General features: G+C 70.6%; 45 protein-coding genes and 2 pseudogenes (1 of these 47 running past the window's edge). 21 read left to right on the top strand and 26 right to left on the bottom strand.

The annotated features are described in order from the left end of the window. On the bottom strand, positions 1-685 hold the 5' portion of the coding sequence (locus AOQ37_RS37420; RefSeq protein WP_062651556.1) for a type I polyketide synthase. 3221 nt of this gene lie to the left of the window's left edge; the window shows 685 of its 3906 coding nt (coding positions 1-685); it begins with the start codon at positions 683-685; the stop codon falls past the left edge of the window. Beyond that, the gene (locus AOQ37_RS37415; protein WP_062651554.1) at positions 678-9275 is read right to left on the bottom strand and encodes a non-ribosomal peptide synthetase; all 8598 of its coding nucleotides are present in this window, start codon (positions 9273-9275) and stop codon (positions 678-680) included. The genes AOQ37_RS37420 and AOQ37_RS37415 overlap by 8 nt, the downstream gene beginning before the upstream one ends. 482 nt (positions 9276-9757) lie before the next feature. On the opposite strand from AOQ37_RS37415, the gene AOQ37_RS37410 reads away from it, so the two are divergent. After that, a complete protein-coding gene (locus AOQ37_RS37410; RefSeq protein ID WP_445407668.1) occupies positions 9758-10993 on the top strand; it encodes a phthiocerol/phthiodiolone dimycocerosyl transferase family protein in 1236 nt (411 codons plus the stop codon). A gap of 53 nt (positions 10994-11046) precedes the next feature. Further along, positions 11047-11565, top strand: a complete 519-nt coding sequence (locus AOQ37_RS37405; protein ID WP_062651550.1) for an RNA polymerase sigma factor — start codon at positions 11047-11049, stop codon at positions 11563-11565. A gap of 405 nt (positions 11566-11970) precedes the next feature. Here AOQ37_RS37405 and AOQ37_RS37400 read toward each other — a convergent pair whose 3' ends face one another. Beyond that, positions 11971-12621: a helix-turn-helix domain-containing protein gene (locus AOQ37_RS37400; protein ID WP_062651548.1), complete on the bottom strand. Its 651-nt coding sequence runs from the start codon at positions 12619-12621 to the stop codon at positions 11971-11973. 423 nt (positions 12622-13044) lie between these two features. On the opposite strand from AOQ37_RS37400, the gene AOQ37_RS37395 reads away from it, so the two are divergent. Then, positions 13045-14292, top strand: coding sequence for a helix-turn-helix domain-containing protein (locus tag AOQ37_RS37395; protein WP_062651539.1), 1248 nt, complete (start codon positions 13045-13047; stop codon positions 14290-14292). Positions 14293-14653: 361 nt separating this feature from the next. Here AOQ37_RS37395 and AOQ37_RS37385 read toward each other — a convergent pair whose 3' ends face one another. The 3 genes from AOQ37_RS37385 to AOQ37_RS37375 form a co-directional block, all read right to left on the bottom strand. Next, complete coding sequence (locus AOQ37_RS37385; protein WP_062651535.1) at positions 14654-15673, bottom strand: LacI family DNA-binding transcriptional regulator; 1020 nt, start codon at positions 15671-15673, stop codon at positions 14654-14656. A 152-nt stretch (positions 15674-15825) separates the two neighbouring features. After that, the gene (locus AOQ37_RS37380; RefSeq protein ID WP_062651533.1) at positions 15826-16950 is read right to left on the bottom strand and encodes a DUF1996 domain-containing protein; all 1125 of its coding nucleotides are present in this window, start codon (positions 16948-16950) and stop codon (positions 15826-15828) included. Positions 16951-17089: 139 nt separating this feature from the next. After that, the gene (locus AOQ37_RS37375; protein WP_062651531.1) at positions 17090-19282 is read right to left on the bottom strand and encodes a discoidin domain-containing protein; all 2193 of its coding nucleotides are present in this window, start codon (positions 19280-19282) and stop codon (positions 17090-17092) included. 437 nt (positions 19283-19719) lie between these two features. Here AOQ37_RS37375 and AOQ37_RS37370 point away from each other — a divergent pair, with 437 nt between their 5' ends. The 8 genes from AOQ37_RS37370 (at position 19720) to AOQ37_RS37335 (ending at position 28313) form a co-directional block, all read left to right on the top strand. Beyond that, on the top strand, positions 19720-20478 hold the full coding sequence (locus AOQ37_RS37370; RefSeq protein ID WP_062651530.1) for a GntR family transcriptional regulator: 759 nt from the start codon (positions 19720-19722) through the stop codon (positions 20476-20478). A gap of 346 nt (positions 20479-20824) precedes the next feature. Beyond that, positions 20825-21949 (top strand): TIGR03364 family FAD-dependent oxidoreductase, encoded by a 1125-nt coding sequence (locus AOQ37_RS37365; protein WP_062651529.1) that lies wholly within the window; start codon positions 20825-20827, stop codon positions 21947-21949. Beyond that, positions 21943-22671 (top strand): HAD family hydrolase, encoded by a 729-nt coding sequence (locus AOQ37_RS37360; protein ID WP_062651528.1) that lies wholly within the window; start codon positions 21943-21945, stop codon positions 22669-22671. Before AOQ37_RS37365 ends, AOQ37_RS37360 begins: the two co-directional genes overlap by 7 nt. Beyond that, the gene (locus AOQ37_RS37355; protein WP_078890577.1) at positions 22668-23783 is read left to right on the top strand and encodes an ABC transporter ATP-binding protein; all 1116 of its coding nucleotides are present in this window, start codon (positions 22668-22670) and stop codon (positions 23781-23783) included. Before AOQ37_RS37360 ends, AOQ37_RS37355 begins: the two co-directional genes overlap by 4 nt. Next, the gene (locus AOQ37_RS37350) at positions 23776-24648 is read left to right on the top strand and encodes a 2-aminoethylphosphonate ABC transporter permease subunit (RefSeq protein ID WP_062651527.1); all 873 of its coding nucleotides are present in this window, start codon (positions 23776-23778) and stop codon (positions 24646-24648) included. Before AOQ37_RS37355 ends, AOQ37_RS37350 begins: the two co-directional genes overlap by 8 nt. Continuing rightward, complete coding sequence (locus tag AOQ37_RS37345) at positions 24635-25432, top strand: ABC transporter permease (protein ID WP_062651526.1); 798 nt, start codon at positions 24635-24637, stop codon at positions 25430-25432. Before AOQ37_RS37350 ends, AOQ37_RS37345 begins: the two co-directional genes overlap by 14 nt. 72 nt (positions 25433-25504) lie before the next feature. Then, a complete protein-coding gene (locus tag AOQ37_RS37340; RefSeq protein ID WP_062651525.1) occupies positions 25505-26596 on the top strand; it encodes a 2-aminoethylphosphonate ABC transporter substrate-binding protein in 1092 nt (363 codons plus the stop codon). Between the two features lie 235 nt (positions 26597-26831). Next, entirely contained in the window at positions 26832-28313 is a 1482-nt protein-coding gene (locus tag AOQ37_RS37335) for an alkaline phosphatase family protein (RefSeq protein WP_107085401.1), read from the top strand. A 263-nt stretch (positions 28314-28576) separates the two neighbouring features. On the opposite strand, the gene tpg is transcribed toward AOQ37_RS37335, so the two are convergent. From tpg to AOQ37_RS37310, 4 genes and pseudogenes are all read right to left on the bottom strand, one after another. Further along, positions 28577-29164: a telomere-protecting terminal protein Tpg gene (gene tpg / locus AOQ37_RS37330; protein ID WP_234437142.1), complete on the bottom strand. Its 588-nt coding sequence runs from the start codon at positions 29162-29164 to the stop codon at positions 28577-28579. Positions 29165-30059: 895 nt separating this feature from the next. Then, a pseudogene (locus AOQ37_RS39410) lies at positions 30060-30833 on the bottom strand (IS5 family transposase); the annotation flags it as partial. A 516-nt stretch (positions 30834-31349) separates the two neighbouring features. Continuing rightward, complete coding sequence (locus tag AOQ37_RS41665; RefSeq protein ID WP_062651521.1) at positions 31350-32360, bottom strand: hypothetical protein; 1011 nt, start codon at positions 32358-32360, stop codon at positions 31350-31352. A 43-nt stretch (positions 32361-32403) separates the two neighbouring features. Then, positions 32404-32841 carry a hypothetical protein gene (locus AOQ37_RS37310; protein WP_062651519.1) on the bottom strand — a complete coding sequence of 146 codons (438 nt, stop codon included), beginning with the start codon at positions 32839-32841 and terminating at the stop codon, positions 32404-32406. 328 nt (positions 32842-33169) lie between these two features. Here AOQ37_RS37310 and AOQ37_RS40665 point away from each other — a divergent pair, with 328 nt between their 5' ends. The 4 genes from AOQ37_RS40665 to AOQ37_RS37290 all read left to right on the top strand — a co-directional run bounded on the left by AOQ37_RS40665 (position 33170) and on the right by AOQ37_RS37290 (position 35921). Further along, a complete protein-coding gene (locus tag AOQ37_RS40665; protein ID WP_159401437.1) occupies positions 33170-33730 on the top strand; it encodes a hypothetical protein in 561 nt (186 codons plus the stop codon). A 23-nt stretch (positions 33731-33753) separates the two neighbouring features. After that, on the top strand, positions 33754-34053 hold the full coding sequence (locus AOQ37_RS37300; protein WP_159401436.1) for a YncE family protein: 300 nt from the start codon (positions 33754-33756) through the stop codon (positions 34051-34053). A 520-nt stretch (positions 34054-34573) separates the two neighbouring features. Then, complete coding sequence (locus AOQ37_RS37295) at positions 34574-34882, top strand: DUF6300 family protein (RefSeq protein ID WP_062651513.1); 309 nt, start codon at positions 34574-34576, stop codon at positions 34880-34882. A gap of 277 nt (positions 34883-35159) precedes the next feature. Next, positions 35160-35921 carry a hypothetical protein gene (locus AOQ37_RS37290; protein WP_062651510.1) on the top strand — a complete coding sequence of 254 codons (762 nt, stop codon included), beginning with the start codon at positions 35160-35162 and terminating at the stop codon, positions 35919-35921. Between the two features lie 17 nt (positions 35922-35938). On the opposite strand, the gene AOQ37_RS42315 is transcribed toward AOQ37_RS37290, so the two are convergent. The 7 genes from AOQ37_RS42315 to AOQ37_RS41650 all read right to left on the bottom strand — a co-directional run bounded on the left by AOQ37_RS42315 (position 35939) and on the right by AOQ37_RS41650 (position 43848). Continuing rightward, positions 35939-36418, bottom strand: coding sequence for a DUF6417 family protein (locus AOQ37_RS42315; protein ID WP_078890575.1), 480 nt, complete (start codon positions 36416-36418; stop codon positions 35939-35941). A 440-nt stretch (positions 36419-36858) separates the two neighbouring features. Beyond that, positions 36859-37950: a helix-turn-helix transcriptional regulator gene (locus AOQ37_RS37280; protein WP_078890574.1), complete on the bottom strand. Its 1092-nt coding sequence runs from the start codon at positions 37948-37950 to the stop codon at positions 36859-36861. Between the two features lie 138 nt (positions 37951-38088). Next, entirely contained in the window at positions 38089-38619 is a 531-nt protein-coding gene (locus tag AOQ37_RS37275) for a hypothetical protein (protein ID WP_159401435.1), read from the bottom strand. 369 nt (positions 38620-38988) lie between these two features. Next, positions 38989-39258: a hypothetical protein gene (locus AOQ37_RS41925; protein WP_159401434.1), complete on the bottom strand. Its 270-nt coding sequence runs from the start codon at positions 39256-39258 to the stop codon at positions 38989-38991. A 1259-nt stretch (positions 39259-40517) separates the two neighbouring features. After that, positions 40518-41864, bottom strand: coding sequence for a tetratricopeptide repeat protein (locus AOQ37_RS37270; protein ID WP_062651562.1), 1347 nt, complete (start codon positions 41862-41864; stop codon positions 40518-40520). A gap of 209 nt (positions 41865-42073) precedes the next feature. Continuing rightward, a complete protein-coding gene (locus AOQ37_RS37265) occupies positions 42074-43000 on the bottom strand; it encodes a GNAT family N-acetyltransferase (RefSeq protein ID WP_063781237.1) in 927 nt (308 codons plus the stop codon). Between the two features lie 107 nt (positions 43001-43107). Next, on the bottom strand, positions 43108-43848 hold the full coding sequence (locus AOQ37_RS41650; protein ID WP_234437141.1) for a DUF6417 family protein: 741 nt from the start codon (positions 43846-43848) through the stop codon (positions 43108-43110). 91 nt (positions 43849-43939) lie between these two features. On the opposite strand from AOQ37_RS41650, the pseudogene AOQ37_RS37255 reads away from it, so the two are divergent. Continuing rightward, positions 43940-44608: pseudogene (locus AOQ37_RS37255) on the top strand (HNH endonuclease family protein). A 55-nt stretch (positions 44609-44663) separates the two neighbouring features. Here AOQ37_RS37255 and AOQ37_RS37250 read toward each other — a convergent pair. Together AOQ37_RS37250 and AOQ37_RS37245 are read right to left on the bottom strand one after the other, a co-directional pair. Further along, a complete protein-coding gene (locus AOQ37_RS37250) occupies positions 44664-45554 on the bottom strand; it encodes a recombinase family protein (RefSeq protein ID WP_445407669.1) in 891 nt (296 codons plus the stop codon). Between the two features lie 174 nt (positions 45555-45728). Continuing rightward, complete coding sequence (locus AOQ37_RS37245) at positions 45729-46919, bottom strand: FAD-dependent monooxygenase (protein ID WP_062651500.1); 1191 nt, start codon at positions 46917-46919, stop codon at positions 45729-45731. Between the two features lie 102 nt (positions 46920-47021). On the opposite strand from AOQ37_RS37245, the gene AOQ37_RS37240 reads away from it, so the two are divergent. Next, positions 47022-47738, top strand: coding sequence for a TetR/AcrR family transcriptional regulator (locus AOQ37_RS37240; protein ID WP_062651498.1), 717 nt, complete (start codon positions 47022-47024; stop codon positions 47736-47738). A gap of 203 nt (positions 47739-47941) precedes the next feature. Here the strand turns inward: AOQ37_RS37240 and AOQ37_RS37235 are convergent, their stop codons facing one another. After that, the gene (locus AOQ37_RS37235) at positions 47942-48445 is read right to left on the bottom strand and encodes a Tn3 family transposase (RefSeq protein ID WP_234437140.1); all 504 of its coding nucleotides are present in this window, start codon (positions 48443-48445) and stop codon (positions 47942-47944) included. A 58-nt stretch (positions 48446-48503) separates the two neighbouring features. Here AOQ37_RS37235 and AOQ37_RS37230 point away from each other — a divergent pair, with 58 nt between their 5' ends. The 3 genes from AOQ37_RS37230 (at position 48504) to AOQ37_RS37220 (ending at position 51184) form a co-directional block, all read left to right on the top strand. Beyond that, complete coding sequence (locus AOQ37_RS37230; RefSeq protein WP_062651496.1) at positions 48504-48893, top strand: hypothetical protein; 390 nt, start codon at positions 48504-48506, stop codon at positions 48891-48893. 511 nt (positions 48894-49404) lie between these two features. Then, positions 49405-49590: a DUF8636 domain-containing protein gene (locus AOQ37_RS37225; protein WP_062651494.1), complete on the top strand. Its 186-nt coding sequence runs from the start codon at positions 49405-49407 to the stop codon at positions 49588-49590. A 430-nt stretch (positions 49591-50020) separates the two neighbouring features. Beyond that, positions 50021-51184: a UDP-N-acetylglucosamine--N-acetylmuramyl-(pentapeptide) pyrophosphoryl-undecaprenol N-acetylglucosamine transferase gene (locus AOQ37_RS37220; RefSeq protein WP_062651492.1), complete on the top strand. Its 1164-nt coding sequence runs from the start codon at positions 50021-50023 to the stop codon at positions 51182-51184. A gap of 6 nt (positions 51185-51190) precedes the next feature. On the opposite strand, the gene AOQ37_RS37215 is transcribed toward AOQ37_RS37220, so the two are convergent. Genes AOQ37_RS37215 through AOQ37_RS37200 form a run of 4 tightly spaced genes read right to left on the bottom strand, consistent with a single transcriptional unit; the run spans position 51191 to position 54768 of the window. Then, on the bottom strand, positions 51191-51613 hold the full coding sequence (locus tag AOQ37_RS37215) for an arsenate reductase/protein-tyrosine-phosphatase family protein (protein WP_063781236.1): 423 nt from the start codon (positions 51611-51613) through the stop codon (positions 51191-51193). Next, entirely contained in the window at positions 51610-52746 is a 1137-nt protein-coding gene (locus AOQ37_RS37210; RefSeq protein WP_062651488.1) for a DegT/DnrJ/EryC1/StrS family aminotransferase, read from the bottom strand. The genes AOQ37_RS37215 and AOQ37_RS37210 overlap by 4 nt, the downstream gene beginning before the upstream one ends. Continuing rightward, positions 52743-53756 (bottom strand): ATP-grasp domain-containing protein, encoded by a 1014-nt coding sequence (locus tag AOQ37_RS37205; protein ID WP_062651486.1) that lies wholly within the window; start codon positions 53754-53756, stop codon positions 52743-52745. Before AOQ37_RS37205 ends, AOQ37_RS37210 begins: the two co-directional genes overlap by 4 nt. Beyond that, positions 53746-54768, bottom strand: coding sequence for a dTDP-glucose 4,6-dehydratase (locus AOQ37_RS37200; protein ID WP_062651484.1), 1023 nt, complete (start codon positions 54766-54768; stop codon positions 53746-53748). Before AOQ37_RS37200 ends, AOQ37_RS37205 begins: the two co-directional genes overlap by 11 nt. A gap of 356 nt (positions 54769-55124) precedes the next feature. On the opposite strand from AOQ37_RS37200, the gene AOQ37_RS37195 reads away from it, so the two are divergent. After that, positions 55125-56531 carry an NsdA family TPR-like regulatory protein gene (locus AOQ37_RS37195; RefSeq protein ID WP_062651481.1) on the top strand — a complete coding sequence of 469 codons (1407 nt, stop codon included), beginning with the start codon at positions 55125-55127 and terminating at the stop codon, positions 56529-56531. 42 nt (positions 56532-56573) lie between these two features. On the opposite strand, the gene AOQ37_RS42250 is transcribed toward AOQ37_RS37195, so the two are convergent. After that, complete coding sequence (locus AOQ37_RS42250; protein WP_374701577.1) at positions 56574-56996, bottom strand: transposase; 423 nt, start codon at positions 56994-56996, stop codon at positions 56574-56576. Between the two features lie 17 nt (positions 56997-57013). After that, positions 57014-57382, bottom strand: coding sequence for a transposase (locus AOQ37_RS42245; protein ID WP_374701578.1), 369 nt, complete (start codon positions 57380-57382; stop codon positions 57014-57016). Between the last annotated feature and the right edge of the window lie 289 nt (positions 57383-57671).

Raw genomic sequence — 57671 nt, 5'->3', positions numbered from 1 at the left:
GCCGGTAGCCGAGCGCCGCCGAGGGGTTGAGGGAGACGGCGGCGGCCAGGGCGGTGTCGCAGCGGTGGTCGAGCAGGTCCTGGCAGGCGGTGTGCACGGCGACGAGAGCGGTGGAGCAGGCCGTCTGGAGGGAGACGCTGGGGCCGGTCAGACCCAGTTCGTAGGAGATGCGGGGGGCGAGGGTGCCCAGGGAGTTGGCGGTGGCCGCGTGCACCAGCTCGACGGAGCCGGGCTGTCCGGCGTGGCGGGGGTGGACGTGGGCGGGGTAGTACCGGCTGTCGCCGGCACCCGCGTACACGCCGAAGGTGCCGTGATCGGTGCCGGGTGCGAGGCGGCCCGCGTTCTCCAGGGCGTGGTAGGCGGTCTCCAGCAGCAGGCGCTGCTGGGGGTCGACCACGGCGGCCTCGGCGGGCAGGTAGCCGAAGAACGCGGAGTCGAAGCGGTCGATGCCCTCGACGACGGAGGCCATGCGGATCAGCGACGGGTCGTCCAGGTCGCGCGGGTCGCCGCCGGCGGCCAGGAACTCCTCGTCGGTCACGGGTCGTACGGCTTCGCGGCCCGCGGCCAGGTTGTCCCAGAACGCGTCGAGGTCGTCGGCGCCGGGAAACCGGCCGGCCATGCCGATGACGGCGACGGCCGGCAGGTCCTCCTCCGGTGTGTCCAGCGGCCCGTCGGTCTCATGCATGGCCTTGGCCCTTTCCGTTCCGTGCGGAGCGGCGGGTCCGGGCCGCGCGCTGCCGTCGTGCCTGTTCCTTCGCCCGGTCCAGCCCGCTCGGCGGGTCGGCTGCGGCGTCGGTCGGGTCCCCGGGGTCCGTCGTACGGCCGACGAGGTGGCGGGCCAGGTCGCGCACGGTGGGGTGCGCGAACAGGTCGACCACGGTCAGCTCGCAGCCGAACTCCTGGTTGACGGCGCTCTGCGCGCCGACCAGGAGCAGGGAGTTGCCGCCCAGGTCGAAGAAGTTCTCGTCCCGGCCGACGCGGTCGCGGTGCAGCACCTCGCACCACAGCTCGATGAGCCGTTGTTCCAGGGCGTGGACGCGTCCCCCGGTGTCGTCGGCGGCCTCCGGGCGTTCGGCGCTGCCGGCGGCGCGCAGCACCCAGGGGGCGATGCCCGCGGCGTCGGCGGCCGCCCGGTGCAGGGCGCCGAGGTCGGCGCCCTCCTCCAGCGCTACGCGGGCGGCCAGCCGCCGTACCTGCCGGGCCGGTTCGGCGACATGGCTGCGGACCCAGGGGGCGGTGCGGTCGGCGCCGATCAGGAGATGGGGTTCGTCCAGGGTGCGGGCGAGATCGAGGGAGCGCAGTGCGGCGGCCGCGTCCAGTACCCGGTAGCCGCGTGCCTCGGTGAGGGCGGTGAGACCGTAGCCGCTGCTCATGCCCCGCTCGTGCCACATGCTCCAGGCCAGGCTCTGCGCGGGCAGGCCCCGGGCGCGGCGGTGCAGGGCGAGCGCGTCGAGGTAGGCGTTGGCCGCGGCGTAGGCGGTGTTCATGGCGCCGCCGAACCAGCCGTTGACGGAGGAGAACAGCACGAACGAGGTCACCGGACGGTCGGCGCTGACCCGGTGCAGGGTCCAGGCGCCGTGCGCCTTGGCGTCCAGCGCCGAGCGCCAGGCGTCAGGGTCCAGGTCGCCGACGGGCCGCTCCACGAGTGCGCCGGCCAGATGCCAGACCGAGGTCAGGGGGACGCCCCAGGCCCCGGTGGCCTCGTCCACCGCCGCCCGCACCCGGTCCTCGTCGGTGACGTCGGCGCACGCGTAGCGCACGTCGCCCAGTTCTCGCAGCCGCCCGAGGGTTGTGCCGTCCTCGGGCAGCGGGCTGCGGCCGATCAGGAGCAGGCGGGTGCCGGGGGTCTCCAGCAGGTGGGCGGCCAGCGCGCCGCCGACTCCGCCGAGCCCTCCGCTGACGAGGTGGAAGCCGTCGGTGGCGGGCGGTTCCCTGCGGTCGGGCGCCTCGGGCAGCGGGGCCAGCCGGCGCGCGTACCGCCGTCCGCCGCGGTGGGCCACCTCGGTGTCCACGGGCGGCTGCGCCGCCTCCGCCGTCACGAGCGGTACGGGGTCGGTGTCCCGTTCGACGTCCAGGTGGACGCAGCGCAGCCCCGGTGCTTCCTCCCGCAGCGACTTCAGGACCGCGCCGGCCATGGCCTGGGCCGGGGCGGGCGCTTCGCCCGTACCGACCGCCTGGGCGTCCACCGTCACGTGGAGCAGGTCGGCCGGGCGGGTGCCGAGGGCCCGGGCGAGCGCCAGCAGGGTGCGGGCGGCGGACTCGTCCGGGGCCGCGTCGCCGCCGTGCGGGGCCGTGAGGTGGACGACGGCGTCGACCGGCCGCTCGTCGGCGGCCGCGTCCCGCAGCAGCGCCGTGTGGTCGGTGTCCTCGACGGGCCGGATCCGGTAGCGGGCGGCGTCGAGGCGTTCGTAGGACGGTCCGTCGGTGGCGACGGTGCAGCGGGCACCGTCGGCGCGCAGCACCCGGGCCAGCCGGTCGGCGAGGGCGTGGGTCCCGGGGCCGTCGCAGGCCAGGACCAGGGTGTGCCGGCCGGGCGGCAGGACGCGCGGGGCGCGTGGGGCGGCCGGCTGCCACACGGGCTTCAGGAACCAGTCGGGCAGGGTGGCGGCGGTGCCCAGCAGGAGGTGTGCCTCGCGGACGGCGTCGTCGAAGTCTCCCGCCTCGAAGCTCTTGCGCAGCTTGGTCCGCTGGATCTTGCCGATCTCGGTCTTGGGGATGTCGCCGGGGCCGACCGGGACCAGGAAGGCGGGGCTGACCCCGATCTCACGGGTGACCTTGCCCGCGATCTCCCGCAGCGCGGCCGCGCGGTCGGGCACGGGGGCGAGGTGGAAGAACAGGGCGAGTTCGTCGGTGGCGGCGGTCGCGTCGGAGCGGACCGCGCAGGCCGCGGTGAAGCTGCGGACGACGGCGGGCAGTTCCTCGACGCAGGTCTCGATCTCGTGGCTGTAGTGGTTGACGCCGTTGACGATGATGACGTCCTTGGCGCGGCCGGTGATGAACAGCTCGCCGTCGCGCAGGAACGCCAGGTCGCCGGTGTCGAACCAGCCGTCGTCGGTGAACGCCTCGGCGTTGGCCGCCGGGTTGTCGTGGTAGCCGCCGGTCACGGAGGTGCCCCGGACCTGGAGCCGGCCGGCCTCGCCCTCGGTGAGCACGGTGTTGTCCTCGCCGACGACGCGCATGGCAAAGCCGGGGTAGGGCAGGCCGCAGCTGACGAACGTCTCGTCGGTGCCGGGCGGTTCGGCGGGCAGCACCGCGTCCGTGACCACCGAGCAGGTCTCGGACATGCCCCAGCCGGGGTGCATCACGTCCTGCGGCAGTCCGAAGGGCCGCAGCGCGTGCAGGAAGCCGCGGGCGGCGGCGGCCACGACGACCTCACCGGCGTTCATCACCAGCCGCATCGGGGTCAGGTCCCAGTCGCGGTCCGCGAAGCGCGGGGCCTGTCCGGCGAGCAGCCCGAAGGCGAAGTTGGGGGCCCAGGTCACGCTGACCCGGTGCCGGTGGGCGAGGTCCATCCAGCGCGTCGGGTCCTGGAGGATCCAGGAGGTGGGTGCGTGGATCTGCCGGCAGCCCAGATACAGGTCCCGCAGGTGGAACATGACGACGCCGGTGACGTGGTCGAGCGGGATCCAGTTCAAGGTCACGTCGTCGGCGCCGAGTCCGTTCATGGCCTCGGTGGCGGCGGAACGGGCCAGGACGTTGCGGTGGGTCAGCCGGACGGCCTTGGGCAGGCCGGTGCTGCCCGAGGTCATCAGCATCAGGATGAGGTCGTCCGGCCGGGCCGCGTACCAGTCGCGGTCCTCGGGCGCGTCCCGCAGGGCGTCGGCCGTGGTCAGCTCGAGACCGGACCCGCCGTCGTGGCCGATCCGGTCGCGCAGGCCCGCCTCCAGCGCGGGCGAGCAGACGATCCAGGGCCGGCCGAGCATCCGCCAGATGCCCTCCAGTTTGGTGAGGGCGGCCGAGGGGGTGGCGTAGGAGGCGGGCACGGTGAGCGGTACGGCGACGAAGCCGCCGAGGATGCAGCCCCACAGCACCGCGAGGAAGTCCTCACCGGCATCGCACTGGAGGATCACCTGGTCGCCGGGGCGCAGTCCGGCACGCCGCAGTCCGGCGAGGACCCGGGAGGCCTCGGGGACGAGGGAGGCGTAGTCACGGCGGGTCTCGCTGCCGTCGGGGTGGACGTGCACGATGTCGCCCCGAGCGTGGTCGGCGGCGCGTACCAGGGCCTGGGCCCAGGTGGCCACGGTCGGTTCGGCCTGCGCGGGGCCCTCGCTGAGGGCGGGCCGCGTCCCGGCCGCCCCTCGGGTGCCGCCGTCGGACGCCGGTGCGGCGCGGCGCGGGGCTGCGGCGTGCCTGCGGGCCAGTTCCCGCGGGGTGTCCTCGACCCCCGCCTCGGCGGCGCCGACGCCGGTGACGCGGGCGAGGCGCTGTTGCCAGGCGTCGGCGGCGGCGCGGTCGACGGCGGGCAGGGCGGTGAGGGCGGCCTGGTCGAGGGCGCCGTCGGCGTCGCGGGGCAGGGTGCTGACGGCGGTGACGCCGACGGTCGGGGTGCCGGTGCGCTCCAGCAGGCGTTCGACGGCCTCGGTGGCCTCCGCGCGGCCCGGTACCACGAACAGCCGGGGCGGTCCGCCGTCGGCCGCGGGCAGCGCGACGGCGTCGCGGATGCCGGGCACCGACCGGGCGGCCTCGGCGAGACCCGCGGTGTCGGGTCCGGGTTCCCCGGCCGGTGCGCGCGGCGCGGGCGCCGGGAGCCCGCCGAGCCGTGTGTCCGGGTCGGCGCTCACGGCGGCGAGCAGCCGGCCCAGGGCGCGGGCGAACTCCTCGGCGGTGGACGGGTCGTACAGGTCGGTGGCGTACTCGATGTGCAGGTCCAGGCCGTCGGGCGTGCCGTCGGCGGTGTGCCGTTCGAGGACGTCCACGAAGAGGTCGAACTTGGCGGTGCCGGTGGCGGTGGGCCGCAGCAACGTCGGGTGTCCGTCGAGGCGGAGTACGGCGGGCTCGTTGTTCTGGAGGGCGAGCATGACCTGGAACAGCGGGTGCCGGCCGGGCCGACGGGGCGGGTTCAGTTCGTCGACCAGCCGGTCGAAGGGCAGTTCCTGGTGGCCGAGCGCGGCCAGGTCGCCGGGCCGGACGCGGGCCAGCAGTTCACGGAAGGCCGGGTCGCCCGAGGTGTCGGCGCGCAGCACCAGGGTGTTGGTGACCAGGCCGATCAGATCGTCCAGGCCGGGTTCGGAGCGCCCGGCGACGGGGACGCCCAGCACGATGTCCGCACCGGCTCCGCAGCGGGTGAGCAGGGCGCTGACGGCGGCGTGCAGCAGCATGAACAGGCTGGCGCCCTCGCGTTCGGCGAGGCCGGTGAGGTCGCGGTGCAGGGCGGCGGGTACGTGCTCGGTGACATGGGCGCCGTCGCGCGGTTCCGTCGGCCGGGGCCGGTCGCCCGGCAGGGTGCACTCCTGCGGAGCCGAGGCCAGCGCCTGCCGCCAGTAAGCGGTGAGCCGCTCGGCGTGTCCCGTACCGTCCGGCCCGGGGGCGAGCAGAGCACGCTGCCAGAGCGCGTAGTCCGCGTACTGCGGCGGGGGCGCGTCCCACGCCGGGGCGGTGCCCGCGCGGCGTGCCGCGTAGGCCCTGCTCAGGTCGTCGGCGAGGGGCCGAAGGGACCAGCCGTCGGCGGCGCTGTGGTGCAGCAGGAGCAGCAGGGTCCGGTCCTCACCGGTGCCGAACAGCCAGGCCCGCAGGGGAGGTTCGCCGGTGAGGTCGAAACGGTGACGGGAGGCGGCGGCCAGGTGCGCGCCGATCTCCTCGGCGGGGCAGTCCACGGCGGGCAGCGGCGGGCGCGGCCCGCCGGCCGGCAGGATCCGCTGGTACGGCGTGCCGTCGTGGTCGGCGAGCACCGTGCGCAGGATCTCGTGCCGGTCGGCGAGGTCGCCCAGCGCGGCACGCAGCGCCCCGGTGTCGGCGGTGGCGCCGAGCGGCACGACGAGCGGGATGTTGTACGTCGCCGTGGAGCCGTCGAGCCGGTTCAGGAACCGCATGCGTTCCTGGGCGTAGGACAGCGGGACCCGCTCGGGGCGGGGCCGCTCGCCGAGAGCGGGCCGGCCGGGAGCCGTGCCGGGTCGGCCGTCGAGGAGCCGGGCGAGGGCGGCGGGCGACGGACCTTCGAACAGGGCGGTGATCGGCACGTCGGTGCCGGACGCGAGGCGCAGCCGGGCCAGCAGCCGGGTGGCGAGCAGCGAGTCGCCGCCCAGGTCGAAGAAGCCGGCGTCGATGCCGACGGAGTCCCGGGGCAGCTTCAGCACGTCCTCGAACAGGGCGCACACCAGCGCCTGTTCGGGGCTCGCGGGACGGGTGCCGGCCGCCGCGCCGGTGAGGTCGGGGGCGGGCAGCGCGTCGGTGTCCAGTTTGCCGTTGGCGGTCAGCGGCAGGGTGTCCATGAGCACACAGGCGGCGGGGACCATGTGCTCCGGCAGGTGGGCGGCCGCGTGGGCGCGCACCTCGGCCGCGGCGGGCGGTCGTTCACCGGTGCTCACGAGATAGGCGACGAGCTGCTCCGCGCCGTGGTCGGCACGGCGCACGACGACGGCGGCGCGGGCGATGCCGGGGTGCTCGGCGAGGACGGCCTCGATCTCGCCGGGCTCGACCCGGAAGCCGCGCAGCTGCACCTGCCGGTCGGCGCGGCCTAGGTGGTCGAGGGCGCCGTCGGCGCGCAGCCGCGCCAGGTCGCCCGAGCGGTACATGCGACTGCCGGGCGGGCCGTGCGGGTCGTCCAGGAAGCGCTCGGCGGTCAGTTCGGGGCGGCGCAGATAGCCGGGGGTCACTCCGGCGCCGGCGACGTACAGCTCGCCGACGGCGCCCGGCGGCACGGGCCGGCCCTGCGGGTCGAGGAGGTACACGCGCAGGTCGGCGAGCGGGGTGCCGACGATGCTGCCCCGGCGGGGGTCCGTCAGGTCGTCCGGGGTGAGGCGGTGGTGGGTGACGTGCACGGTGGTCTCGGTGATGCCGTACATGTTCACCAGGGCCGGCCGGTCGAGGCCGTGCCGGGCGGTCCACGGGCGCAGCCGTTCGGGCCGCAGCGCCTCCCCGCCGAACACGACGTAGCGCAGCGCTCCGGCGGTGGGCGCCTCGTCGGCGTCCACCAGCTGTTCGAAGGCGGACGGTGTCTGGTTGAGGACGGTGACACGTTCGTCGTGCAGCAGCCGCAGGAAGTCCCGTGGGGAACGGCTGACGGTGTACGGCACGACGACGAGCCTGCCGCCGTGCAGCAGGGCGCCCCAGATCTCCCAGACGGAGAAGTCGAACGCGTAGGAGTGGAAGAGGGTCCACACGTCGTCGGCGCCGAAGTCGAAGTGCTCGGCCGACGCCGCGAACAGCCGGACCACGTTGGCGTGCGGGACGGGCACGCCCTTGGGGCGGCCGGTGGAGCCGGAGGTGTGGATGACGTACGCGATCTGGTCCGGGCCGGTCGGTCCGCCGCGGTCGGCGTCGGTCAGGTCGGCGGCCGGGCGCGCGGCGAGGTCGGCGGTGACGGCGGGCTCGTCCAGGACGACGGCGGTGACGTCGCCGCCGAGGTCCGCGGCGAGGTCGCCCTCGGTGACCAGGAGGACGGGCGCCGCGTCCGCCAGGACCAGGCGCAGGCGTTCGGCCGGGTGGGCGGGGTCCAGCGGGAGGTAGGCGGCTCCGGTCTTGAGGACCGCCAGCAGTGCGGGCAGCAGCCGCGGGCCCCGGTGCAGCGCGAGGGCCACCGTCCGGCCCGGTCCCGCGCCGCGTTCGACGAGCAGCCGGGCCAACCGGTTGGCCTCTTCGTTGAGTTGCCCGTAGGTGAGGTGTGCGCCCTGGTGGGTGACGGCGATCCGTCCGGGCCGGGCACTCACCTGCCGCTCGAACAGCTCGGTGAGCGTGCCGGTGACCGGGAACTCGCGCACCGGCCGGCCGCTCGGGTGCTCGCCGGGCAGCAGCAGGTCCAGATCGGCGAGCGCGGTGGTGGGAGCCGCCCGCGCCAGCCGCCGCAGCAGCGCGAGGAACCGGTTCCCGTGCAGGGCGAGTTCGTCCTCCTCGTACAGGTGGGGGTTGGCGTCGAAGGCCAGCCAGAGAGCGCCGGGCCGGGTGCCGGGCCGGACGTTGATCTGGAGGTCGTCGACGGCGCCGCCCGACAGGTGGTGCCAGGTCGCCGTGCTGCCGGCGAAGTGCAGTTCCTCGGTGAAGGGGACGATGTTCAGCACGGGTCCGTGCAGGCGGCGACCGGTGCCGAGGAGGCCGAGGTCGCGGCGGATGAACTCGCCCCGGTACTGCTGGTGCCGTCGTAGTGCGGCCAGCTCGTCGGCGACCGTGCGCGCGAACTCCGCCAGGGCGGCGCCCGGTCGGGCGGTGACACGCAGGGGCAGCACGTCGGAGGCGGTGCCCGGGGTGCGCAGGGCGGCGCTGCCGAGCCGGCTCATGGTGGCCATGCCGAGGACGAGGTCGTCCGTACCGGTCATGCGGTGCAGGTAGACGGCCAGGGCGGTGGCGAGCAGGTCGGCGCGGGTGATGCCCAGGCCGGCGGCCGCGGCGGACAGCGCCTCTGCGTCCTGGGGGCCGAGTTCGGCGGTGTGGCGCAGGAACGGTGCGCGCGGCGGGGCCGTACGGCGGGTGAGCCGGGCCGGTTCCGGCAGGCCCGCCAGACGGCGGGTCCAGTGGTCGCGGTCACGGTCACGGCGTTCGGAGGCGAGGTAGGCGGCCTCCTCGGTCCGCAGCCGGCCGACGGGCGCGAAGCCGCCGGGACCTGGGTCGCGGCCCTCGGCCAGCGCGTTGTGGACGTCGGCCAGGCGGCGGCCGAGGAGCTTGTAGCTGTAGCCGTCGAGCAGGAGGTGATGAGCCCGAAGCAACCAGATGTGGCGGTCGGCGGCGAGGGTGAGGAGGGTGTGTGCGAACAGCGGGCCCTTGTCGGTGTCCACCGGGGTCGCGAGGTCCGCGCGGATCAGTTTCCAGGCGGCGGCCTCCGGGTCCGCGGCGTCGCTCACGTCGACCCGGTGCAGTGGCCAGTCGTCGGCGTCCGGCGCCGGACCGCAGCGGGGGCCGTCGTCGGTGTCCAGGAAGCGCAGCGCGAAGGTACCGGCCTCGGCGACCGTGCGGCGCAGCGCCGCCTCGAACAGCGCGGTGTCCAGACCGCCGTGGATCTCCACCGCCTCCGCGGTGTTGTACGCGGCGCTGTCGGGGGCGAGCCGCTGCGCGTACCAGAGACCTTCCTGGGCGCCGGACAGCGGTCGACGTTCGTCCTCGGGGAGAGACTCCTCGTGGAGTGACATAGCACAACCCTCACGTGGCAAGCCGTAACGGCCCGGCCGGAAAGAGCCCGGTCGGTCTGACAGGGAAGCGGCCCCGGCCCACCGGGCCGGCATTCACGGCCGCGCTCCGGGGACGTGGCCGTATCGCGGCCCACCGCCGGTTCACGAGGTCCTCACGCTGGGGCTTGCGGCCGAACCCGGTCAAGCCCGATCCGGCCCCGCGGACGGAATTCAGGTTTTTCCCTAAAGAACGCGGGTTCCGGGATAGCCGCGTCCGCGACGAACTTTAGGGAAAACACGAGACTTTCCCCGCTCGCTCCGCATCGGCTGGATTCGCACCGCCCCGACCGTGCACTCTCGAAAGGACGTTGAGCCGGATCCGCGGCGCAGGCCGATGGCCGGCGTGCGGCTTCCGGGAATGAGCGGACGAAAAGAGGGCCTGGGTCATGCGCCGTGCGTTGTGTCCGGTAGAGACGCTGTATGTCGGGCAGCGAAGCCGAGCGGTGCTCTCCTGCACCCTGCGCGGCCGTCTCGACACCGAGGCGCTGTCGGCCGCGTTCGACGCGGTCACCGAGGCGCATCCGGCGCTGCGGACCCGCATCGTGCCCGACGGCGAGGGCTTCGCGCTGGACCTGCTGGACGAGGCCGCGCGCCCCCGGCTGAACACCCGGACCGGCGCCGCCGAGGACGCCTACGCCACGGAGCTCAACACACCGCTGTCCGTCGGCGGACCCCTGAGCCGGGCGGTCCTGGTGAGCTCGCCGGACGGAGAGGGCCACCTGTTCGTGCTCTCGGTGGACCACACCGTCGTCGACGGACACAGCGGCATCGCCCTGCACAACGAGATCTGGGAACGCTACCGGGCGCTGGCCGAGGGCGAGGAGCGGCCCGGCGCCGCGGAGGGCGCCCCCGGCTGGGCGGTGCCCGTGAGCGAGTTGCTGCCCGAGGTGGACGAGACGGCGACGACCGCGTACCTGGAACGGCGCGTGGACGAAGCCCGCCGGTACCCGGCGCAGCTGGTGGCGTACGACGTCACGGATCCGTCCGCCGTCGAGGGCCGTATCGAGGTGTGCCGACTGGCGCTGGACGAGGAGCGCACCGGCCGGCTGCGCCGCACCGCCCGCTCGGCGGGCGTGACCGTGCACGCCCTGGTCGCCGCCGCCCTGCTCACGACGGCGCGCCGGCGTCTGCCCGGCGGCGAGCCGCGTGCCCTGCGCTGCCTCTCCCCCGTCGATCTGCGCTCGCGGCTGTCACCGCCGGTGCCCGCCCTGGTGATGGTGCCCGCCGTCACCAGCCACCTCCAGGCCCTGGACGTCGCCCCGGAGTCGGACCCGCTCGAGCTGGCCCGCACCGTTCACTCCCGGCTCGGCGAGTTCGTCGCGGGCGACGGCCCCTACCACGAGATGCGGATCACGCCCGAGATCCCACGCGACCCCACGCTCCAGCTGGCGACGGTGATCGCCACGAACATGGGCGTCGTCCCGGGGCCCCGGCTGCCGGAAGGCCTGGAGGCCACCGACGTCCGGCTGGTGCCCGCCCGGGAGCAGTACTTCCCGGCGGCCGGACGCAGCCCGGTGATGGCCTGTGTCGTCTCGTTCGAGGGACGGCTGGCCATCGAGTTCCCCTACTTCACCGCCTGTTTCAGCCCTCGGTTCGTCCGTGCCTTCCGCGACGAGGTCGGTGCGGTGCTCGACGCCTGCGCCGCCGCCGTCGAGCCCGTCCCCACGGCGGCGGGCTGAGGCGGCCCACCGCACCGCACCTCACCGGCCACCGTAAGGAGCCCTGCGCCGACATGAGCGACGTCCGCGACATCCCCACACCCCTGGCGCTGCTGCCGCGCGCCCAGGCGGGCGACGAACAGGCCATGAACCAGCTGCTGACCGGGATCGTCCCGTACGTCGCACGACTGTGCCGGTCCATCACGCACGACGACGGTGCGGACGCCACGCAGGAGGCGCTCCTCGCCGTCTACCGGGGTCTGCGCACGCTGCGGGAGCCGACCGCGTTCTACGGCTGGGTGCGTTCGGTGACGGTCCGCGAGGCCGTCCGCACGGTGAAACGGGCCGGTGAGGAGGGGCCGTACCAACGGGTCGAGCCGGGGCAGGAGGCCAACCCGCTGGACGCCGTGCACATCAGCGATGTGCTGGACCGGCTGTCCATGTCCCACCGGCAGGTCCTCACCCTGCGCGCCTACGGCCTCAACGAGGAGGAGATGGCACGTGTCCTGTCACTGCCGGTGGGCACCGTACGGTCCCGGCTGCACCGCGCCCGGTTGCGCTTCCGGGAGGCCTGGCAACCCTCGGCGGCCTGAGGCCCGTCCGCCTGCGGAGCCTGCCGTGCCCGGCGCTGTGGAGCCTGCCGCGTCCGGCGCCTGTGGATTCCGCGCGCCCGGGGCGGCGGTGCCTTCCGGGCGGCCCGCGCGGTCCGCCGCGCGCGGGCGTGGGGCGGAGGAGGCCGTCCGCGCGGAGCGGGCGTGCCGGCGTGCCGGCGACGCGGCGGAGCCGCGTCGCGACGCCGGGCCCGCGGCGGGACCACGGAGAAGGGCTCCGGAGGCCCGGCGGGCGGCGGGCGTCCCGGGGCGCCACCCGGCACGCCGCCTGGACCCCGGGACGGACGCGACGGAGGCCGCCTGCACCCCCGGGACGGACGCGACGGAGCCCGCCGGCGGGAACTTCCCGCCGACGGCCACCGCCCGCCGTGTCCCCCGTCGTGCCCGTCACTCGATGAGTTCCGGCAGTACCCGTGGGGGCCACTGGCCCGGCGCGAACAGCCCTAGCGCGTGGGCGCGGGCCACCAGGGCGGGCCGGTTGGGGGCGTCGAACCGGCGCAGCAGCAGGCGCACGCGGTACTCCACGCCCTGACGGCTCAGGTACAGACGGCCGGCCAGCTGCACGGTCGACGCACCACCGGCCACGCCCTCCAGGACCTGCACGTCGAGTTCGCTGAGCGTCAGTTCGCGGGGGTACGGCTCGTCCGCCGCCCCCAGGGGGCTCAGCAGGAGGACCAGTCCGGCCGGCCCGGTCGCGCCGGTGACCGCTATCGCCGTCAGGTCGGCGGCGAAGACACGGCCGCTGTCGTGCCGCCCGGCCACCCGCTCGGTGAACCAACTCGTGCGGCCCTCGGAAAGGTCGGTGAAACGATGGCACAGCACCTCGGGCGTACCTGCCCGGAGCAGATCGCTCAGCCTGCGGTCGCATATCTCGCCGGGGCTCGCCCCGAACTGTGCCGCGAAGTCGGCTTCCGCGGCCGTGATGGTCATGCCCTTCGGACATACGTGGGCCGTGTAGGTGCGGCGGCGGTTCACGCCGGCGCCCGCCTTGACGACGGTGGTGGATGAGGCGGTGATGCTTGTGGTCACCACGGACATACCGTCTTTCCCTCTGTACATGGGGGTTTCGATGCATCCCGCCCGGTTCGGCAACCCCGCGGGACAACGTTGTCAGCGTGTCACTTTCGCGCGGTCGCCACCGGGTCGGGGCGATATCACATCGGGTCGGCAACTCGGAGGCTATGGCCGGACAACCCACCTGGCAAGGGTTTGCCTATCCGGGCGCGCCCATTGCCAACGCTTTTGGCCATGGGGCAATTCCAGCCAATCGGATCCTCCGCCCGGCCGTTCCGGAACTCGGTACGCAGGGAGCCATGGCAAATGACAGGAGAAACCTCGCGTGCGCAACCGTGTTGCCCCCATTGCCAAGCCTCCCTAAAGTATGGGCAACTTCCGGACGTGACCTCGGAAACACGGGGCGATCGGAAGACTCAAAAGGACCTCAGGGGATCAGAGGGCGAAATGCTTGAGCAGCCGCACTTCGGCCGGCAACTGAGGAAGCTCAGGCTCGAGCGGGGCTTGAGCCAGGCCGCGGTCGTCGGTGAGGGCATGTCCACCGGATACCTCTCCCGTCTGGAGTCGGGCGAACGCCGGCCCACCGGACGGACCGTCAGCTATCTGGCACAGCAACTCGGCGTGGACATAGTCGCGTTGACCGAGCCGCGCGCGGGCGGTTGCCTGAGACGCGCGCTCGCCGCCGCGACCTCGGCGCCGCCGGGCACGGACAGCGCCACCGCCCTCCTCCAGGCGGTGCGCGACGACGAGCACGACGACCCCGTGGGCCGCTGGCAGGCGCTGTGGCTGCTCGGCCGGATCAGCGGCGGCCAGGGAGACTTCGAGCAGGAGCGCGTTCATCTGCGCGAGCTGATCGAACTGAGCGAACTGATCGCGGACCCCGACCTCCGGGTGCGCTCCCATGTGCAGTACGCGCGCTGTCTGGTCGCCCTGGGCAAGGCACGGGCGGCGGAACCGGTCGCCGTCACCGCGCTCACCCTCGCCCGCGCGGAGCGGCTGTCGTCCGCCGACGTCATGGCCGCCCTGACGGTCCTGATCGCCGTCGAGACCGGGCTCGGCCTGCTGGAAGCGGCCGAGCGCCATGTACGCGAGCTGGAGGCCGAGTTGCTGCCCACGGCCGCTCCCCAGCCGGCCGCAGAGGCGCTGTGGACCGCCTCGGTGGTCGCCGATCGGCGGGGCGACCACCGGACCGCCCGCTCCCGGCTCGAGGCGGCGCTGGCATTGCTCCGGGGCGGCGACGACCTGATCCTGTGGACCCGGCTGCGTACGGCGGCGACGGCCGCAGCGCTCCAGATGTCACCGCCGTGCGTGGCGGCGGCGGAGCGGTGGCTCGGCGAGGCCGAGGTGGTCCTCGAACTCATCGGCACCCCGAGCCAGCTGCACGAGGTACGCGCTCTGCGGGCCCATCTCGCCTTCCACCAAGGCCGGTTGGACGAAGCCCGGACGCTGTGCGGCGCGTTGCCGCGGGACGGCGAACTCCGGCTGCCGCACGGGGACCGGGTACGGCTGGCGGTCCTGGAGGGCCGTCTGATGATCCTGGAGGGCCGGGTCGACCAGGGCGTCGCGGCCCTGCGCCGCCTCGGCCAGCAGGCGACGGACGCCCACAACCTCGATCTGGCCACCCACGTCTGGCGGTCCCTGGCCACGGCACTGGCCGACGTCCGGGCGCCGGGCGTGGGCGGCGCCTTGCGCTAGATGGGTGCGCTGGACGTGCGCTGGCCGCCGGCCAGCCGCCGTCCCTCCGGCCGGAGGACGGCGAGTCCGTCGGCGGTGGTCGGGGGGCGTATGTCTCGTTCCCGGTTCCCGACGAACCAGAACTGGCGGCTCTGATTGCCGACGCGGCCGATCGCGCCGGGACGTTGTGGGCCGCCCATCGCGGTCTCGACTGAGGCCGGTTCGGCTCGGGGCCAGACAGTGGCGGTTACGGATCGGTACGGCAGAAGGCGCTCGTCGCGGCAGGTTCTCGCAGGGTGCGCCGCCCGCTCGTCCTCCCCTGCCCCGTCTGATCGCATCCGGGTGGCGAGGGCCGGGGAAGGTAGGCGGCGGCAGCGGCCTCTCAGGCCGAGTCGCGGACGATGAGTTCGGGGTCGAAGAGTGTGTGGGTGGGACTGCTCACCGATCCCTGGAGCTGGCCGGCCAGCAACTCCGCCATGGCGGCGGCCATCTTCTCGACCGGCTGACGCACCGTCGTCAGCGGCGGCCTGCACGTGATCGCGACGGTGGAGTCGTCGAAACCCACCACGGCCACGTCGTCGGGTACGCGCCGTCCCTGCTCTCGTACGATCTGGCAGGCGCCCTGTGCCATCAGATCATTCGCCGCGAAGACGCCGTCCACTTCCGGGTGGTCCTCGGCCAGGCGCATCATCGCCGCAGCCCCGCTGTCGAGGGTGAATTCACCTTCGACGACCGGTGCGGGGCCTCGCCCGGCACGCTGGAGGGCGTCGCGAAATCCGGCGAGCCTGTCCCGTCCGGCCGGCAGGTCGCCGGGGGCGCTGATCGTCGCGGGGTACCGGCAGCCACGGGCCAGTAGGTGTTCGGCGGCCAGCCGTCCGCCCGCGTAGTGGTCCATGTCCACGTAGCTCACCGGCAGTGGCTGTGACGGCCTGGCGAACAGCACGACCGGGACCCGGGCGTCGAGAAGCATCCGGGGCAGCGGGTCGTCGGCCTGGATGGATACGACGAGGGCGCCGTCCGCGCTTCCCTGACGCAGGTAGCCGACCACCTGCTCCCGGGCCGCGACGGTCTCGGCGAACATCAGCACGGGATGCATGGCGTGTCCGCGGAGGTACGTCATGGCGCCGCTGACGATCCGGCCGAAGAAGGGGTCGGTGAAGACGCGTGCGGCAAAGCCGTCTCCCGCGCCGGAGATCAGCAGGGCCACCGTCTGCGCGCGTCGTGTCACCAGGGACCTCGCGGCGCCGTTCGGGCTGTACCCGGTGGTCCGAATGGCGCGGCGCACCACATCCTGGATCTCGGGGTCCACGTTGCGAACACCGTTCACGACGCGTGACACCGTCGCTCGGGAAACACCTGCTTCTCGGGCGACATCCTCCAGGGTCGGTCCCCGCTTGTTCACCCCGGCACTTTAACGTGCCGTTATCCCCGTCACCCGCGGGTTCTCCAAGTGCCTCGGCCCCACACGAACGGACCGGGAGCCCGGCCGTTCCCCGGAGCGAACGGAAAGCGGCCGGGCCGCGGCCGGGCTGTTCGGCGGGATCACCGGCCGGGTCAGGGAAGCCGGTAGTCCGTGTTCAACGCCGCGCCCACTTCGGGGTGCGTCTGGTCGTAGCCACGGGCGTCGCACTGGAGTCCGCCCACGACGCAGTGGTCGACCATGGCCTTGAGGGTCCGTTCCTCCCATGCGTTGAAGAAGTCGTAGTGGAAGGAGTAGCCGCGTCCGCTGGCCAGGCGTACCTGGCTCATGTCGCCGTTGACCGGGAAGGCCATCTTGAACTCGATCATCGGCAGGGCGACCGGGTGGTCGGCGGGGCACATGTTGTCGTTGGTACCGGGTTTGACGACCGGGTATGCCATGTGGCTCTTGTGGTCGGGGGTGTCGAGGTACTTTCCGTCCCAGCAACTGGGCGACTGGAAGCGGATGTTGAGCTGGACGTCGGGCCGGTTCGGACAGGCCGCCGGGAAGTCGGTGTTGAAGTAGCTCTCGCCGCACTCCCAGCCCTCGACGAAGCCGCGGTGACGGCGGAACGCGTCGGCGCTCTGCGTCGGATCGCCCACGACGAACCTCAGCCCCTTGGGGAACGGGCGCACGCTGGTGTAGTCGGTGACGCCGGCCTTGTAGTAGATGGTCTGCGGGCCGACGGGCAGGATCTTCTGGTCGCCCTTGTACAGCAAGGGCATCCAGTAGCCGGAGGCGTCGGCGGGTGCCCTGCACGTGGTGGCGCCGCCGTAGAGGGAATCGGTGGTGCTGCTCGCGTTCGTGGAGGTGTTGCCCATGAAGGTGTGGTCGTGGGACTTGCCCGGCTGGCCCGGGTACACGATCGGGTCGTCCGGGGCGGTGTGCGTCACCGAGCAGTTGGCCTGGAACTCGTGGAAGTAGCGCGGCGGCGGCGTGGCCGTGGACGGGGTGACGCCGGTGACCTGCGGTACGGCCGGTATGTAGCCGTCGCCGTCCGGGTCGTCGCCGGACGCAAGGGTGGACGCGGCCATCACATGCCCGGCGTGCGCGGCTTGTGCGGTCTGTGCGGTCTGTGCGGTCCGCGCGGCGGGTGATGCCGTACGTGCTTCAGGACCGTTGCCGGTGCCGGCATGGGCGATCGTGCCGATACCGAGGGCACCGGCCACGAGCGCGCCGCTGATCAGGAGTGCGGAGAGCCGTTTCGGACTCGATCTCATGGGGTCTCCTGCCCGTGAGGTGGGAAGAGGGCCCGCGCGGTACGAGCACATCGCACAGGGGCCGGTACCGCGCGGGTGGTGCGACCGGGGCGGCGGCGGGATCCGTCTGCCTGCCGCCCCGGGTGGTCGGGGCACGGCGTCAGCCGTAGATCCCCAGCTCGTGGAGGGAGTGGCCCCACCCGGTGCCCCTGGCCGTCAGCTGGAGCCGGACATGGCGGGCGGTGACCACGACGTCGAGGGTGTCGACGTCTCCGTCACCCGTGGTCGTGGCGTAGGCCTGACGCCAGGTCGTGCCGTCGTCGGAGACCTGCACCTCGTAGGACTTGGCGTAGGCGGGGTCCCAGACCAATTGCACCGTGCGGATGGGCCTGGGGACGCCCAGGTCGACCCGGATCCACTGCGGGTCGCTCCAGTCACTGGCCCAGCGCGTGACAGGGTCGCCGTCGGTGGCGTTCCCGGCCGGGCAGGGGCAGTCGCCGTAGGACTGCTGGAAGGAGGACGCGGTCGCGGGCCGGTGCAGTGCCAGGTTGGTCCCGCTCACCGGCGGGGCGACGACCCTGACGGACTCGGTCTCGATGCCGGCGTTGCCCCGGCCGTCCTCCGCCTGGATGTACACCTTCCACACACCGAGCTTCGCGGGCGCGGTGACGGCGAAGGTGCCGTTGCCGGTGGAGCGCCACCGCGCCTCCACGAGCCGTTTGTCTCCGTCGGCGTAGTTTCCGCTGAGGTAGATCCTGGACGTGATCGGATCACCGTCGGGGTCGCGGATGTCGGCGTGCACGGTGAACTCACGGCCCGCCGGAGCCGCGGAGGCCGGCGAGACGGCCATGTTCGTGATGACCGGCGGCGTGTTGCCACCCGCGGAGCCGGTGTACGCCTTCTTCACGGCATAGTACGACAACCGCTTCAGCCCGTCGGGAACGAGGTTGAACCAGACGCCGCCGAAGTCGTGCTCGCGACCGTAGTGGAAGAGCGTGGCCCCCAGGGCGACACCCGCGTGGCCGGTGACACAGCCCCACGCCCTGGTGTAACCGTCGGCCTTCTGCACGTCGGTCGGCTCGTCGGGGATGCCGTTGACGTCGTCGGGAACCTCCCACTCACCGGCGGGACCGCCCTCGGTGATGATGTAGGGCTTGTCGTAGCCGCCGTCGATCCAGTCCTGCCGCACCTTGCAGAGGTTGGCGTAGGAGTTCACCGCGTACAGGTCGAGACCGGGCGCGTTGCGCTTGTAGTACGGCCAGGCACCGGTCCAGGCGTCCGTGGAGGTCACGGGGTGGTCGGGGTCGATGGCGTGGATCTTCTTCGCGACGTCGTTCACGAAGGAGGTGTAGGCGTCGCGCTGCGCCTCCAGCCCGGCGCCGCCGTAGCAGTTCTGGAGACCGAGGACGGACTCGTTGCCGACGTTCCACATGAGGGTCGCCGGGTGGCTCTTGTAGGTGTCGACCCACTGGGCGAACTCGTCGAGCATGCTGTTCTTGTACGTCGTGTCCGTGACGTAGTCGACGCAGCCGCCGGCGCCGGGGCCGCCACCGGGCTGGAGCCAGAAGCCGTTGATGACCTTGATTCCCTGGGCGGCGGCGGCGTCCAGCAGGGGCTTGGTGGAACTGTCGGTGCCCCACGTGCGGAGCGTGTTGACGCCCATGGACCTCACGTCAGGCAGATACGTGGGCGCGTCGGCCGCGGGCGGGCCCCACGTGAGTCCCTTGATCGTGTAAGGCTGCCCTGCGACGGTCAGCTGCCAGCTGCCCCGCGAACCGGTCACCTTCACCGCCCCACCGGGGGCCGGGTTGTCGCCGCCTCGGCCGCCGTAGACCTGGAACTCCCACAGGGAGTACCCGTAGCCGCCGGCTCGCGTGACGCCCTGCATACGGACGTAGCGGCCCGAGCCGGAGACGGCGATCTCGTCCGTGCCGCCGTCGCTGCCGGTGACCGCCTTCAGGGTCCGCCAGTCGCTGCCGTTGTCGGATGCCTGGAGCTCGTAGTTCTTGCCGTAGGCGGCCTCCCAGGTCAGAACCACGCGGCTCAGGTCCCTGCTCGCCCCGAGGTCCACCTGGATCCATTCGCCGTCTCGCCGCTCGCTCGACCAGCGGGTGCCGGACAGGTCGCCGTCGACGGTGGCTCCCGCGACGTACGCCTCGCCTTCCTGCGAGGAGGCCGTGGCCGGCCTGCCCTGGGAAAGAAGCTCCTCCGCCGCGTGTGCCCGCGGAGACAGGCCCAGGGTCAGCGAAGACGCCAGCAGCGCGCCGAGCACCGCGAGGGAGATCCCGCCGCGTCGACGGGAAGTAGTGCGCAGAGGGAGGGGTCTGTACACGGCGGCTCCTGACTGTTTCATGGCACCGGGCGGTCAGGCCGGACTCACGGTTCGGACCTGCGCCCGAGGCTTCTCGGACAGGGGGGTGCACGGTGCGGTGGGGCGCCTTGCCGGTCCGGGCGCGGGGACATGAGATCCCGGCCCGGAAGGGAACCGGAGTCCTCACGACCGGCGGTGTGAGGCAGGGGTCGCCCGGGGGCGGCACGGGTACAGCGGGGGTTCTCCTCGCTGCGGGGCAGGTCATGCGGGAGAGCGCTCTCCCGACCATCCCGCCTCTGTGATGCGCGGTCAATATCCCCGACACGACTTTCCTTCGGCCTTGAGTTAACTCTTGGTTCGACAGGCCGATCAATGCGGGGCGCACGCCAGTGGCTTGGATCCGGGTCACCAGCGGGCGTCAGTCGGCCCGGCAGCACCTGGCTGTCAGGACCGTGACGCCGTCTGCGACGATCGTTTCCGTGGACCCTACGCACGACCAGGACCCTGGCGCCCCCGTCCGCTCCGGCATCCCGGAGCACGGCCGCATCCCGAAGTACTACGCGGTGAAGGCGCACATCGCGCGGCTCGTCGACGAACTGGGTGAAGGCGGGCTCCTGCCGACCGAGCGGGATCTGTCGGAGAAGTACGGGGTCGCCCGCGAGACCGTACGGCAGGCACTCCGGGAGCTGCTGCTCGAAGGGAAGCTGCGGCGACAGGGGCGCGGCACGGTGGTCGCCGGTCCCAAGCTGGAGCAGCCGCTGTCGCTCGCGAGTTACACCGAGGGTGTCCGGCGGCAGGGGCTCACCCCCGGACGCTCCCTCATCTCCCTCGACCGGTTCCCCTGTCCGGAGGCGCTCGCCGCCGAGGCGGGGTTCGAGCGGGGTGAACCGGTCTGGCATCTGGAGCGGGTGCTGCTCGCGGATGACGAGCGGATGGGCCTGGAGAGTACGTACGTGGCGGTCCGGCGGGTTCCCGACCTCGACCGGGACTTCGACCCCGACTCGTCGTTCTACGCGTACCTCAACGAACGGATCGGTATCGCTTTCGGTGACGCGGACGAGCGGATCGAGACCGTACTGGCCACCCCGCGCGAGGCGCTGCTGATCGGGACACCTCCCGCGCTGCCGATGCTGCTGATCCACCGGGTCTCGCGGGACACCCAGGGCAGACCGCTGGAGCGGGTGCGGACCCTGTACCGGGGGGACCGGTTCTCGTTCACCGCGCATCTCGGTGGTTGAGCGTTCCTGGTGAGCCCCCGCCGCATGGGGGGCCTTGGGCCGACCTGTGCCGACCTGTGCCGAGCTGGCGAGCTGGCGAGCTGGCGAGCTGGCGAGCTGGCGAGGCACGACGGGCGTCGGCATCGCGCGGATGCCCTCCTGCGTGAGCTCGGGACGTCGCAACTCCCTTCGCAGCAGCGAGCATTGCATGCCCCGCCGCACCCGATCCCCGACCGGGGAGAGGCTGATCAGCGCCACCCATTGATCACGGAATGATAACGGGTCTAGCCCAAACGTGATGGGCAGTTCACCATCTGGTTGCTGTCCGGACCTTTCCGATTCCCCCGTACCGAGGAGCGTGGCCGTTGTGAGAGTGATAGTCGTCGGAGCCGGCGTGGTGGGCACCCTGCACGCCTGGCACGCAATAGAACGCGGCCACCGGGTCGTACAGATCGAGCGTGAGGCGGAGGCCCGCGGGGCCTCGCTGCGCAACTTCGGCCAGATCTGGGTGAGTGGCCGAGCCGGAGGAGAGGAGCTCGACACCGCCCTGCGGGCGCGGGAGCTGTGGGAGGAGATCGGCGCCCGGGTCCCGGGTCTCGGCTTCCGGGGCTGCGGATCGCTGACCCCGCTGCGCAACCCGCGCGAACTCGCCGTCGCCGAGGCCGCCCTGGCCCGCGACGACGCGGCGGCCCGCGGCTACAAGCTGCTCACCGCGGGTGAGGCGCGCGCCGTGAACCCCGCCCTGCGCGGGACCTTCGAGGCCGCCCTGTTCTGCGAGCGCGACGCGGCCGTCGAGCCGCGCACCGCCCAGGTCTCGCTGCGCGCCGAGCTGCTGAGGTCCCCGGACTACACCTTCCTGCCGGGCCGCGAGGTGCGCGAGGTGATCGGCGGGAACGCCGTCCGCGACGACCACGGCGACGTCCACACCGGTGACGTCGTGGTGTTGTGCACCGGCGCCTGGCTCGGCGGTCTCGTCCGCGAACTGGCCGGACCCGACCTGCCCGTACGGCGGGTGCGCCTCCAGATGATGCAGACCGCCCCGCTGGGCGAGCCGCTCACCACCTCCGTCGCCGACGCGGACAGCTTCCGCTACTACCCCGCCTACCGCAGCGAGGCGCTCGACGCCCTCAACGCCGGGCAGCCGCAGACGCCGACCGCCGCCGAGCACCGTATGCAGCTCCTCATGGTGCAGCGCGCGGACGGCGGGCTGACCATCGGCGACACCCACGAGTACGAGCTCCCCTTCGCCTTCGACACCCTCGAAGACCCCTACGACCACCTCACCGAGGTCGTCGAGTCCTTCCTCGGCCGCCCGCTGCCGAGGATCCGGCGCCGCTGGGCCGGGGTGTACGCGCAGTGCGTCGACACCAGCCGGGTCGTGCACCGCCAGCGCGTACGGGACGGGGTGTGGCTGGTCACCGGGCCCGGCGGGCGCGGCATGACCTGCTCACCCGCGATCGCGGAGACCACCGCCGACGAGCTGGGATGGTGACCGATTTGAACGAGCTGAACGAGATACGACTGGTGGTGCTCGACATGGCCGGCACCACCGTGGCCGACGGCGGCCTCGTGGAGCGGGCCTTCGCCTCGGCCGCCGGAGAGCTGGGCGTGGAGCCCGGGTCCGCGGACCACGCGGAGAAGCTCGACTACGTCCGCGCCACGATGGGCGAGTCCAAGATCTCCGTCTTCCGGCACCTCTTCGGCGAGGAGTCCCTCGCCCAGCGCGCCAACGCCGCGTTCGAGAAGGCGTACGGGGAACTCGTCGACGGCGGCGCCGTCGCGCCGATCGCCGGGGCGCGTGAGGCCATCGAGGAACTCCAGGCGGGCGGCCGGACCGTCGTCCTGACCACCGGGTTCGCCCGCGTCACCCAGGACGCCATCCTCGCCGCCCTCGGCTGGCAGGACCTGGTGCCGCTCACGCTGTGCCCGGCGGACGCCGGCGGACGCGGACGCCCCTACCCCGACATGGTCCTGGAGGCGTTCCTGCGCACCAAGGCCGCCGAGGGGGTCCGGCAGACCGCCGTCATGGGCGACACCTCCTACGACATGCTCGGCGGTGTCCGCGCCGGCGCCGGACTCGTCGCCGGCGTCCTCACCGGGGCGCACGACGAGAACGCGCTGCGCGCCGCCGGGGCCGGGCACGTCCTCGGGTCGGTGGCCGAACTGCGCGCCCTGCTGGGTGAGTTCACCGGTACCGGCGGGGACCGACGATGAGCAGCGGGCTCCGCTTCGACCGGGTGTCCGTCGCCTACGGCGGCACCACGGTCCTCGACTCCCTCGACCTGACCGTCGAGCCCGGCGAGGTGATGGCCCTGCTGGGACCGTCCGGCTCGGGCAAGACCACCGCGCTGCGGGCCGTCGCCGGATTCGTGCGGCCCGCCGCCGGGCGGGTGTTCATCGGCGACCGTGACGTGACCGGTCTGCCGCCGCACCGGCGCGGGATCGGCATGGTCGTCCAGCAGTACGCCCTCTTTCCGCACATGCGGGTCGAGGACAACGTCGCCTTCGGACTCAAGGCGCAGAAGGCCCCCAAGGACGAGATCCGCGGGCGGGTGGCCGAAGCACTGGAGATGACCGGGATGGCGGCGTACGCGCGACGCCACCCGCGCGAACTGTCCGGCGGACAGCAACAGCGCGTCGCCATCGCGCGGGCTCTCGCCATCCGGCCCGGCGTCCTCCTGCTCGACGAACCGCTGTCCGCTCTCGACGCCCGGCTCCGCTCCGGGATGCTCTCCGAACTCGCCCGCCTGCACCGCGAGTTGCCCCACGTGTCGATCCTCTATGTCACCCACGACCAGGTCGAGGCGCTGACCTTGGCCGACCGGATCGCCGTCATGGACAAGGCCCGCCTCCAGGACGTCGGCACACCCCGGGAGCTGTACCGGGCGCCCCGTACCGAGTTCACGGCGTCCTTCGTGGGCAACGCGAACCTGCTGCCGGTGACGGTGGGGTCGGGCGGGGTGGACTTCTCCGGGACCGAACTGAAGGTTCCGACCCGTGACGCCGCCCGGGGTACGACGGCCACGCTGTGCGTGCGCCCGCACCTCGTCGGGCTCGGCGCCGGGCCCAACGCCCTGACCGGGTCGGTCATCGAGGTGCAGTGGCGGGGGGCCACCCATCGGCTGTACATCGAGGTGGCGGGCCACCGGGTCATGGCCGACCTGCGGGAACTGCGGCAGCCGCCCGCCCTCGGAGACGAGATCACCGTGCACTTCGGGCCGGAGGACGCGGTCCTGCTCTCCGCCGGTGTCACACCCGAACGGTCGGCTCCCGTCGCCGTCAGGGAGACGGTGGGAGCCGCCGACCAGGGGAGCCGGGATGGCTAGCGCCGCGGTCGCCGCCCCGGCGAAGGCGGCCACCAGGACCAGGACCGGAATTCCCTCCTGGGTCTGGGCCCTGCCCCCGGTCGCCGTGCTCGGGACGGTGTTCCTCTATCCGCTCGGGCTGGTCGTGCAGCAGTCGTTCCGCCCGGACACCGGAGGGACCTCGGCGCGGGCCTACGCGGACGTGTTCGCCTCGACCGCGTTCCGGGAGGCGCTCGGCACCACGGTGTGGCTGGCACTCGGATCCACCGTCGGTTGTCTGGTCCTCGGCTTCGTACTCGCCGTGGTCATCGCCTTCGTGCCGTTCCCCGGCGGGAAGGCGGTCGCCAAGTTCATCGACGTCTTCCTGTCCTTTCCGTCCTTCTTGATCACGCTCGCGCTGCTGTTCGTCTACGGCACCGTCGGCATGGCCAACGGACTCTGGACGGGCGCCACCGGAGCGGCCGAGGGACCCTTCCAGTTCCTCACCACGCCCTGGGGCGTGCTCCTCGCGGAGATCACGTACTTCACACCGTTCGTGATGCGGCCGCTGCTCGCCGCCTTCTCCGGCATTGACACCGGTCAGCTGGAGGTGGCCTCCTCGCTCGGCGCCCGGCCCGCCCGGATCGTGCGGCAGATCGTCCTGCCCGAGGCCCTGCCCGCACTCGCCGCCGGCGGCAGCCTGGTCCTGGTGCTGTGCCTCAACGAGTTCGGCATCGTCCTGTTCACCGGGGCCAAGGGGGTCACCACCTTGCCGATGCTCGTGTACGGCAAGGCGATCCTGGAGTCCGACTATCCGGGAGCGTGCGTCGTCGCCGTCGTCAACATCTCGATCTCCGTGGGTTTTTACGGCCTCTACCGGGTGGTGAGCCGCCGTGTTGGTGCATAGCCGCAGAGGGAAGTGGGCCACCTGGGCCGTCTTCTTCCTCCTCTTTCTGCCCATTTTCGCCCTGCCTCTGCTCGTCGTCCTCGCCGCGTCGTTCGCCACGAACTGGTCGAGCGCCTTCCCGTCCGGCTTCACCACCGGGCACTACAGCGTCGCCACTCGCGGCGAATCCCTCCAGGCCCTCACCACCAGCCTGGTCACCGCCCTCACGGCGAGCGTGCTCGCGCTCGTCGTGGGGACCTGGGCGGCGCTCGCCGGTCACGCCCTGAAAAGGGGCGGAAAGCGCCTGCTGGACGCGCTGTTCATGCTGCCGGTGGCCGTGCCGTCCGTCGTCGTCGGGCTGGCGATCCTGGTCGCCTTCTCCAAGCCGCCGGTGCTGCTCAACGGCACCCGGTGGATCGTCGTCCTCGCGCACGCCGTTCTCGTCACGGCGTTCGCCCACCAGTCGGTGTCGGCCGCCATCATGCGTCTCGACCCGGCCTACGAACAGGCCGCCGCGTCCCTCGGCGCCCGGCCCTCCTACGTGCTGTGGCGGGTGCGGCTCCCGCTGCTGCTGCCCTCGCTCACCGCCGCAGCGGGCCTCTGCTTCGCCCTGTCCATGGGCGAGTTGAGCGCCACGATGATGCTCTACCCGCCGGACTGGACCCCGCTTCCCGTCCAGATCTACGCGGCCACGGACCGCGGCGCCCTGTTCACCGGCTCCGCGCTCGCCGTGGTCCTCATGGCGGCGACGGTGCTCGTGCTGTTCGCCGTCTCCCGGATCCGCACCAAGGCCTCTTACCGCTGATCCGCCGATCCACTGATCCGTTCCACCGGATCCCCCTCAAATCTCTTGCCCACGCAAGGAGTTGACCTCGCCATGCCCAGAAACACCCGCTCGCTCCGCCTCGTCCCGATCGCCGCCGCGACCGGCAGCCTCGTCCTCGCCGGCTCGCTCACCGCGTGCGCCGGCGACTCGGCCGCCGCCGACGCCGAGGTCGTCACCGTGTACAGCGCGGACGGCCTCAAGGGCGAGAACGGCGACGGCTGGTACGACCAGGTCTTCAAGGACTTCGAGAAGCAGACCGGCGTCAAGGTCAAGTATGTCGAGGGGGGTTCGGGTGAGATGGTCCAGCGAGCCGCCCGTGAGAAGACCAACCCGCAGGCCGACGTGCTCGTCACCCTCCCGCCGTTCATCCAGCAGGCCGACGGCAAGGGCCTGCTCCAGAAGTACGCACCCAAGGGCTCCGACCAGGTCGACGCCGCCGACAAGGCCGCCGACGCCACCTGGACCTCCGTCGTCAACAACTACTTCGGCTTCGTCTACAACAAGAAGGAGCTGAAGCAGGCGCCCACCACCTGGGACGAACTGCTCGACGGCACGTACAAGAACAAGCTCCAGTACTCCACCCCCGGTGTCGCCGGCGACGGAACCGCCGTGCTGATCAAGGCGATCCACGACTTCGGCGGCAAGGAAGCGGCACTCGCCTACCTGAAGAAGCTCCAGTCCAACAACGTCGGCCCGTCCGCCTCCACAGGCAAGCTCGCTCCCAAGGTCGACAAGGGCGAACTGCTGGTCGCCAACGGCGACGTCCAGATGAACTACGCGCAGTCCAAGGACATGCCGAACCTCGGCATCTGGTTCCCGCAGGCCACCGACAAGGCCACAGACGCCGTCGGCAGGCCGACCACCTTCGCGCTCCCCTACGCCGCCGGTCTCGTCACCAAGGCCCCGCACACCGCGAACGGCAGGAAGCTCCTCGACTTCATGCTGTCCGCCACGGCGCAGCAGCAGGTCAGTGAGATCGGCGGCGGCTTCTCCGTCCGCTCCGACGTCAAAGCCACCGACGCCAACGCCATCGCGCTGACCGAGCTCATGGACGGCGTCGAGGTCTTCGAGCCCGATTGGGCGGACATCGACGAGAACCTCACCACGTACGTCGAGGACTGGAAGTCCGCCACCGGCAGTTGAACCACCGACAGCCGGACCGGCCGCAGTTGAGACACCGGCAACCCAACGGCGGTCGTACGACAGGCCGTCGGCCGCGTCCGCGCCACCCAAGCCGCACGCTCCATTCGTGCCACCCGCGAGGCCCCTGGACCCGAACCGCCGGGGGCGTCGCCGTGCCCGGCACCCACCACCCCTCGTCGTTCCATCCGTGCTCCACACCCTCGTCCCCCTCCCGGAGGATCACGTGTCGTCACGCATGTCCCGTCGCTCCCTGCTGGCCTCCGCGGCCGGCCTCGCCCTCGCCGCCGGACCGCTCGCGTCAGTCGCCCGCGCCGCCGCCAAGACCCCCAAGGTCCTCGTCATCGGCCTCGACGGCACCCTGCTGAACCGCGTCAAGGACGCCGACGCCCCCAACCTCGACGCCCTGATGGCGGCGGGCCTCACCGCGCCCAGCAGCATCTACGCCAACCCGTTCGCGCCCACCCTCTCCGGGCCCGGCTGGTCCACCCTCATCACCGGCGTCTGGCCCGACAAGCACAACGTCAAGGACAACACCTTCACCGGCCAGAAGTTCGCCCAGTACCCGGACTTCCTCACCCGTATCGAGACCGCCAAGCCCTCCCTGTCCACGTACGCCGTCTCCTCCTGGGCGCCGCTGACGGACACCGTCTTCTCCTCCAAGGTCGACACCCGCGTGTCCACCCCGAGCGCCGAGTACGACACCGGCACCACCTCCCGGGCCGTGGCCCAGCTGCGGGACGCCAACCCGGACGCGGTGTTCGTCCAGCTCGACAACGTCGACCACGCGGGCCACAGCTACGGCGCCGCCAGCCAGCAGTACCTGGACGCCGTCCACGGCGTCGACACCCAGGTCGGGCAGATGGTCGCCGCGGTCAAGTCCCGCGCCACGTACGCCTCCGAGGACTGGCTGATCATGGTCACGGCCGACCACGGGCACACCGACGCGGGCGGCCACGGCGGATCGAGCTGGCCCGAGCGGCAGACCTTCATGATCGCGACCGGCCCCACCCTGACCGCCGGTGCCGTGCGCTACGACGTCAAGATGCCGGACATCGCCGCCTCCGCCCTCGCACACCTCGGCATCGCCATCGACCCGGCCTGGGGGCTCGACGGACGGCCCGTCCAGCAGCCCGCCCCCGACGACTTCGACGCACTGCGCCCGCAGCTCGCCACCCGCGTCGACGAGACCGGCATCGGCGCGGCGGTGATCGGCTTCACGCACACCCCGCCGAGCGGCTGGTCCGTCGACAACTCCGCGATGGGCACCGGCGGTGTCACCGAGTGGCGCGGCTGGTCCTTCACCACGGACGAGTTCTGGACCAAGGCGCAGGCCGACCAGAACCGCGAGGGCAACATCCGCGCCCGGAACGTCTTCGCGGTCGCCGACGGCGACGAGTGGGCGGACAAGGCCTTCTCCGGCAGCTTCGACTCCGCCCTGGTCAGCCCGCCGTATCCGGTCACCGCGGGCGCGCCGGCCACACTCACGTACACCACGTACTACCGCCACGAGGCACCGCAGAAGGGTGAGGTGCTCGTCTCCTACGACGGCGCCGCGCCCGTCACCGTGAAGACCTACACCGCGGACACCTCCTCCCGGGTCGAGAAGGTGACCCTCCAGGTGCCGTCCGGCGCCAGGACCGCCCGGGTCCGGTTCCGTTACACCGGCGGAAACAACTGGTACTGGGTGATCGACGACGTATCGATCAAACCGGCCTGACTCACACGAGGCCGATAACGCTCGACCGTGCAATGAGCGTCGGAGTCGACCGGCGTGACCACTCAGCAACCGGGCGCCCGTCGCCCCAGTGCCGGCGTCCGGGGGATTTTTCGCCCTCCGCGGCCTCGAACAGGCAGCTGGTGGTCGCGCCGGGGCGCCCGGACCGGTTCGCGGGGCACAGCGACGCGCGGGGCGAGCGGTCGACGGGTACCGCCGAGCGGCCACATCCTGGTCATCTTCGACCTCGCATTCATGGTGAGGAATCAGAACGGGCCGCCGCCAGAGCACTGTACGACGACCCGCCGGATTTCTTTATAGCAGGCCCGAAATTGGGCCGCGCCAGAATAGGAACTCGATGGCCTGAACGTGCGTGAAATCCGCGCGCAGGCGATCGGCGCGGGTGCCCAATTCTGTGAAATACGATTCGGTGATGGCCTCCGCGACGATCGGATGCAGATCCTCCTCCGTCGCACCGCCTCCTGGAGCTGGAGGATCTGCGCGGCGTAGGTGGGCGAGACCGGCGTGGTGATGGTGCGCTCGCGGCCGTCGTCCGAGCTGCCCGTGCAGGTGAATCCGAAGTAGGCCGTCACCTCCACCATCATGCCGCTGGCGGTCGCCGCGCGCTCCCGAGCCTGTGCTCTGACCTGCGGTTGCCACTGGGATTTAGTCTCCTCCACCAGGGCCGCCTGGAGCCTCTGCTGAGGCTTCGTTTGCTGTCCGGCGCGGTAGCGCTGCACGGTACGGGGCGAGACACCCAGTTGTTCGGCGAGGGCCTTCGTCGACTTCTTGGCGCGCGTGTAGAGGAATTCGATCTGGGCCTTTGCGGATTTCGGCGCGGGCCGGGTGAACACCTTGGGCTCCGCGCGCTTGAGGGCGTCCAGGACGCTGTTGCGGCGCGGGGCCGCGGCTGCGTGTCGTCGCTGTCGATCATTCCTTCAGCAGACACCCGTTCCCCTGTGGACAGATTCCGTGCCCGGGCACCCCACCGTTGCGGGAGGGGTTGACGGCGTAGATCAGCGGTCTTGAGTGGAGGGCCACGTCCAGAGCAAGGGGACTGGCCATGGATCTGCTCAGGCTTTCCGACCGGCTGCCGCAGTGTTCACGCTGCCGGGGCCGACCTCATCGTGGTCCTGCCCGACGGCCAGGAGGTCACCGGCCGCCTCCAGGAGCGTCAGCAGGTCCCAGGCGCCTGACTGTACAAGGTGGCCGTCCCGGCCTGGTTTTGCGAACTAACACCGCCAATCTCCTCGCTGCGGGCACTTAGCTCACAAATAGGCGGTAGCGGTGTTCTCCTGGTCGATTTTCTCGGGCAATGTCGTATCGAACCCTGGCAGCAACGCGTCGCAGGTGATTCGAGGGCCCCTGTCGCCTTGATGCGGCTGTTTGCTGCAGGCGGCATGGCTGGCCTGGTTGGGCGTCGCATTCAGGGCAGAGGGCACCTCGGACCCGGTAGCGCCAGCGCCGGAGGGAGTCCCAGTGTGGTGGGGGTTCGGGCTTCTCCCAATCCCACTCCTCGGCCTTCTCATCCCAGTAGGGAACTGACGGTTCATACCTATAGGCGAGATCCATCTGCTGCTGCATCCAGATGTAGGCCGAAGCATCTTCATCGGCGGTTCCACGGTTCAGGAGGTCCGCACCCTGCCATGTGTACTGGTAGATGAAGTGGCGCTCCACGTCTTTGAGGAGTCGAGCGCTGATGCCGGGCGGGCTGGGTTCGTGGATCGGCTCTAGGGACTGTTTCTCGGATCATGTGCGGAGCCAGATGATGAGTGCGGCGAGGGTGACGGTGCCGAGGTAGATGTAGGCCCGTTTCTCGTAGCGTGTGGCGACGGCACGGAAGCCTTTCAGGCGGTTGATGGCCCGCTCGACGGTGTTGCGTTTCTTGTAGTGCTCGCGGTCGAACCCGGTGGGCCGGCCGCCGCGAGAACCGCGGGCATGGCGGTGTCTGCGCTGGTCGAGTCGCTCGGGGATGGTGTGTGATATCCCGCGTCGTCGCAGGTAGCGGCGGTTTTCGCGGGACGTGTAGGCCTTGTCGGCCAGCACATGGTCGGGCCGGGTTCGGGGCCGGCCCACTCCGATGCGGGGCACCGACACCTGCTCCAGGACGGGCCGGAGTTGGGGACCGTCTCCGTAATGTCCGGGTGTCAGGAGGAAGGCGAGGGGTCGGCATCGTCCGTCGGCTGCGAGGTGGATCTTGGTGGTGAAGCCGCCGCGGGAGCGTCCCAGACATTCGCCGATCTGACCACCTCCTCCAGTCGGACGGCCAGTTTCCGAAGCACCGGATCGACCTGGTTCGTCCCCCGGCCGGGCCCCCTTTGAAGAACCGTGGCGGACGGCGTCTTCCGTGCGCCGGCGGCGTGCTGGTGGGCACGCACCGCCGTGGAGTCCACCGACACGTCCCAGTCGATGCCGCCCGCGGCGTCTTCGGCGGCCTGCACCTTCGACAGGAGCATCTGCTAGATCCCGTCCGCCGACCAGCGGCGATGGCGCTTGTAGACCGGTCTCCCACGGCCCGAACCGTCAGGTCGACTCGATCGGATTCGTGGTCCGCAGGTGGATCCAGTGCTCGGCCGGGAAGGCACGCGCCCAGGGCGTTATTGCGCGTAGCGGGCTCGCTTCCACAGGGTGCCGCGCACATCCTGCGGACGTTCCGTTCCCGCACCTCCACTTCCGCAAGACTGTTCCTCCGTCGCCAGCGGCGGAGGGAGCGGCGCCGCTGGCGACGGACGGCCACCTTCGGACATACGGGTCCGGCGGTGCCCCCGCACCGGAGCGCCAGGCGCGCAGCCTGCGGGCGGTGTCGTACGGTCGCTTTGCCCGGCTCTACAGGACGGCCGCGGTCCGCGGTCCCGCGTTTCCTTCGCACGTTACGCGGGACCGCACGCATCGTGCGACTGTGCACCCACAAGCCTTGCCCAGCCGCCCCACCACGCTCTGCCCTCTCCCGCGGCCGCCGTACCCCGGCTGTATGTGCGTGCCAGGGGCTTCTGCGGCGACTCGGCGGGCCAACGTCCGGGCCTTGATGGCCCCGTCCGGTCATTCCCGCTGGTGTTCCGGGCCACCGAAGTCAGGGCTGGTGAAGTCCGGGCTGGTGAAACTGGGGCGTGGGCCTTCAGAGGGGCCGTCATCGGGACGGCCGAAGGCGGGACGGGTGTAGCCGATCGGCGGGATACGACCGGCCCGGTCCGGCGGGGCGGAATCGGGGCGCACTACCGCAGTCGTGCCGGGCGCGGCGAGCGCCTCCCGCAGAAACGGCAGGATGCCACGCTCCAGCAAGGCCTGACGCCACGCCTCCTTGGCCCGTGCCACCTCCTCGTTCAGCAGGGCATCGGGGCCGGCGTCCGGTGAGGTGCTCGCTTCGCGCAGGGCGGTGCCGATCAGACGGATCGCCCCGCCAAGGCTCACCAAAATCATGGTCCCGCCCAGGACAAGCCCTGAGACGATCAGCCAGCCGGATACGGCAGGTGCCGAGCCGAGCCACTTCAGCCCGTACCCCAAGACCAGACACAGCAGACCGAGCACGCCGAAGAAGAGGGACGAGATGATGGCAAGGGCTGCAGCACTGCCCGACTGTGCCACGCTCCTCGCCGGAGCGGGTCCTTGGCGGTGTACGACGGGACGCGGACGTGCTCCCAGGAATACGGCGGCGAGCCGCTGCCGAAGAGGCAACTGGCGCAATCCTGGCCTGTCTTGTCGTCTGCCCGCCCGGTATTCGACGCCCAGGATGCGGGCGAGCACGCGTCGGCCGATTCCCGCGCTGTGGCGGCGGAGCGGGGCAGCGGCCACCGGTCGGTGTGGAATGGCCGCCGCCCTTGCGGGGTAGCGCAGTTCTTCGCGGACCTTCACAAAGTGTTGGTACTCGGCTGCCGCCGCCGCCGTGATGAGTGCGGTGGCGTTGAGAGCCATCGTGCGCAGCTGTTCGGGGTTGAGCCGCCGTCCGACAGCGGCCAGTTCCGGATGGTGCGGGGCGGAGCGCAGGGCCTCGTCGAGGATCCGCTCGTACTCCTGACGGTCCTCACTGTGCAGGTGCTGCGGAACACTCACCATGGTTTCGCCCCCAGCCCGGAAGGGGTCCGCGAGGAAGGCCGGGTCACGACGCCTCCTCAATCCGGCGGTCGGCCGCCGAGGGTTGCCCGGGGAGCGGAAGCGTCTGTGGCGACTGGCTGCCCGGCGCTTGCGCAGCGCCCAGAATCGTGTCGCTCACCGACTGCGCCTGACCCAGTTGGGAGAGCAGCAGCGGAGCCGACATCCCGACGACCAGGGCAGCGTATGCCCCGCTGATCTGGCCGGTCGTGCCGAAGAGGACGGCGGCGCCGGCCCCCAAGGCGCTGTGTACGACGGCCGCCAGCGAGTCGGCGACGGGATCTACATAGTCCTGGAAGACCGGCACCTCGGTGTCTGGGCCAGCGGCCCCCTGCCGGTGCTCGCGCCGGGCCGCATGCCACTGCGAGAAACCGGTGTAGGCGTCCAGGAGCCCGCGTAAGAGACCGCCGGACGCCCCCAGCAGGATCAACGTTCCGACGTCCATGGTCTCCCCCGGGTGCTGCGGACGTCCGCACTCTGCCTTCCGGACACCGCACGAGCGTAGGGCCCCGGCGTCATCCAGGGGAAGACAGAGCGGGGACGCCGCCGCCGGGGCAGGTCCACCTCACCCCTCACCGAACCCACAACATCCCAGGCCAATAGACACCTGATGCACCAACAAACCCCCTCCGAGCGTTAGCAACATAAGGCCGCCAGAGCCGTCACCGCACTGAACTAAATAGACCATTCAACAAACGAGGATTGACGCGCTGAGCAACATGCACACCATTGGCCGACGGCGTAACTTAGAAAAGTAGAGAGGCATCGAACGCGTGAGCTTCAGCCTCGTGCAGCCATTGCCAATGGAGGGAAACGCCATGAATGTAAAAGGTGTGCGTAAGACCCTTGAATGGCCCGTACTCTGGCGGGCACTCGTCATTCCCGCGGCAGCAGCCATAGCGGTCCCCGCTCTGGCAACGAATGCCCAGGCTGCGCAGCGGACAGTGACCGGAAACATCAGCTGGCGGATCATGGACTATGAGAACTTCGGCCCGAACACAATCTGCAACCGAGGCCTCACGCTTAATCCAAGCACAGTCACAAGCGGCACGGACAAGAGAATCCGGGCGTGGGCCAAGTGCGGTGGAGAGATAAGGGTCGAGGTTCACTACAGGCTCTCAATCGATCCGAATGGAGTCATCCGCGTGACTGAAGGCAAGGTCGAGCTCTACGAGGGGACCAGCGAGGACACGACCGATCTGGACGGTACGTCGGCCTTCGCAAATATGATTCTCTTCCCCGGAGCGAGCGGTACCAGGAGCATCCACGTGCAGAATTGGGCCGAGGGCCAGCCTGACGACAAGGCCGACGTGACGCTCACCCTGAGGAACTAGCGGTCTGGCTTCCGATGAACGCCGTGTTCAATCAGGCACCGATCTTCATCACGCGCCTCAATCACAATAAGGTATCGGTGATCGATATCTCGACCCACGGGGTCATTGGCAGCATCCCCGTCGGACGGCAACCCAGGGGTATTGCGATCGACGCCCAGAAGCGGCGCGTCTATGTTGCCAACTCCGGCTTCAAAACGAACTCGGTGATCGATTTGGCGAATAGCGGCGTGGCCACTATCGACGTCGGCGTGGCCCGACCGGTGTGGCGGTTGATTCCCACAGTCTCGTTTACGTCACCCACCCCGATGGCCTGGTTAGGGTGATCGATCCCATCTCCGCCAGCGTGACTGTCAGGATCTCCGTCGGCTCCCAACCACAGGAACTGGTCTTCGAACCCCACAGCAACCGCATCTACGTCGCGAACCGCGGCGACTCACGGTATCCGTGATCGAACTTGCTGGTGGTCAGTAAGAGGTCGAAGATTATGCGGGTTCGAAAGCTCTCTCGCGTTGTCCCGGCAGGTGCAACGGGTATGAGACCGACTCACTCACGGTAGACTCAGCAACGCCATGATCGAGGCCAGAGCGCCTACCGCGAAGGCGACCGCACTACGTCAATACGTCGCCCAGCCGCCGAAATCCCAAGCCCGCACGCAGCCACACCTGACCGCTCTGCCCGGGGGCCTGACCCTGTCGATACGGCACATGTAGGCCCCCTGAGTCCACGCCCCTCGCTTCGCGCGCAGGTAAGCACAGCCCGGGACGCGGAGCCGTCCAGATCACCAGCGCCTTCCAAGGCGGCACGGCGCATGTGTGTCGCACGTTCAGAGCAAGGGGGCTGGCCATGGAGATGCTCAGGCTGTCCGGGCGGCTGCCGCAGTGTTCACGCTGCCGCGGCGACCTCACCATGAGTGGGGTGGCACCGCAGGACGACGAACACGGGCGGCCGATCCACCTGGAGCTGTGCCCGGCGTGCAACACCGGCGATCCCGACCGCCCGGCGGCCGGCCTTCTCGTCCAGTGGTTCGCCGACGGAGGCGGCCATGACGGGAGCCGCATCAAAGAGGGCGCGCACCTGCTGCTGGAGTGGACGAAAGAGTGCATGGCTGTTCACGGCTGGTACTTGCAGGACGCCATGCCCGAGCAGTTTTGACGGCCTGCCCCCGATGCGCCGGGGCCGTGGAGACAGCTGGCGCTGTCGGCGACAACTATTGACGAACTCATTGCCCATCACCCAGGCAGTAACTGGAGCTCGGTGTGGCCGATCTCGACGACGTGAGGCTCTGTGTTGAGCGTGATCTTCTTACGTGCCACGGGTCGTGTCCTCGTCTTCCGCGCGGTCGCCCGGCCCAAAACCAGCGGCGAAACGGAAGAGTAGAACAGTAGAACACCGGGTCCCGTAGACGTTCCGGGCAGGGATCATGTGACCTATGGATCTCCAGGGAATCGGTTCGTTGGCTGCTTCTGGTGTCGCAGCCGTCGCCGTGGTGACGACATTCGTCGGCAGCCGTATGGCGCTGCGGGGGGCGCTACGTGCCGCAGATGCGGGCTACCAGGCAGCACTCGATGCCGTGCGAGCACAGGGCCAGAACGACCACCTACAGTGGCGGCGAGGCGTTCAGCGAGACTCTTACGCAGCCTTCCTCCAAGCGGTTCTCAGCTACACCGATCGCGCCCGTGACGACTTCGCCGCCGCCTCTGGGGAGGCGGAGACCCAGGCCGTTGTGACCGCAATGAAGGCTTTGGAGACGGACATGTCGCACAGGGCGTGGGTCGTACGACTGGAAGGTCCCGACGAGGTTGCCGAAGCAGCCGCAACCCTTCAACAGAGCGCCAGGCTACTGGGGATGACGGATGAGATATACGCGCGCCAGATGGCCGTAATGCACGAGATCACTGCCCGTGCTCGCACGCACCAGCGAGAGGTCACGCGCATCTGGGAGTTGATACCCGTCGCGCAGCGCTTCTGGCCCACCATTGGTACTCCCGCCATGGAAGACAGCTCGGAGGAGATACTGCGGGAGCTGGATGATCTGTTCCGCAGGTGCCAGCTGCCAGGCGGAATGCTGGCCAGGCTCTGCCAGCCGTCCGAGCCGGCGCCTGTGGAGGTGCCCACATTTCAGAGCTCCATCAACGCTTTCATCCATGCAGCCAGGGAGACGCTGCACCCCGCAGGGCCGCCCGCCCTATGAGCGGGTGGCAGCGGCCTCTACCGGCCGAGGCGCAGCGCGCGGGCAAGGAAGTCGTTCGGCCCGTTGCCCGGGTGCTGAACCTTCTGCGCGAACACCACCTCGCCGCCGACCTCGAAGCGCAGCGCCCGCGCGCGCCTGGGCCGGATGATGTGGGGCGGGTGCCGTCGAGGACGAACCGCACCTTTGGGTGGTCGCAGACGATGACGCCCTGGAGCTCTCCGGGCGCCTCCTCGGCGTGGCTGCGGATGTAGGGGCCCATCGAGCCGGGCGCCTCTGCTCGGGCGATGTCGGCGACGCGGTCGGTGCGCTGCTCCAGCTTCCGGCGGACGGCTCCGCTGCGGGATCGCTGGAGACGGCGGATGGCGCCCTGGTCGATGCGGCGCCAGCTCCACCAGCCGCTCCCCCGGCCCCGGCCCCTGGGACGTCGGAGCCGGCCGGACCCCGGCGTAGGCGAGCAGGTCGTGCCCGGTCGCCGACAAGCGGGCCGCCCAGCGCATCGGGCAACCCTCCCATGCCGACACTCCGCACGCGTCTCCCAGTCGGCGGTCTCCACGGTCCCCCCTCCCCTGCCAGAGAGCGTGCGCGTCGCTGGAACGGCGCCGCAGCATCCAGCACCCAGCCGTGTTCGGCCTTCTCTTGGTACGCCCACACCGCCCGGAGCGCCTCGAGCGTTGCACCCAGCGGGCACCGTCGCGCCGTACTCTGCCGTTTGGCGGCGCGACAAGGCCTTGACGACAGCCAGTCCTATGCCGAAGTAGTTGAACAGTAGGCGCCGGTCGGCGGGTGGTTCCCGCACCAGATCTCGGTCAACCGGGTCTCCAGCGCAGGATCGTCGCTGTGGCCGGCGTGCCCGACCGCAAGGCCCGTGCCATCGGCGGTGACGCGGACGCCGCCGTCGTCGGTGACGCGGTCGTACGGCTGACGCGTTGCGCGTGCGTCACAGGTAGTGGCGGGCGAAGACGCCGGCCACCAGCTCGCGCCGGCTGTGCAGGCCGGTCTTGTCGAATACCGACTTCAGGTGGTCCTGGACCGTGTGCGGGGACAGCCCGGCGCGGCGTGCGATGTCCGCGGTGGAGAGGCCGCGCAGGACTAGCCCGGTGACGTCCCTCTCGCGCGGTGTCAGCCCGTAGGCCGCGGCGATTAGCCCGAAATGCTCGCCGGAGCCCGCCTTCTCGACGACGACGGCGGTGCGGGCCCCCGTCGTGTCGGAACGGCCGAGACACCAGGCGTGCAACCGCACGCAACCGTGCGCACGGCTGTGCATCCAGGAGGTGTGAGTCCCCGGCGCGTCCGCCGCTCGGACTGTGGCCGCCACGGCGTAGACGGCAGGAGGCAACCGATCATCCGCGGACGGTCGCGCGGCGTCGGCCGGGTCGCCGGCCAGGTCGTCGAACCACATGTCCACGGTAGGGGTGCGGTGCACCACCCGGTACTCCCCGTCCAGCAGTACCAGACCCGGTGCCGCCGCCGACGCGCCGGCCTCGGCGAGCCGGGTCAGGTGCAACCGGCGCAGTACGGAGCCGAGCGGCTCAGCGAGCGAGGCCGCCACGGCCAGGTCCGACGGGGCGAAGGCGGGCGCGTCTCGCACGCGCCCCATGATCAGCGCGCCCCATGCTCCGTGCCGGTCACGCAGCAGCACCCGCAGTTCGTCCCGGAACCCCAGTGGCCGCATGATGTCCCGGTAGCGCGGGCTGCGTTCGAGACAGCCGCCCGTCTCGCGGCTCAGCAGGCCCACGGGCGTCGCCCTGGTCGCCAGCTGGGACAGGTCGTTGGCGTCGCCCTCCCGGTATTCGATGTCGAGCATGCGCGGCATCATGGACGGCGGCAGTGCGTCGCGGTAATCGCCGCCGGTGTTCATCAGGGTCTGCGGGTCCACGGTCACACCGGCGCAGATGTCGAACCGCAGCGCCGGGCGCGTGGCCCGTTTGACCTTCTCGAAGAACTCCTCCACGGTCCGCGCCGACCGCGCCGCCCGTAACGCCGCGTCCGTGACGCGACCCGCGCGTAAATCTCCCCCGTTGCGCTTCATGGCCCTAGGCTAGCGCCCGGTGTCGTCGCCGGGCGCTGTTCGCGCAGGTGGGAGCCAGGGCTCCGGTTGCCGCGCCCGGAGGAACCGGGAACGACGGCGGACCGGCCGGTGGACCAGGTGATCCGCCCAGGCTTGCCGTCAGCGGTTGTTGTGCAGGGTGAGGTTGAGCTTCGCCCAGTCCTTGCCGCCGTTCTCGCCGCTGCGCAGAGTGATCTCACTGAGCGTAGAGATCTGCCCGGCCGGGACGTAGCGGTTGAAGTCCAACTCCGCGTCGAGGTCGGTGTTGGTGTCGTTCGTGCCCTCGTACAGCCGCAGCGTCACATAGATCATGACGCCGCCGGAGGCGTCCGTCTGGGCGGACACATGCTTCTCCAGCCGGATCTCGCCGCCGCACGTGGTCTCCCACCACAGTGACGGCGACCTGACCTCGTTCACCCAACCTTCGGAGGCGACGCTGCCGTTGCAGTACGTACCGGCGGAGAAGATGCCCTCGTCGTCGCGGATGGTGAACGTCCCCGTCAGGGCGACGTTCCGCCACGTGGAGGTCGTCGCGGCGCTCGTCTCCGCCACGGGCGGGGCGGCGGAGGCCGACGGGGCCGCTCCCAGCGTCGCCGCCAGCCCGGCGGCGCCCGCGGTCAGCAGGCCCACGGTTCTCATGCGTATGGACATCTTCTCTCTCCCTGGTTGTCGGTGCCCCGGTGCTTCGTCGCGGGCGCCGGCTGACTGCCGTCGCCCGCGAGACAAAGACTGCTGCCGCCGAGCGGTACATCCCATCCCAGAAACCTGGGGGGAGCGGCGACGACCCGCCCCACCGTCTCACCACAGCAGATCGACGCGGGCATCCCGCACTCGGCCTTCACGGTGTCGGCGGCACAGTTGGAGCGGTAGCGGAGGCTGGGGCTGCTGCCCAGACACAGGCGGGCGTGGCTGGTGGCGAACTGGCGCAGGCGGCCCAGGGGGGGGGGCCGGAGATCCAGCGTCCCGCCGTCTCGGACATGCCCAGTTGCAGGTCGCGCCAGCGGGCTGTCGCGCACCAGCTCATCCTTGAAGGAGAGCACCACCCGGGTCAGGACCGACCCGGGTGACTTCGACGGTGGCGGGCGGCCCGTGTCCTTTGGCGCGGCCGGCGGCGACGGCCTCGGCGGCGGGCTGCGACCAGTCGGCGAGGATCTCGCCCAAGAGCCAGGCCGTGTTCTGCAGGGCGTCCTTGTCCACCCTGCGGGCAGCGGCCGGTGAGCTGGTGGAGCCAGCCTTCCGCCCAGTGCGCCTGGTCCAGGAGCCGCAGCACCCCGCCGTTGGCCGCCGCATGCCCGGCCTCCTCCTTCGGGGGCAGCAGCCGGGCGGCCGTCTCGGCGACCTGGGCCAGAACCTCACCTGTCCGGCGTTTCCTGCCCATCTTTTCCTCGGCGGCGATGGCCCCCTGAAGGTGCTTGGCCGCCCACCACCGCCACTCGGTGACCAGCGGTGCCGGAACGCCAGCGGGAACGGATACGGCGTCCAGCAGCGTTGCCGCGCGCCCGGCGGCAGCCTTAGCCGCGGTGGACAGCGCCTTCTTCAGGCGCTTCTCGTTGGCCTGCCACCACTCCTGGGAACACTTCTAGCAGCGTCCCCGCTTCTTCGCCGCGGCCTCCGGCGTGACCATCGCAGTATGCCCGCAGTCCGAATAGGAGTAGGAGACCTTGTAGCCGACGCACTCACGGCAGGCCGCGACATCGCGGCACTTCCACTTTGGCAGGGCCGTTCGGTTCGAGACGTGCTCCTCCCATTCATGCCCGGCCGCGCATCACCACCAGACGGCGACCTGCATCTTCGGCGTCGCCTTCGCCGGGGTTAGCCCCCCGTTGCGCTCCTGCAACCACATCGCGGCGACCTGCGGCTACGCCTCGTCCAGCGACAGACCAAGAGGAGGTGCCACAGTGTCCCTCCTCATTCCCCGGTTGAGCCCTCCCTTGGCCGGCACACCACCCCGGACAACGAACCGGCTCCAGGCAGGAGACGGCAGGAGGCCGTCCGTTGTGTCCAGCTCCTGCCCCGGGCCCACGCCGGTCTCTGGACAGATCCATGGGGTACCGCGCTCGATGACGTCACCGTGACCGTGTGGCGGTTTCACCCAGCTGCGGGTTCACCTCTTCGGCGGCCTTGCCGGCGGAGGAGGGCGGTGTGGGCTGGCTTGAGTTGGGCCGGGGGCGTGTGCGGGGTGATGGTCGTGCGGGGAGGCTGGTGTATACGTCAGGCCGGTTGGCGGCTGATGCGAGCAGGGTGCTGATCCGGCGTGCGAAGTCGGGTCCAGGCATGGGGGAAGGGCCCGCTCCCGTGCCGAGAACTGGGGAGCGAGCGTCACCCGCTCCCGCCCGGCCGCTGTTGGAGGCCAGGCGGGAGCGGAGCGGTCCGCCAGGGACCTCCGCGACCGTAGCCCAGAGCACTGACAACCGCTTACCGGATCAGCTGCCGATCCTCCGGGTCAGGCCGAGGCCGGCCAGCGCGAAATCCTCGCGGAGCTGGCGCCGAGGACATCCCGCTCAGGTCGGCCGGGTGCGAAACGGCGCCGCCGGGCAGCGGGCTGACTCTCAGAACGGGGGCTCGTCGTGCCAGCGGCCGCCCGCCCATGTGGGCGGGCGGGGGGCAGGCGGCAGGAGGATGGCCATTGCGTCCTCGACGCGACAGAGGTCGATGAGATACCCGGCCAGGTCATGACAGTTCGAGGAGGAGTGCTGTTCCAGGACGGCGACGGCTTCCTCGGTACGTCCGGCGCCGGCGAGGAGCTCGGCGATGTGCGGCGCCGCGTACCGGGTGGCGTCCTCGGGGTGGGAGCGGGCCTGTGCGACCGCTTCGTCAACGCCGTCGCAGGCGGCGATCAGCGGCAGCCGTATCCAGTACAGGTCCCACTCCTCCTCGCCCCCGCGGGCGGCGGCGAGGGTGTCGAGGTGTGCCAGGCCTTCCTCGGGGCGGCCCTGGTCGAGGCACAGCTCGGCCAGCGTATGGAGGACCCAGTCGTGCCCGTTGTAGATGTCTGCCTGGACCCGCATTACGTCGATCGCTTCGCTTCCCCGGCCGTGCCGGGCCAGGAGCTGCGCGAGCTCGAAAGCCGAATGGGAATTCCCGGCCACCGCACTGCCGGCCTGCCGGTATGCCGCGATCGCCCCCTTCACGTCGCCGGCCTCCTCCAGCAACCGCGCGAGGTGCTGTACTGCGCTCCCTGAGTCGTCAGTCGCCGCCATTGCCCGAAGCTCGTCGAGCCGGCCGTGCCGTGCCAGGAACGCGGCCAGCTGCTCACGGTTGTTGAGCAGGCTGGTGCTGCTGGCGCGCAGCAGGGCGATCGCCTCGTCGGTACGGCCCTGGCGCTCGCGGATCGTGGCCAGGTACCCGAATGCCGTGTCGCGATCGAGGCCTTTGCAGCACCACGGGAAGTCAGTGCACCGGTGTTCGGTCCGGGCGGCAACCAGCGCGGCGGCTTCCTCGTCGCGGCCGGCTGCGCCCGCGACGTCGACCAGTGTGCCGAGGGGCAGATCGCCGATATGCCGGCGCAGCAGGGTGAACGCCTCCTCGGCGCGGCCGTGCCGCGCGAGCAGGCGCGCGTAGAACTCCAGCGCCATCGGATGTCCGGCCTCCATGCGGACCCGCGTCAACTCGATCGCCTCCTCGGCGCGGCCCCAGCCCTCCAGCAGCGCGGCCGCGGCTGCGACGGCCGTCCACCAGCCGGTCGCCAGATACGGGCCGAGCACCTCCAACGCGTCCGCCTGCCGGCCCTGCTCACCCAGCGACCGCGCCCACGCCAGCGCGCAGAACCACTCCCCGCGTCCGGCGTGCAGCTCCACCACGTCGACGTGGCCGCGCTCGAGCAGCCGCGAGACCAGCTCCGGCGGGATGCACCCGGACCGCGTCCGGGCCCGGCATTCAAGATCAGTAGCGTCCACGGCCACGCACCATAGCGCTCGCCTCCGACACCCTCTCCGCCGTTACCGCCGTGTCCCACCGGTCCACGTCCGGCCGACACCCCTGCTGCCCGACTTGGCTGGGCCGGCCTCCCTGTGGGGCAGCAGGGAAGACTCCATCGGTCGAGGCTGCGCCCTGGGCACTGAAATCTTCCGCGCGGCTCATAGCGGTTCGGGGCGTACCGGTTGTCTCAGCGTTCGGCGGGACAGGCTCCCCCGGAGCTCCCGGCAGCCGGGAGGACGAGGCGCGGGCCGACCGAGACCTCCGCTTGATGGACGACTCCGAGCGGCACCAGGCCCTCCGCCGCGCACAACCGGTCCGATGCCCCGCCGACCTCGGTCTGGAGAAGCTGGTAGGCGGCGCCGTGCCGGTGTCCCCAGTGCATCGCTGCGCGCCAGAGGGCCCGCCCGTACCCGCGCCCGCGGTGCTGCGGCAGGACGCCGAAGTACTGGGGCAACAGGCGCGCCGCACCGGCGGCGTCGGCCATGATCTCCATCGGACCGATGGCACCGGCCACGCGGCCGTGATGCAGCACGGTCAGCACAGGCCCGACCGCCCCGGCCCGCATCCGTCCGTACAGGAACGCGAACCCGTCCCCCGCCATGGCGTCGGCGAACTCTCCGAACCCGGCCCCGTCGACCAGCTGCTTGTACTCGTGGACCGGGACCGCCGGGGGCAGCCCGGGACCGTCAGCGAACTCCCGTAGCTGGACGCGGGTACCACCCCCGGCAGACACCCCAGGCTGGTTCGGCCCGAGGAAGCACACGACGCGCGCCCTCACCGCACCATGGGCGGCGGCCAGCTCCCGCGCAAGATCGACGGCCACAGCCGCACCGTCCCCGTAGACGTAGACCTGCACCGCGCCGGCACCTTGTCCGGTGAGCGTCGGCACGAGCGTTCGCCGCTGTTCGTGCTCGACGGCATCGGCGAGGATCTGCTCCGCCTTGCGGTCGGCCCACCGCCTGTCTTTGTCGTGCGGGAGGAAGCGGCCCGTCCCGGCGGTCTCCACCACGGCGGCGAAGATGTCAGCGAGCGGGCCGCCCGGGTGGACCGGTCCGAGGGTCGGCACGTACGGCACGGACAGCACAGGCCCGAGCCAGTCCCAGCGGAAGCGCATGCCGCGCACGCTATGCCCTCCGGCGACGGCAAGGCGGCGCGGTACGTGAACCGGTTGACGAAGCAGTGCGCGCTCCCAGCAGGCCCGAAGGCACGTTACCTGCAACGTCACGGGAGGGCAGCTGATCCGCTGTTCCTCGGCTCCGGGATGAACAGGACTTTGTAATCGCGGCCGAAGCGGTTGGCCTCCGCCGCGGATCCGGTCAGCCGATGCAACCAGAATCCGTACGCCGCCGACTCCATCTGCTCCTGCGTCAGACGCAGCTGCCACCGTCTTGCGCCTCGGTCGTACACGGCCGTACGGACTTGCTCGGCAAGGCCTGTCGCGGGCGGTGACTTCAGCTCGCCGGCCCGGCCGACGAACAGCCGCAGCGCTGTCATCTGCGACGGAGTCAGCTCCACCAACTGCTCCCCCGGCCCCGGCCCCAGGGGCGTCGGAGCCGGCCGGACCCCGGCGTAGGCGAGCAGGTCGTGCCCAATTGACGACAAGCGGACCGCCCAGCGCACCGGACGGCCTTCCCACGCCGACAGCTCAGCACGCGTCTCCCGGTCGGCCGTCTCCACCAGCCCCTCCCCTGCCAGAGCACGCGCACTGTGCTGCGGCGACGGGGCCGCGGTGTCCAGTACCCAGCCGTGCTCGGCCTCTTTTGCTGCCGCCCGGACTGCCCTGAGCGCCTCGAGCGTCCTGTCTCCCTGCACCTCGCCACCCCATACGCGTCTCGACAGCGGCCGTACGGCCGACACGAGCGTGCCGCACCATGCGAAGCGCTCGAGGTGTTCGCTGCCGATCTCATGTGATCGTGTGACTTGCCCACCGCCCGGGTGAATCCTGAGCCGAACAGCCGTCACGACGTCGACGCGGCCACTACGAAGATCACCAACCGTTTGTGATCTTCGAGAGGACCCCGTCTCCGTGCGCCACCTCCGCACCGCCGGCGTGATGGCCGCCGCGCTGTCTGCGCTCGCCGCCCTGCTCACCCCCGCCGCCCACGCTGTCTCCCCCGCTCCGGCATCGCTCCGGCATGCACCTGGTGACACCATCACCCTCCCGGTCCGCGACGCCCTGGCTGCGCTCACCGTGCAGGACGAGGACCGCACCGGCTACGAACGCACCAAGTTCCGGCACTGGATCGACGCCGACCGCGACGGCTGCAGCACCCGCAACGAGGTCCTCCTGGAGGAAGCCCTCACCACCCCCGAACAGGGGGCCAACTGCACGCTGAGCGGCGGCACCTGGTACTCGCCCTACGACGGCACCGCCTTCACCCAGGCCCGCGCCCTCGACATCGACCACCTCGTCCCGCTCGCCGAATCCTAGGACTCCGGCGCCTCCGCATGGACGCCGGCCGAACGCCAGGCCTACGCCAACGACCTCGACGACCCCCGCGCCCTCATCGCCGTCTCCGCCACCAGCAACCGGTCCAAGGCCGACCAGGACCCCGCCACCTGGCAGCCACCCGCCCAGGGCTACCGCTGCACGTACGCCACCGACTGGACCGCCGTGAAAATCCGCTGGGGGCTTGCCGTGGACCCTGCCGAACAGGCCGTGCTCACCGAACTCCTCGACGGCTGCCCGGACACGGTCATCGAAGTCGTCCGAGCCCGCTGACTTGGCCCCGGACTCCTATCTCTGCCCCCAGGGGCAAAGTAGCTGTCTGTGATGCTCAGGCCGTGGGGTCGGTGACGTCGTCCTCGGCGAGGATGCGGTAGACGGTGGCGACCGAGGGGTGTTCGCCCTTGTTCTTGCCCGAGGCGATGACGAGCTTGCTCGCGATCTGCGGTACGGGGACCCCGTTGGCCCGCAGGCTGCGGGCGTAAGCGGCCATGTCGTTGTCGACGACCTTGGGCCGCCCACCGTGACGGCCGCGCTCGCGGGCGGATGCCTGGCCTTCGAGGGACTTCTCCCGGATGTACTCGCGCTCGGACTCGGCCATGCCGGCGAAGAACGCGAACAGGGCGGCGCCGTGCCCGGACGGGTCATAGACCCCTTGGAGGGGGCCGGTGAGGAGTTCGAGTTGGATGTCGTGGTGACGCAGGTCCTCGGCGATGGTCAGCAGTTCGGCGGCGCCGCGGCCGTGCCGCTTCATCTCGTGCACGGTGAAGATCACCCGCTGGTGCGGGACGGCCTTCTTGATGGTGCGGGCGAAGTCCATCGCTTTGACGAACTCCGGCAGTACCTTGATCCGGGTGCTGATCTTCTCTGAGAAGACCGGGTCACACCCGGCCTCGTGGAGGGCGTCGAGCTGGCTTTGGAGTTCTTGCTGAGCTGTGCTGCAACGGGCGTAACCCACCCTCGTGGGCTTCGTCACGGCCTCCAGGACGGCGGCGTCGATGGCCGGGCCCACCTCCCACGCGCGGCCGGGGCCGCGGTCGGCGGGGGTGCGGACTTCGAGCTCGGCGCGGAGTTGGGGGACGAGCATGAAGCGCGGGGTGTGGTACTTCGGGGCGACCTTGCCGCCGCGGGTGCGGCAGGTGCTTCCGGCGGGGACGGAACAGGTGGGGAGTCGAACTGTTCGACGGCTGCGGCCGGTTCGGCGAGGGCTGGCATGTCGCAGAAGCTATCGCAGGGGCCATTGTGCGAAAGCTGTTTTGCGAATGCGAGAACGAGGATCGGGGGCAAACCGGACACGGTCCGGCGGGGGCCGTGGCCTCTCAGAACTACTCATTTATGAGAGCCGCTGGCCCCCCACCACTACAGGGCCTCCCCTCAGCGAAGACCGCGTCAGTCATCAGCTGACGCGGCTGGGGTCGGCTGGATAGTCGGGCAGGGCCACGGTGCTGCTGACTTTCTCGCCCAGCTTGAGCATGCCGTTCAGGAACAGGCGCCGGGACAGCAGGGTGTTGCGGAGACGTATGCCGGTGGCGGTGGCGGGGGCGAGGAACTTCCCGGTGCGGTCGCCGCCTGCCTGGCAGCCCTCGGCGTATTTGCGGAGCCTGCTCTCGTAGCGGGCGAAGGCTGCCCGGTGATCGCCCTGGGCTAGTGCGAGTTCGCCAGCCAGCACGTACGCGGCGACCACCGCGGTTCCCGTGCCCATGCCGCCGATGGTGGCCCCGCAGGCGGCGTCACCGACGAGGCACACGCGCCCGGTGGACCAGGTATCCGCGTCCGCCCGGCTGATCGAGTCGAAGTAGAGGTCGGGGGCCTGGTGCAGCGAGGCGAGCAGGCGGGGTACCTCCCAGCCGAGGCCGGAGAACGCGCCTGCGATCAGACGCTTCTGCTGTTCGGGGTCGTGGCGGTCGTACGACAGCTCCGGCGCGGCGAACACGAAGAATGCCCCCGCCCGCGCCGGATCCCGGTGGTCGGTGCCGACGGAGGCCAGCCGCCCCGGCACGTTGTACCCGACCGAACCCTTTCCCACTCCCAGGTCGTTGGGCAGCTGCCACGTCGCGGCGTAGTAGCCGAGGTGGCTCACGTAGTCCTCCTCCGGTCCGAAGGTGAGGCGACGGACGTTGGAGTGCAGTCCGTCCGCACCAATGACCAGGTCGAAGTCGCGCGAGATTCCGCTTTGGAAGTCGGCCCGCACACCGGAGGAGGTCTCGGTGAGGCTGACGATCGAGTCGTCGAAGATATACTCGGCATGGGGGAGGCTGTGCTCGTAGAGCACTCGGGCCAGGTCTCCGCGAAGCACCTCTATCTCACCGCCGGCGAACTGGGCCGGCAGGTCCAGCAGCGTGCGGCCGCGTTCATCAACAAAGCGCATCGGGGTGCCGCCGGTCTGTATGCGGCGCAGTTCGGGAAGCAGGCCCATGCGTGCCAGCACGGTCAGATGCGTTTCGCCGCGGAAGTCGACGGCCTGACCGCCCTGGCTCAGGGCCGGGGCCAGTTCGACGACGGTGGGCTGGAAGCCGTGGCGTCCCAGCCAGTAGGCCAGCGTCGGGCCGGCGATGCTCGCGCCGGAGATGAGGACGTTCCTGTTCACGGGTTGCCTCCGCTCGAAAAACTGTGTCCCATGGACACCGATATTTACTGTGTACCGTAGACACAGTTGATTCGACAAGGCAGGACAGGAGGGGCAGCAGACATGGGTGGCGAGCACGCCGAGGTGGTGCGGCTGCTGTGGGGCCCGCACCCCAAGCCCGCGCGAGGCCCCAGGCCGACACTCGACCTGGACCGCATCGCGTGGGCCGGGATCGAGATCGCCGACTCGGAGGGGTTGGCCGATGTGTCCATGCAGCGGGTCGCCGCGCAACTGGGCGTGACCAAGATGGCGCTGTACCGGTACGTGCCGGGCAAAGCCGAGCTGGTCGCTCTAATGGTGGACGCCGCGATCGGCGCCTACCCGGCGGCGAAGGCGCGGCGCGGTGGCTGGCGTGAGCAGCTGGAGGCATGGGCCCGCCAGCTGCTCACGGTCTTTCGTCAGCACTCCTGGGCGCTGGACGCCACTGTCGGGCCGCGGATCATGGGGCCTGGAGAGCTGTCCTGGCTGGAGCATGCCGTGTCCGCCCTGGACGGCACCGGTTTGAGCGGTGCCGAGCGGATGGACACGGCTGTCCTGCTGGTCGGGCACGTACGCGGCATCACCCAGCAGGCCCGTGCGGCAGGCCCCGCAGGCAACCCCGAAGCCCAGTTGGGCGCCATCCTCGGCGATCTGATGCAGGCGCACGGCGAGCGATTCCCCGCGCTCACTGCGGCCCTCGCTTCAGCCGCCCAGTCCGACGGGCAGGACCAGGCATGGGATTTCGGCCTGCAGCGGATCCTGGACGGCTTGGCCGCACTCATCGACCAGCGCGCACGGTGACGGCGGCCTGGATCACAGTTTGTCCGGCTTCCCTGCTCGGCGCCGCACAGTGACATGCGCACCGTCGAGTCCATGACCTGCACGTTCTTCACCGGCTGCACTCGTACGAGCCGTCCTCGTCCCATCCGGCGTCGCGGTCGTCGTCGCCCAGGAGGTCGTGCACCTCGTTCTCGGTCAGGAGCTCACGGGTCTCGTCAGTGCCGTCATGATGCCGAGCCGGTCGTACGGGCTGCATCATCGGCCGCGCGGCGAGGGCCGGGCAGGACTGCGGACAGGGGGAGTTCGAGGCGCTTGTCCATGTCGAGGTGGAAGGTGCCGTACGGGTTGATGTTCGACCAGAACAGCGCGGTCAGGCCGCGCCGGTCCTCATCCGTCAGCCTCGATGCCCAGACCGGTTCGGCCAGGACCTGCTGAAGCAGCAGGGTGTTGATGTGCACGAGACTGCTCTGGAGCAGGTGCAGGGCGAGCATCGAGGTCTCGGCGTGCTCCTTGTCCGGGCCGGTCAGCGCGCCGTCCTTGCCGTAGTGCAGGACGGTGTTGGCGCTGTTCCAGTTCTGCACGACCTGGAGCCCGCCGTGGATCTCGCGACGCAGGTCGGGGCTGGCGAGGTAGTCGCACGCGAAGATCGTGCGAACCGGGCTTGGACACGTGGGCCGGCGGGCCGGGCGGCGGGGGTCGATGCACCGCCGCCCGGCCCGCCGGCCCACGTGACACCCTCGTTCTCGTCCCCAGGCACCCCTTGGACCACACCACCAGGAGGAACCAGTGTCATACCCGCAACTGCTCACCCCCGAGGAGAAGCTCGCCGACGCGAAGAAGCTGTTGAGCCTCCCGCGTATCGTCGCGATCTGCGGCTCCACCCGCTTCATGACCGAGATGAACGAGGCCGATCTGCGGGAGACCAAAGCCGGAAAGATTGTTGTCAAACCGGGCTGTGACATGAAGTCGCCGCACGAACTTTGGTCCGATCCTGTCGAGGCCGAGGCGCTGAAGGTTCGACTCGACGATCTGCACCGGGCGAAGATCCGGCTCGCTGATGAGGTGCTCGTAGTCGGCGACTACATCGGAGACAGCACCCGAGCCGAAATCGCCTACGCCCGGTCGCTGGGCAAGCCCGTGCGGTTCACGCACCCCGAAGTCGACCCTGACGCCTGACCGCCCTCTGCCACCTCGACAACCAGGGCCGGCAGCCCGCCGCCTGACCGTCTAGCGGTGGCTTCGGCCGCCGCTCATCCCACACCCTCCGCAGGCATCCCTTGGAATTGATCATCTAGGACCCCGAGGCCGACTCCGCAGGTCATATCCTTGCCTCTCGGTAGCTGTTCCGAGGATTCGGCCACGGCTGTGAGACCGGACGACTGGCCAAGCCGTGAGACCGCACAATAACCACCAGGTCACAGTGCCGTTGTTGGCCACAAGCGGCGCGAACCTACACGAGCCTACGAGGGGCGCCCTACCCGCACCAGCTGAACCCGGGCAGCCGTCTGCCTCCCGGTGGGGAGCCGGGAGGCGCGGCGGGCCTCGCCGCCCACGGGACGGCAGGGCCCAGGGATCCACCCGGGGATGAAGCGGGATCCCACCGGCACACCATGCACCACAATCCAGCCAGCGGGATAGATCACGGCCGAAAGTATGCGATGTCAGTGCCACCAGCGAAGATTCACCCATGGCGATCACCATGCAGAACTTCGGACTCACTTGGACCGACACCGACAGCATGCCCCGCGGCTCCGCCGTCGCCTGTGACGAGCCCAGCGCCCAGCAGCAGAAGGCCGCGCTTGAGACTGCCGGCTGCACCGGCGTGGAGATCGTGACCGTCAAGCCCGGGAAACTCCCCGAACCGCGGCGCTAACGCAGGGAACTCAAGCGGCGCGCGGGGCGGTCAGGGGACGTAGGCGTCGCGCCATGACCCTCCTCCCGGCGGCGTGCACGCCAAGGCCGGACTTCGCCACAAAGGCGCGGGCAGTACGACCGGGAAGGGGCCGCGGAGCATGCCTTCAGCGGCGCACTTCGTCTTCCCTGCTTCGTGGCAGGGTGGGACTGCAGGCGCGCTCCATCCTCTTCGCACGAGCTGCCCGTGGAGCGGATTTGCCGCTCTAGGCTGCGGCCTGCTCCGGATGCCAGGCTTTGGCCCGACCCGCTGCGCAGATACGGACGACACGTACGGCAGCCCACGAGACACTGACCCGCTCGCACGGCCCGCTGCTGTATCAGTCCCACTTGGGCGGGAAGCGCTACTGTGACGGCTCGTCTGATCTCCGCCGAGTCTTGGAGCAGTCCCGATGAACAGCGACTCATTCCGTCTCGTCGTCACGGGCGGCGGAACGGGAGGACACACCTATCCCGCTCTCACTGCGGTGGGCACTTTGCGAGCGAGGCTCGCGGCTGAGGGGCGGTCGCTTGATGTTCTGTGGATCGGGACGGCTGAGGGCCTGGAGGCGCGTGTGGCGCCGGCCGAGGGTATTCCGTTCGTCAGCGTGGTGACGGGCAAGATCCGACGCTCCAAGAACCCGCTGAAACTCGTGTCCCCGGCGAACGTGCGGGATATGGCGCAGGTGCCGCTCGGTGTCCTTCAGGCACGCAGGGCGATCGAGCAGTTCCAGCCGGACGTGGTGCTGGCGACAGGCGGCTATGTTGCGGTGCCGGCCGGGCTGGCGGCGCGGATCTGCCGCCGTCCGCTGGTGCTGCACGAGCAGACAGTGCGTCTCGGGCTGGCGAACAGGAAGCTAGCCTCGGCGGCTGCCCGGATCTGTGTGTCCTCGGAGTCGACGCTGTCATTGCTGTCGGAGGCGGCACGCCAGATCGCCGTGGTGACGGGCAACCCAGTGCGGCCGCAGATCTTGTCCGGGCACCCGGCCAAGGCGGTCGAAGCGTTGGGCCTGTGGGGCTTCGCCCAGCAGCTGCCGACTGTATACGTCACGGGTGGTGCGCAGGGCTCGCAGCAGATCAACGAGTTGGTGGGCGAGGTGCTGCCGTGGCTGCTGCAACAGGCGAACGTGGTCCACCAATGCGGCCCGGCTCACGAGGAGGGCCTGCGGATGCGGGCGGCCGCGCTGCCGGGCGAGCTGGCCGGACGGTACTACCTGGCTGGCTACGTCGGTGCGGAGCTGCCGGACGTGCTTGCGCTGGCCGATGTGGTGATCTCGCGCAGCGGTGCGGGGACGCTGGCGGAGCTGACGGCGCTGGGCAAGCCGGCGGTGTTCGTGCCGCTGGCGTCGGCGGCGGGCAACGAGCAGGCGCATAACGCGCGCCATCTGCAGGAGGCCGGGGCCGCGGTCGCGCTCGAGGGCGAGGTGACGGGGGCCCGGGTGCGGGAGGTGTTGGGCCCGCTCCTGGCCAATGCCCACCTGCGGCAGGCGATGTCGGAGCGGGCCCGTGCACACGGCCGTCCGGACGCGGCCGACAGACTCATCGACGAGGTCTTGGGCGCCGCTGCGTCCGGCTGAGCGGCTTCAGCCGATGTGCAGTGCCGTCCCGGCCGAGATGAGCACGGCGCACTCGTTGAACGCCTCTTGGGCCTGGCCCATCGGGTCGGGGACGTCCCGATCGCGCAGGTAGAGGGCGAGCTTGGACTGGTTACTCTCGCCGCACACGTCGATGAGGACATCTCGCACGTGGGTGTCCATCGCCACGATGGTGTCGGCCCAGGCCATCATCTCCAGGGTGATCTGGCGTGCTCGGTGGGTGGTGAGGTCGAGGCCGAGCCGGCCGGCGGCTTTGACCATCGCCATGTGGGCGGGTTCACCTTCCCACTTTCCGATCAGCCCGGCCGAGCGGACCTCCAGCTCCGTGCCGCCGCGGTGGGCCAGGGCAAGCGCCGCGAACGGCGACCGGCAGTAGTTGCCGAGGCAGACGATCAGGACGCGGCGCATCATGCGGTTCCGACGCTCGTGAGGACTTCGCCAAGAGCAGTGACGACGTGGTCGATGTCGGTCTCGGCCAAGTGCTGGTGGAAGGGCAGGGTCAGGATTTCCCCGGCGACGTGCTCGGTGGCGGGCAGGTCGCGCCGCCACCGGCCGAACGCGGGCTGCAGGTGGTTGGGCGGGTAGTGGACGCCGACGCCGATGCCCCGGGCCTTCAACTGCGTGAACACTGTGTCGCGGGCGGGCACGCGGACCTGGCAGAGGTGCGGCACACTGCGCTCGGGGTCGACGTCGATGAGGGTCACACGGTGGTTCAGCGGGGCGAAGGCGTTCCGGTAGGCGTGCCACAGGGCGCGGCGGGTGGCCTCGGCCTGCTCGAAGTGCGCTAGCTGGGCCAGGCCGATGGCCGCGTTGATGCCGGACATCTGGTAGCCCAGGCCGAAGCCGGTCACGGAGTAGCCGGTGGTCTGGGCGCGTTCGGCCTGAGACTGGACGATGCCGAGCAGTCTGATCCGGCGGATCGTGTCCGCTTCGGTCCGGGTGCGGGGGACGATGGCGCCGCCCTGACCACAGGTGAGGTTCTTGATCGGACCGAAGCTGAAGCAGGTCAGGTCTCCGCTTGCGCCGACGCGGCCCTCTCCGAGGCGGGAGCCGAAGGAGTGCGCGGCGTCCTCGATGACGACGATGTTCCGGGCGGCCAGTTCCTCACGTATGAGGGAGAGATCGACGGCGCGGCCGCCGAAGTGGACCGGGATGACCGCGCGCGTCCGGCCGGTGACGGCGTCCATGACGAGTTGGTGGCTCACGCACAGGGTGGCCGGTTCGATGTCGACGAACCTGGGCGTGGCGCCGGCGGCGAGGACCGCCTGAACGGTCGCGCAGAACGTCATGGACGGCACGATGACCTCGTGCCCGGGGCCGATGTCGGCCGCGAGCAGCGCCGTGTGCAGGGCCGCGGTACCGGAGGCGACGGCGACGACGTCACCGACGCCGAGAAAGGCGGCGATGCCGCATTCGAACTGTTCGGTGATGCCGGTGTGCCCGTACTGGCCGCTCTCCAGCACACGGGTGACGGCGGCGGCTTCGTCGCCGTACAGGTAGGGGGAGGCGTTGCGTGAGTAGTCGGGCGTCGCGGCGGTCGTCATGTCGCAGTTCCCTTCGGAGCGAGGAGGTGGCCGAGTTCGTTCGCGTCGCCGACGTGAAGGGTTTCCGTGGCACTGGCCAGAAACATGCCGGGCCGGTAGGTGAGGCGGTCGTGGTCGACTGGCAGATTGAACAGGCCGCGTACCATCTGGGCGACGAGATCGGCGCCGGCGGCCTCGGTGAGCGCGAATCCTCCCGCGGCCCGCACGTTCAGCTCGGTGATCGTGACCTGGGCGTCGTCGGCGATGAATCCCTGGACGCAGCACAGACCGGCCGCGCGCACGGCGCGGAGCGTGTCCACAACTCTGCCGCGTACGGCGTCGTCGTCGAACGTGGTGGAGACCGCGGACAGTCCGTGTTTCACCAGGTTCCGGCGGCGCAGGATGACGGAGGCCCGCTCCTCGCGGTCGATCAGGCAGTCCGCAGTGAACTCGGCGCCGTACAGGCGTTCCTGGATGAGGGCCTCGGGGACCAGGTTGCACAGCAGCGGCAGGTCTTCGCGCGTCGCCACGGGGTGGAAGTGCTGAGCGCCGTGGCCCCTGGACGGTTTGACTATCAGGTCCGTGCCGTCGGGGATCTGGTCGATGTCTGCGGGCTGCCAGGTGCGTGGTGTCGGGATGCCGCGCTCGGTCAGCAGCCGGTGGAAGCGGAATTTGTCGATGCAGTCATGCACTGAGTCGGCGTCGGGCAGCCACAGGCGCACGCCGTCGGTCTTCAAGAGCGGTTGCAGGTTGAGCAGAGGCGGCAGGTCGTTTTCGATGCCGGGCACGATCGCGTCCACCCTCAGGTCACGGCATAGCCCACGCATGATGCTGCCGTAGCCGGGATCGTCGGCGCGGGGGATGGCCTGGGCGACGACGCCGGGCAGGAAGAATCCGGGGGCGAGCGGGTTGGAGTCGGCGGCGACGACCTGGTGGCCGAGACGCGTAAGGCTGCGGGTCAGGCTGATACCGGGATTGGCACCGACACCGGTCACGAGGATCCGGTACCGGGCGCTCTGGTCAGTGGGCATGGTGGCTCTCCAGGACCGGGCGGGCGCTTCGGGTGTCCGGCATGGCGGCAGGCAGGCTGTTGGACATCGGTGCCCACTGGTCGGGGTTGGCGCGGTACCAGGCGGCGGTCTCTTCCAGTCCGGCACGGAAGTCGCGGGTGGGCCGGTAGCCGAGGGCGGCGATCTTGCCCCAGTCCATGGCGTAGCGCAGATCGTTGGAGAGCCGGTCGGGGATGTAGGTGACCTGGTCCCAGCCGGCGCCGCAGATCCGCAGCAGCTCACCGGTCAGCTCTCTGCTCGTCATGTCGGTGCCGCCGCCGAGGTTGTAGATCTCGCCCGGTCCGCCCTGGCGCAGCACGAGTTCGATGCCGGCACAGTTGTCGGCGACGTGCAGCCAGTTCCGCATGTGCTGGCCGCGGTCATGGAGAGTGACCTTCCCCCCGCGCAGCAACTTCGTGAGGAACAGCGGGATGATCTTCTCAGGGTGCTGGCGGGGTCCGTAGTTGTTCGAGGACCGGGTGACGCAGACCGGCGCGCCGTAGGTGTGCCAGTAGCTGAGCGCCATGAGATCGCTGGCCGCTTTGGACGAGGCGTAGGGCACGGTCGGGCGCAGCGGGTACTCCTCGGTGGCCGCACCTTCTGTGAGCGGTCCGTACACCTCGTCCGTCGAAACGTGCACGAAGCGCTCGATGCCATGCCGCATGGCCGCGTCAGCGAGAGTCTGGGTACCGAGGACGTTCGTGGTCATGAACCGGGCCGCCGTTTGGAAGGACCGGTCGACGTGCGACTCGGCGGCGAAGTGAACCACGGCGTCATGACCGGCCATGAGCGTGTCGACCAGGCCGCGGTCGCAGATGTCACCGAGGACGAACGCGAGTTTCGGGCTGAGGAAGGCTTCCCCGAGGTTCGCCCGGTCACCCGCATAGGTGAGGGCGTCCATGACGGTGACCCGCTCGACGTCCTCGGCGTTGAGCATGCCTTTGACAAAGTGTGAGCCGATGAAGCCGGCTCCGCCGGTGACGAGCAGCTTCATGGCTGCCTCCACTGTGGCTGACCGGCAGACGGCATGGAGGTGCTGCGTGTCCTGTGCGGTAAGCCGGTACCGGTCACGGCCTTCCTGTCGAACGTCGCGCCCAGTTGGTCTTGCCGCCAACGCCCTGTGCGCGCCGGAGCGTTCGTCATGGCGCCTCACCTCTGCATTCATTCGTCGAACGTGGTTGCGATAAATGCATGAAACCTTCGGGAGGCGAGAGCCGGGCAGGCTCACGAGGGGGCCCACAAACGTAAAACCACGTCCGCCTCAGTACGCAGGCCACTACCTTCGGTAGTCCTAACTGGCCTGCTCGGCGACGCATCCGGCATGGCCTTGGCCCTTAGGAGGCGTCTGCTATGGCGCTCAGCCAGCACCCGGACGAACCCGCCAACCCGGCTCTCGCCGAGTTGAGCGATGCATCCCAGCTCAGCCGCAACGAACTCGCCCAGCTCGTCAACGCCAAGGCGCAGCGGGCCGGGCACACGTGCTCCTACACCCACACCAGCGTCGCGAACTGGATAGTCCGCGGAATGATCCCCAAGCCCCCGGTTCCCGAGTTCATCGCCCAGGTACTGGCCGACCGGCTAGGACGCCCAGTCAGCCCGGCCGAGATAGGCATGCCTGAGGTCTGGGGAAAGCCCGGCCAGGTGGGGCTGGACTTCCCTCGGGACACCCAAGAAGCCGTCCGTACCGCCACTCGATTCTGGAGCACCGTGCACCGCCGTCAGTTCCTCGCCACCTCAAGCGGCTTCGCCGTCAGCGCCTACAGCACACCGATCACCCGGTGGCTCGCCGTCCCCACCGACCCGGACGCCGCCCACCCCGGCGCCCGCCGCGTCGGCCAGCACGACCTGGACGACCTGTGGGCAGCCGCTGCCCACGCCCAGCGTTCGGACTCAAAATTCGGCGGCGGCACCCGTGCAGCCTCCAAAGTCACCCGCATCCTGCGCGAGCATGCCATCCCACTCCTGCACGGCGACTACACCGACGCCGTCGGCAAGGAGCTCTACGCCGGCACTGCCGAACTCGCCCGCATCGCCGGATGGAGCGCGCTCGACATGGGCCACCACGACCTCGCCCAGCGCCACTTCGTACAAGCCCTGCGCATGGCCAAAGCCGGAGGCAGCATCAACGTGGGCATCCACGTGATGACCAATCTGGCCCTCCAGACCACCCTGCGCGGCTACCCCGACGAAGCCGTGGACATGGCACAGGGCGCCTACGACCGCGGACGCCGCAGCGCGGCTCCCCGGGTTCTTGCCTTCGCCAAGCTCATCGAATCCCGCGCGCATGCCCGGCTCGGCGACAAACGCTCCGCCGCCACCGCGCTCACCGCCTCGGAACGGCTACTGGAGCGTGCCGACACAGCCCCCGGCGATGAGCCGACGTGGATCAGGTACTACACACCGGCGCGGATGGCCGCCGACGCAGTCGAGATCCACCGCGACCTGAACTTGCCCGATGCCGCACTCCGGTGGAACAAGCGGGCGGCGCCAATGTCTGCCAGCGACTTCACCCGGTCCGTCGGCCTGCGCATGACCGTCGTGGCAACGGCCCACCTCCAGCGGGGCGACCTCGACCGCGCCGTAGCGGATGGCCATCGCGCCGTCCGCATCCTCAGCGAAGTGCGCTCCGCCCGCGCGACCGAGTACCTCACCGGCGTCGTACGGGCCATGGCGCCCTGGCACCGCGCCCCCAGAGTGGCCGACCTCTTCCACCACGCCCACCGGGCCATCGCCCTCAGCACACCCCTGGCGCCCTGAGCGTCGAATGCACGAGCGACCGCAACAAATGGCAACGCGGCATCAGCCCAACGAGGAACCCCAGATCTGCATCGCCGAAGCACTCGGCCAGCCCGCGGACATCGTCCGCGCCGACGACTGGCCGAACTGGCTGCCCCTGAGCGCCGACCGCGTAGTCCCCCCTCCGCCCCCACAGCTTCGTGCGGCTGGCGGCCGGCCGCCTCGGGAGCCGAGCTTCCTGCGGTTGCGGACCTGGTCGGCCTTCTCCGGGATGGTGCATCCGATCCTGCGTCTGCGCAGGTAGGAGCGGTTCGCGCGAGAGCCGTAGGCTTTGTCGGCACGAACCCTGGACGGTTTGGTGCGCGGTCGTCCGGGACCGGTGCGGGGGACGCGGATACGTTCGAGGACGGGCTGGAACTGAGGGCTGTCGTGCCGGTGCCCGGCAGTGATCAGCAGCGACAGCGGCTTTTGCCCCTGCTCGGTCACGAGATGGATCTTCGTGCTCAGGCCGCCTCGGGAGCGTCCGAGGCCATGGTCGTCCGGCTCGGTGTCGATCCCGCCGGGCGGCTCGCGCTGCAAATCCCCTTTTTACGCGCGCCGGCAGCGTGCTGATGGGCACGGCAGACAGTCGAATCCACGCTCACGTCCCAGGTGATCAGACCCTGCGCGTCGGCCCGGACCTGCAGTTGCTCCAGGATCCGCTTCCAGGTGCCGTCGCGCTGCCACCGCCGGAACAGATCGTAGATCCGGTCCCACGGGCCGTACCGCTCCGGGACGTCCCGCCAGGGGGTGCCCGCGCGGGTCCGCCACCGTATCCCGTCGATCAACTGCCGACGTGTCCACGTCCGCGGCCTACCCGCCTTCCTCCCCACCGGCAGCAACGGCTCCAACTGAGCCCACTGCCGGTCCGTCAGATCCCCTCGCGCCACACCGTGATCATCGCAATTCAAGATCCACTTTCGCAACAGACCCTAGTTCGACGTTCGCCGGCGCCGTATCGGTCACGCCGAAGGAGATCCGGGACGTCTAGATGCCGTGTCCGTACCCCGCCGACTTCACGACTCGGCTCAGACTTGCGTGCGATCACCGTTGAGAACGGTAGAAGCGGCCACTGACATGCCGACATTGTCTTTGACAGAGGCCCCCCGTCGTTCCCCTCCT

Origin of the sequence: Streptomyces maremycinicus (assembly GCF_001184025.1) — a bacterium.
In the GTDB taxonomy this organism is placed as follows: domain Bacteria; phylum Actinomycetota; class Actinomycetes; order Streptomycetales; family Streptomycetaceae; genus Streptomyces; species Streptomyces maremycinicus.
This window is presented reverse-complemented; position numbering and strand designations above follow the sequence as displayed.

Bases quoted from the DNA above. Each gene is read 5' to 3' on its own strand.
- AOQ37_RS37415 (WP_062651554.1), bottom strand. From the start codon at position 9,275: ATGTCACTCCACGAGGAGTCTCTCCCCGAGGACGAACGTCGACCGCTG.
- AOQ37_RS37405 (WP_062651550.1), top strand. From the start codon at position 11,047: ATGAGCGACGTCCGCGACATCCCCACACCCCTGGCGCTGCTGCCGCGC.
- AOQ37_RS37400 (WP_062651548.1), bottom strand. From the start codon at position 12,621: ATGTCCGTGGTGACCACAAGCATCACCGCCTCATCCACCACCGTCGTC.
- AOQ37_RS37395 (WP_062651539.1), top strand. From the start codon at position 13,045: ATGCTTGAGCAGCCGCACTTCGGCCGGCAACTGAGGAAGCTCAGGCTC.
- AOQ37_RS37380 (WP_062651533.1), bottom strand. From the start codon at position 16,950: ATGAGATCGAGTCCGAAACGGCTCTCCGCACTCCTGATCAGCGGCGCG.
- AOQ37_RS37375 (WP_062651531.1), bottom strand. From the start codon at position 19,282: ATGAAACAGTCAGGAGCCGCCGTGTACAGACCCCTCCCTCTGCGCACT.
- AOQ37_RS37360 (WP_062651528.1), top strand. From the start codon at position 21,943: ATGGTGACCGATTTGAACGAGCTGAACGAGATACGACTGGTGGTGCTC.
- AOQ37_RS37355 (WP_078890577.1), top strand. From the start codon at position 22,668: ATGAGCAGCGGGCTCCGCTTCGACCGGGTGTCCGTCGCCTACGGCGGC.
- AOQ37_RS37350 (WP_062651527.1), top strand. From the start codon at position 23,776: ATGGCTAGCGCCGCGGTCGCCGCCCCGGCGAAGGCGGCCACCAGGACC.
- AOQ37_RS37340 (WP_062651525.1), top strand. From the start codon at position 25,505: ATGCCCAGAAACACCCGCTCGCTCCGCCTCGTCCCGATCGCCGCCGCG.
- AOQ37_RS37335 (WP_107085401.1), top strand. From the start codon at position 26,832: ATGTCCCGTCGCTCCCTGCTGGCCTCCGCGGCCGGCCTCGCCCTCGCC.
- AOQ37_RS41665 (WP_062651521.1), bottom strand. From the start codon at position 32,360: ATGGTGAGTGTTCCGCAGCACCTGCACAGTGAGGACCGTCAGGAGTAC.
- AOQ37_RS37310 (WP_062651519.1), bottom strand. From the start codon at position 32,841: ATGGACGTCGGAACGTTGATCCTGCTGGGGGCGTCCGGCGGTCTCTTA.
- AOQ37_RS37295 (WP_062651513.1), top strand. From the start codon at position 34,574: ATGGAGATGCTCAGGCTGTCCGGGCGGCTGCCGCAGTGTTCACGCTGC.
- AOQ37_RS37290 (WP_062651510.1), top strand. From the start codon at position 35,160: ATGGATCTCCAGGGAATCGGTTCGTTGGCTGCTTCTGGTGTCGCAGCC.
- AOQ37_RS42315 (WP_078890575.1), bottom strand. From the start codon at position 36,418: ATGCGCTGGGCGGCCCGCTTGTCGGCGACCGGGCACGACCTGCTCGCC.
- AOQ37_RS37280 (WP_078890574.1), bottom strand. From the start codon at position 37,950: ATGAAGCGCAACGGGGGAGATTTACGCGCGGGTCGCGTCACGGACGCG.
- AOQ37_RS37275 (WP_159401435.1), bottom strand. From the start codon at position 38,619: ATGTCCATACGCATGAGAACCGTGGGCCTGCTGACCGCGGGCGCCGCC.
- AOQ37_RS41925 (WP_159401434.1), bottom strand. From the start codon at position 39,258: ATGCGGCGGCCAACGGCGGGGTGCTGCGGCTCCTGGACCAGGCGCACT.
- AOQ37_RS37265 (WP_063781237.1), bottom strand. From the start codon at position 43,000: ATGCGCTTCCGCTGGGACTGGCTCGGGCCTGTGCTGTCCGTGCCGTAC.
- AOQ37_RS37240 (WP_062651498.1), top strand. From the start codon at position 47,022: ATGGGTGGCGAGCACGCCGAGGTGGTGCGGCTGCTGTGGGGCCCGCAC.
- AOQ37_RS37225 (WP_062651494.1), top strand. From the start codon at position 49,405: ATGGCGATCACCATGCAGAACTTCGGACTCACTTGGACCGACACCGAC.
- AOQ37_RS37220 (WP_062651492.1), top strand. From the start codon at position 50,021: ATGAACAGCGACTCATTCCGTCTCGTCGTCACGGGCGGCGGAACGGGA.
- AOQ37_RS37215 (WP_063781236.1), bottom strand. From the start codon at position 51,613: ATGATGCGCCGCGTCCTGATCGTCTGCCTCGGCAACTACTGCCGGTCG.
- AOQ37_RS37210 (WP_062651488.1), bottom strand. From the start codon at position 52,746: ATGACGACCGCCGCGACGCCCGACTACTCACGCAACGCCTCCCCCTAC.
- AOQ37_RS37205 (WP_062651486.1), bottom strand. From the start codon at position 53,756: ATGCCCACTGACCAGAGCGCCCGGTACCGGATCCTCGTGACCGGTGTC.
- AOQ37_RS37200 (WP_062651484.1), bottom strand. From the start codon at position 54,768: ATGAAGCTGCTCGTCACCGGCGGAGCCGGCTTCATCGGCTCACACTTT.
- AOQ37_RS37195 (WP_062651481.1), top strand. From the start codon at position 55,125: ATGGCGCTCAGCCAGCACCCGGACGAACCCGCCAACCCGGCTCTCGCC.